Source organism: Kitasatospora sp. NPDC048662, from assembly GCF_055587065.1.
Genome location: NZ_JBVJHA010000009.1, coordinates 1 through 57,671, shown reverse-complemented (window position 1 = coordinate 57,671; position 57,671 = coordinate 1). Strand labels below are relative to the sequence as shown.

At 69.5% G+C, this 57,671-nt stretch carries 43 protein-coding genes and 9 pseudogenes (1 of these 52 running past the window's edge); 22 read left to right on the top strand and 30 right to left on the bottom strand.

From position 1 onward, the window contains the following. Both cas8c and cas5c read right to left on the bottom strand, forming a co-directional pair. Positions 1 to 1,709, bottom strand: the 5' portion of a protein-coding gene (cas8c, locus tag ACZ6R9_RS23595; RefSeq protein WP_380478869.1) for a type I-C CRISPR-associated protein Cas8c/Csd1. The gene continues 85 nt to the left of window position 1, outside the view; the window shows 1,709 of its 1,794 coding nt (coding positions 1-1,709); the start codon lies at positions 1,707 to 1,709; its stop codon lies beyond the left edge, outside the window. A 4-nt stretch (positions 1,710 to 1,713) separates the two neighbouring features. Beyond that, the gene (gene cas5c, locus ACZ6R9_RS23590) at positions 1,714 to 2,397 is read right to left on the bottom strand and encodes a type I-C CRISPR-associated protein Cas5c (protein ID WP_380478871.1); all 684 of its coding nucleotides are present in this window, start codon (positions 2,395 to 2,397) and stop codon (positions 1,714 to 1,716) included. 1,116 nt (positions 2,398 to 3,513) lie between these two features. Between cas5c and ACZ6R9_RS23585 the strand changes: the two genes are divergently transcribed. The 3 genes from ACZ6R9_RS23585 to ACZ6R9_RS23575 all read left to right on the top strand — a co-directional run bounded on the left by ACZ6R9_RS23585 (position 3,514) and on the right by ACZ6R9_RS23575 (position 8,785). After that, positions 3,514 to 3,879 carry a hypothetical protein gene (locus tag ACZ6R9_RS23585; protein ID WP_465540134.1) on the top strand — a complete coding sequence of 122 codons (366 nt, stop codon included), beginning with the start codon at positions 3,514 to 3,516 and terminating at the stop codon, positions 3,877 to 3,879. 740 nt (positions 3,880 to 4,619) lie between these two features. After that, positions 4,620 to 6,863: a CRISPR-associated endonuclease Cas3'' gene (locus ACZ6R9_RS23580; RefSeq protein ID WP_465540132.1), complete on the top strand. Its 2,244-nt coding sequence runs from the start codon at positions 4,620 to 4,622 to the stop codon at positions 6,861 to 6,863. A gap of 1,295 nt (positions 6,864 to 8,158) precedes the next feature. After that, positions 8,159 to 8,785: a CRISPR-associated endonuclease Cas3'' gene (locus ACZ6R9_RS23575; RefSeq protein WP_465540130.1), complete on the top strand. Its 627-nt coding sequence runs from the start codon at positions 8,159 to 8,161 to the stop codon at positions 8,783 to 8,785. 2 nt (positions 8,786 to 8,787) lie between these two features. Here ACZ6R9_RS23575 and argS read toward each other — a convergent pair whose 3' ends face one another. Beyond that, positions 8,788 to 10,548 (bottom strand): arginine--tRNA ligase, encoded by a 1,761-nt coding sequence (gene argS, locus ACZ6R9_RS23570; RefSeq protein WP_465540128.1) that lies wholly within the window; start codon positions 10,546 to 10,548, stop codon positions 8,788 to 8,790. A 301-nt stretch (positions 10,549 to 10,849) separates the two neighbouring features. Here argS and ACZ6R9_RS23565 point away from each other — a divergent pair, with 301 nt between their 5' ends. Further along, complete coding sequence (locus tag ACZ6R9_RS23565; RefSeq protein ID WP_380478879.1) at positions 10,850 to 11,122, top strand: hypothetical protein; 273 nt, start codon at positions 10,850 to 10,852, stop codon at positions 11,120 to 11,122. Between the two features lie 7 nt (positions 11,123 to 11,129). Here the strand turns inward: ACZ6R9_RS23565 and ACZ6R9_RS23560 are convergent, their stop codons facing one another. Beyond that, positions 11,130 to 11,987, bottom strand: a complete 858-nt coding sequence (locus ACZ6R9_RS23560) for a methyltransferase domain-containing protein (RefSeq protein WP_380478881.1) — start codon at positions 11,985 to 11,987, stop codon at positions 11,130 to 11,132. Between the two features lie 549 nt (positions 11,988 to 12,536). On the opposite strand from ACZ6R9_RS23560, the gene ACZ6R9_RS23555 reads away from it, so the two are divergent. From ACZ6R9_RS23555 to ACZ6R9_RS23540, 4 genes and pseudogenes are all read left to right on the top strand, one after another. Beyond that, a complete protein-coding gene (locus ACZ6R9_RS23555; protein ID WP_465540126.1) occupies positions 12,537 to 13,190 on the top strand; it encodes a hypothetical protein in 654 nt (217 codons plus the stop codon). 620 nt (positions 13,191 to 13,810) lie between these two features. Beyond that, positions 13,811 to 14,763: pseudogene (locus ACZ6R9_RS23550) on the top strand (IS481 family transposase). A 148-nt stretch (positions 14,764 to 14,911) separates the two neighbouring features. Continuing rightward, positions 14,912 to 15,553 carry a hypothetical protein gene (locus ACZ6R9_RS23545; protein WP_465540124.1) on the top strand — a complete coding sequence of 214 codons (642 nt, stop codon included), beginning with the start codon at positions 14,912 to 14,914 and terminating at the stop codon, positions 15,551 to 15,553. A gap of 64 nt (positions 15,554 to 15,617) precedes the next feature. After that, positions 15,618 to 16,424, top strand: coding sequence for a hypothetical protein (locus tag ACZ6R9_RS23540; RefSeq protein ID WP_465540122.1), 807 nt, complete (start codon positions 15,618 to 15,620; stop codon positions 16,422 to 16,424). Positions 16,425 to 16,460: 36 nt separating this feature from the next. Here the strand turns inward: ACZ6R9_RS23540 and ACZ6R9_RS23535 are convergent, their stop codons facing one another. Next, positions 16,461 to 16,868: a hypothetical protein gene (locus tag ACZ6R9_RS23535; protein ID WP_465540120.1), complete on the bottom strand. Its 408-nt coding sequence runs from the start codon at positions 16,866 to 16,868 to the stop codon at positions 16,461 to 16,463. A gap of 305 nt (positions 16,869 to 17,173) precedes the next feature. Between ACZ6R9_RS23535 and ACZ6R9_RS23530 the strand changes: the two genes are divergently transcribed. Both ACZ6R9_RS23530 and ACZ6R9_RS23525 read left to right on the top strand, forming a co-directional pair. After that, positions 17,174 to 17,389 carry a hypothetical protein gene (locus ACZ6R9_RS23530; RefSeq protein ID WP_465540118.1) on the top strand — a complete coding sequence of 72 codons (216 nt, stop codon included), beginning with the start codon at positions 17,174 to 17,176 and terminating at the stop codon, positions 17,387 to 17,389. Between the two features lie 124 nt (positions 17,390 to 17,513). Further along, the gene (locus tag ACZ6R9_RS23525; protein ID WP_465540117.1) at positions 17,514 to 18,113 is read left to right on the top strand and encodes a DUF5655 domain-containing protein; all 600 of its coding nucleotides are present in this window, start codon (positions 17,514 to 17,516) and stop codon (positions 18,111 to 18,113) included. Positions 18,114 to 18,417: 304 nt separating this feature from the next. Here the strand turns inward: ACZ6R9_RS23525 and ACZ6R9_RS23520 are convergent, their stop codons facing one another. After that, on the bottom strand, positions 18,418 to 19,107 hold the full coding sequence (locus ACZ6R9_RS23520) for a hypothetical protein (protein ID WP_465540115.1): 690 nt from the start codon (positions 19,105 to 19,107) through the stop codon (positions 18,418 to 18,420). A 50-nt stretch (positions 19,108 to 19,157) separates the two neighbouring features. Between ACZ6R9_RS23520 and ACZ6R9_RS23515 the strand changes: the two genes are divergently transcribed. Further along, positions 19,158 to 19,832 carry a hypothetical protein gene (locus ACZ6R9_RS23515; RefSeq protein ID WP_465540113.1) on the top strand — a complete coding sequence of 225 codons (675 nt, stop codon included), beginning with the start codon at positions 19,158 to 19,160 and terminating at the stop codon, positions 19,830 to 19,832. On the opposite strand, the gene ACZ6R9_RS23510 is transcribed toward ACZ6R9_RS23515, so the two are convergent. The 14 genes from ACZ6R9_RS23510 to ACZ6R9_RS23445 form a co-directional block, all read right to left on the bottom strand. Beyond that, entirely contained in the window at positions 19,816 to 20,778 is a 963-nt protein-coding gene (locus ACZ6R9_RS23510) for a HEAT repeat domain-containing protein (protein ID WP_465540111.1), read from the bottom strand. The two genes, ACZ6R9_RS23515 and ACZ6R9_RS23510, sit on opposite strands and share 17 nt — an antisense overlap. 318 nt (positions 20,779 to 21,096) lie before the next feature. Next, positions 21,097 to 21,546 (bottom strand): hypothetical protein, encoded by a 450-nt coding sequence (locus tag ACZ6R9_RS23505; RefSeq protein ID WP_465540109.1) that lies wholly within the window; start codon positions 21,544 to 21,546, stop codon positions 21,097 to 21,099. Then, complete coding sequence (locus ACZ6R9_RS23500) at positions 21,543 to 23,714, bottom strand: site-specific integrase (protein WP_465540107.1); 2,172 nt, start codon at positions 23,712 to 23,714, stop codon at positions 21,543 to 21,545. Before ACZ6R9_RS23500 ends, ACZ6R9_RS23505 begins: the two co-directional genes overlap by 4 nt. Beyond that, positions 23,711 to 25,609, bottom strand: coding sequence for a hypothetical protein (locus tag ACZ6R9_RS23495; protein ID WP_465540105.1), 1,899 nt, complete (start codon positions 25,607 to 25,609; stop codon positions 23,711 to 23,713). Before ACZ6R9_RS23495 ends, ACZ6R9_RS23500 begins: the two co-directional genes overlap by 4 nt. Continuing rightward, entirely contained in the window at positions 25,606 to 27,075 is a 1,470-nt protein-coding gene (locus ACZ6R9_RS23490; RefSeq protein ID WP_465540103.1) for a site-specific integrase, read from the bottom strand. Before ACZ6R9_RS23490 ends, ACZ6R9_RS23495 begins: the two co-directional genes overlap by 4 nt. 45 nt (positions 27,076 to 27,120) lie before the next feature. After that, the gene (locus ACZ6R9_RS23485; RefSeq protein WP_465540101.1) at positions 27,121 to 27,342 is read right to left on the bottom strand and encodes a hypothetical protein; all 222 of its coding nucleotides are present in this window, start codon (positions 27,340 to 27,342) and stop codon (positions 27,121 to 27,123) included. 212 nt (positions 27,343 to 27,554) lie between these two features. Beyond that, complete coding sequence (locus ACZ6R9_RS23480) at positions 27,555 to 29,516, bottom strand: SPDY domain-containing protein (RefSeq protein WP_465540338.1); 1,962 nt, start codon at positions 29,514 to 29,516, stop codon at positions 27,555 to 27,557. Positions 29,517 to 29,747: 231 nt separating this feature from the next. Next, positions 29,748 to 30,635, bottom strand: a complete 888-nt coding sequence (locus ACZ6R9_RS23475) for an SPDY domain-containing protein (protein ID WP_465540099.1) — start codon at positions 30,633 to 30,635, stop codon at positions 29,748 to 29,750. Between the two features lie 133 nt (positions 30,636 to 30,768). Further along, positions 30,769 to 32,223: an SPDY domain-containing protein gene (locus tag ACZ6R9_RS23470; RefSeq protein ID WP_465540098.1), complete on the bottom strand. Its 1,455-nt coding sequence runs from the start codon at positions 32,221 to 32,223 to the stop codon at positions 30,769 to 30,771. Positions 32,224 to 32,267: 44 nt separating this feature from the next. Further along, on the bottom strand, positions 32,268 to 32,516 hold the full coding sequence (locus ACZ6R9_RS23465) for a hypothetical protein (RefSeq protein ID WP_465540096.1): 249 nt from the start codon (positions 32,514 to 32,516) through the stop codon (positions 32,268 to 32,270). 209 nt (positions 32,517 to 32,725) lie between these two features. Further along, positions 32,726 to 32,926 (bottom strand): hypothetical protein, encoded by a 201-nt coding sequence (locus tag ACZ6R9_RS23460; RefSeq protein WP_465540094.1) that lies wholly within the window; start codon positions 32,924 to 32,926, stop codon positions 32,726 to 32,728. A gap of 128 nt (positions 32,927 to 33,054) precedes the next feature. Further along, a complete protein-coding gene (locus ACZ6R9_RS23455) occupies positions 33,055 to 33,420 on the bottom strand; it encodes a transposase (RefSeq protein ID WP_465540093.1) in 366 nt (121 codons plus the stop codon). 196 nt (positions 33,421 to 33,616) lie between these two features. After that, positions 33,617 to 34,264 (bottom strand): hypothetical protein, encoded by a 648-nt coding sequence (locus tag ACZ6R9_RS23450; RefSeq protein WP_465540091.1) that lies wholly within the window; start codon positions 34,262 to 34,264, stop codon positions 33,617 to 33,619. Continuing rightward, a complete protein-coding gene (locus tag ACZ6R9_RS23445; RefSeq protein WP_465540089.1) occupies positions 34,264 to 39,999 on the bottom strand; it encodes an RHS repeat-associated core domain-containing protein in 5,736 nt (1,911 codons plus the stop codon). Before ACZ6R9_RS23445 ends, ACZ6R9_RS23450 begins: the two co-directional genes overlap by 1 nt. Between ACZ6R9_RS23445 and ACZ6R9_RS23440 the strand changes: the two genes are divergently transcribed. Then, positions 39,965 to 42,142 (top strand): ricin-type beta-trefoil lectin domain protein, encoded by a 2,178-nt coding sequence (locus ACZ6R9_RS23440; protein ID WP_465540087.1) that lies wholly within the window; start codon positions 39,965 to 39,967, stop codon positions 42,140 to 42,142. The two genes, ACZ6R9_RS23445 and ACZ6R9_RS23440, sit on opposite strands and share 35 nt — an antisense overlap. 7 nt (positions 42,143 to 42,149) lie before the next feature. On the opposite strand, the pseudogene ACZ6R9_RS23435 reads toward ACZ6R9_RS23440, so the two are convergent. The 3 genes and pseudogenes from ACZ6R9_RS23435 to ACZ6R9_RS23425 all read right to left on the bottom strand — a co-directional run. Then, a pseudogene (locus tag ACZ6R9_RS23435) lies at positions 42,150 to 42,449 on the bottom strand (family 4 glycosyl hydrolase); the annotation flags it as partial. A gap of 316 nt (positions 42,450 to 42,765) precedes the next feature. Continuing rightward, positions 42,766 to 43,776: a recombinase family protein gene (locus ACZ6R9_RS23430; RefSeq protein ID WP_465540085.1), complete on the bottom strand. Its 1,011-nt coding sequence runs from the start codon at positions 43,774 to 43,776 to the stop codon at positions 42,766 to 42,768. Positions 43,777 to 43,828: 52 nt separating this feature from the next. Further along, positions 43,829 to 44,314, bottom strand: a pseudogene (locus tag ACZ6R9_RS23425) (recombinase family protein); the annotation flags it as partial. A 95-nt stretch (positions 44,315 to 44,409) separates the two neighbouring features. On the opposite strand from ACZ6R9_RS23425, the pseudogene ACZ6R9_RS23420 reads away from it, so the two are divergent. The 3 pseudogenes from ACZ6R9_RS23420 to ACZ6R9_RS23410 form a co-directional block, all read left to right on the top strand. Further along, positions 44,410 to 44,547: pseudogene (locus ACZ6R9_RS23420) on the top strand (exodeoxyribonuclease III); the annotation flags it as partial. 524 nt (positions 44,548 to 45,071) lie between these two features. After that, a pseudogene (locus ACZ6R9_RS23415) lies at positions 45,072 to 45,782 on the top strand (S1 family peptidase); the annotation flags it as partial. A 201-nt stretch (positions 45,783 to 45,983) separates the two neighbouring features. Then, positions 45,984 to 46,712: pseudogene (locus ACZ6R9_RS23410) on the top strand (Ig domain-containing protein); the annotation flags it as partial. Between the two features lie 238 nt (positions 46,713 to 46,950). Here ACZ6R9_RS23410 and paaK read toward each other — a convergent pair. From paaK to ACZ6R9_RS23395, 3 genes and pseudogenes are all read right to left on the bottom strand, one after another. After that, complete coding sequence (gene paaK / locus ACZ6R9_RS23405; protein ID WP_380478923.1) at positions 46,951 to 48,303, bottom strand: phenylacetate--CoA ligase PaaK; 1,353 nt, start codon at positions 48,301 to 48,303, stop codon at positions 46,951 to 46,953. After that, on the bottom strand, positions 48,300 to 48,731 hold the full coding sequence (gene paaI, locus ACZ6R9_RS23400) for a hydroxyphenylacetyl-CoA thioesterase PaaI (RefSeq protein ID WP_380478925.1): 432 nt from the start codon (positions 48,729 to 48,731) through the stop codon (positions 48,300 to 48,302). Before paaI ends, paaK begins: the two co-directional genes overlap by 4 nt. Positions 48,732 to 49,098: 367 nt before the next feature. Then, positions 49,099 to 49,840 (bottom strand): annotated as a pseudogene (locus ACZ6R9_RS23395) (SDR family NAD(P)-dependent oxidoreductase); the annotation flags it as partial. Positions 49,841 to 49,987: 147 nt separating this feature from the next. On the opposite strand from ACZ6R9_RS23395, the gene ACZ6R9_RS23390 reads away from it, so the two are divergent. Continuing rightward, positions 49,988 to 50,956 (top strand): SDR family NAD(P)-dependent oxidoreductase, encoded by a 969-nt coding sequence (locus tag ACZ6R9_RS23390; RefSeq protein WP_465540083.1) that lies wholly within the window; start codon positions 49,988 to 49,990, stop codon positions 50,954 to 50,956. 27 nt (positions 50,957 to 50,983) lie between these two features. Here ACZ6R9_RS23390 and ACZ6R9_RS23385 read toward each other — a convergent pair. Continuing rightward, positions 50,984 to 51,337: pseudogene (locus tag ACZ6R9_RS23385) on the bottom strand (ornithine decarboxylase); the annotation flags it as partial. A 311-nt stretch (positions 51,338 to 51,648) separates the two neighbouring features. On the opposite strand from ACZ6R9_RS23385, the gene ACZ6R9_RS23380 reads away from it, so the two are divergent. The 4 genes from ACZ6R9_RS23380 (at position 51,649) to ACZ6R9_RS23365 (ending at position 54,402) form a co-directional block, all read left to right on the top strand. Then, positions 51,649 to 52,836: an alcohol dehydrogenase catalytic domain-containing protein gene (locus ACZ6R9_RS23380; protein WP_380478929.1), complete on the top strand. Its 1,188-nt coding sequence runs from the start codon at positions 51,649 to 51,651 to the stop codon at positions 52,834 to 52,836. A 146-nt stretch (positions 52,837 to 52,982) separates the two neighbouring features. Further along, entirely contained in the window at positions 52,983 to 53,297 is a 315-nt protein-coding gene (locus tag ACZ6R9_RS23375; protein WP_380478931.1) for a DUF6296 family protein, read from the top strand. Between the two features lie 55 nt (positions 53,298 to 53,352). After that, positions 53,353 to 54,069: an iron-containing redox enzyme family protein gene (locus tag ACZ6R9_RS23370; RefSeq protein WP_465540081.1), complete on the top strand. Its 717-nt coding sequence runs from the start codon at positions 53,353 to 53,355 to the stop codon at positions 54,067 to 54,069. A gap of 117 nt (positions 54,070 to 54,186) precedes the next feature. Next, positions 54,187 to 54,402: a CDGSH iron-sulfur domain-containing protein gene (locus ACZ6R9_RS23365; protein ID WP_465540079.1), complete on the top strand. Its 216-nt coding sequence runs from the start codon at positions 54,187 to 54,189 to the stop codon at positions 54,400 to 54,402. A 79-nt stretch (positions 54,403 to 54,481) separates the two neighbouring features. Here ACZ6R9_RS23365 and ACZ6R9_RS23360 read toward each other — a convergent pair whose 3' ends face one another. Both ACZ6R9_RS23360 and ACZ6R9_RS23355 read right to left on the bottom strand, forming a co-directional pair. Beyond that, positions 54,482 to 55,507 (bottom strand): DNA topoisomerase IB, encoded by a 1,026-nt coding sequence (locus tag ACZ6R9_RS23360; RefSeq protein ID WP_465540336.1) that lies wholly within the window; start codon positions 55,505 to 55,507, stop codon positions 54,482 to 54,484. Beyond that, on the bottom strand, positions 55,488 to 56,051 hold the full coding sequence (locus ACZ6R9_RS23355) for a CinA family protein (protein WP_380478938.1): 564 nt from the start codon (positions 56,049 to 56,051) through the stop codon (positions 55,488 to 55,490). The genes ACZ6R9_RS23360 and ACZ6R9_RS23355 overlap by 20 nt, the downstream gene beginning before the upstream one ends. A 269-nt stretch (positions 56,052 to 56,320) precedes the next feature. Here ACZ6R9_RS23355 and ACZ6R9_RS23350 point away from each other — a divergent pair. Continuing rightward, positions 56,321 to 56,539 (top strand): annotated as a pseudogene (locus ACZ6R9_RS23350) (IS701 family transposase); the annotation flags it as partial. 75 nt (positions 56,540 to 56,614) lie between these two features. On the opposite strand, the gene ACZ6R9_RS23345 reads toward ACZ6R9_RS23350, so the two are convergent. Next, positions 56,615 to 57,022: a RidA family protein gene (locus ACZ6R9_RS23345; RefSeq protein ID WP_266571041.1), complete on the bottom strand. Its 408-nt coding sequence runs from the start codon at positions 57,020 to 57,022 to the stop codon at positions 56,615 to 56,617. A 142-nt stretch (positions 57,023 to 57,164) separates the two neighbouring features. Here ACZ6R9_RS23345 and ACZ6R9_RS23340 point away from each other — a divergent pair, with 142 nt between their 5' ends. After that, a complete protein-coding gene (locus ACZ6R9_RS23340) occupies positions 57,165 to 57,545 on the top strand; it encodes a winged helix-turn-helix transcriptional regulator (RefSeq protein ID WP_380478941.1) in 381 nt (126 codons plus the stop codon). Positions 57,546 to 57,671 lie beyond the last annotated feature (126 nt).

The following is a 57,671-nucleotide window of genomic DNA, read 5'->3' as shown; positions in this document are numbered from 1 at the left end:
GCGAAGTCGGCGGCACGCTGCTGTTCGTAGCCGATGACGAAGCGGGCCTGCTCGCGGGGCGACAGGTGCGTGGGCGGGTCGTCGGTGAGCGCGCTGAGCACCTGCGCCAGCCGCTCGCTCAGGGCGGCGTGAGCACCCGGCTTGTCACGGCGCAGGCGCTTGAGGTGGGCGTTGGCGCCGTGGCGGAGGTTGGCCAGGACCGCGGCCGGGGCGGTCATCGCGGTGCCGAAGTACTTGTCGCCGATGGTGGCCTTCACGTCGGGCAGGGCCGCCGCCTGGATCGCCTCCAGGACGGCGAACGCCCGCCCGCACAGGTAGGCGGGGTCGGTGCTGTCGGAGTCGAGCCTGGGCATCGGGCGGTCCGTTCGGTCGTGGGAGCGGTTGAGGGCGAGGCGCAGCAGCGCGGTGCGCGGGGCGTCGATGCGGTGGTCGGCGCGGATGCGCTGGAGCAGGAGCGGGAGCAGGCGCGCCGGTGGCGGGGTGCGGCGCAGGGCGCTGTGCAGGAGTTCGCGTTCGATGCCGTGGGGTGCGGTGCCCTTGACGTACTGGGTGCCGTTGTGGCGGCCGGCGGCGAGGGTGAGGTGCCACAGGGCCAGGTAGCGGGTGGTGCCGCGCCAACCGTCGTGGACGCCGTGGTCCTCGAACCAGGCGCCGAGGTTGGCCTTGACGGTGTGCAGGGGGACGTCGAGCCATTCCCGCACCACGGTGCGGGCGTTGTTCAGGCCCAGGGTGAGGGCGTAGAAGTCGTTGGGGTCGACGCGGCCGGCGGCGGCCGGGTCGGGGGTGTGGTGGAGGGTGTCGATGAGGTGGGCGACGGCGTCCGGATCCGGGTCGTTGTCGTCGATGAGCTCGATGAGCGGCTCGTCGACGGGCTCGCGCGTCCACCACAGCAGCACGCCGTCGGACAGGGAACGGCGGTGCCGGGCGGAGGCGAGCATGGTGTTGAGCGCGGCCATGGAGCGGCTTCCGCAGCGGTCGCACACCGGGGTGTTGACCAGCTTGACAGCTCCGCCCCTACCCTGCGCGGGCGAGTTGACGCTCACCAGCTGCGCCTCGTTACTGCCCCCGGTCGACGGGATCGTGCCCTTCCTGATCGGCTCGGGGATCGTCGACAGCAGGTCGCCCGGCTCGCCGCACACCAGGCACAGCTCCTGCTGCGCACCGCCAGCACCCTTGCGCTCGCGCACGACGCGCGCCCACAACTCCCGCACCGATGCACGCTCGTGCAGCCAGCGGCCGTCCACCAGTACGCCGACCGTGTGCCGGGCGTCCACCTCCGGAGGAATCCTGTCCTTGGCGAGGCCGCGGGTGAGCACCTCCAGAGCCAGGCCGGCCGACGGATCGTCAGGCACCTCGTCCGCCCAGCGGCGCAGCAGGGCGAGGTACTCCCCTCTTCGGCGGGCGGCCTCGGCCACGTCCTTCTCGCTCGGCCCGTGTTCGTCGCCTTCGCCGCGGGCTCGGCCGAGGACGAACTCGGCGGTGTCCACCAGCAGGAACGGCGGTACGCGCGTTCCCGACCGCTGCACGTACGGCACCGCCTCGACGGTCGCCTCGCCCCGTGACTTCGGCGGCGGCCGACGATCGGCCAAAGACGGGGCCGCGCCACCGGTCGTGATCACCAGCGCCCAGTCGACCTGCCGGTACCGATAGAACTCCGGCGGCAGGCCCTCCAACCGCCCGGCCTGCTCGGCCAACCGCTGCAGCAGCACCGGCTCACCCCTCGCCGTCGACACGCCACGGTGCCGACGGCATCGCCACCGCGTCCGCGGACAGCGGCTCCTCGGGCACCTCCATCACCCCGTCCACCAGCCGCGCACGGAACCACCGGTAGCGCTCGCCCTTCGGCGTGTAGACGATCGAGTGCAGCATCACCCCCAGCTCCTCGATCCGCCCCGCCGGCGCGGGCGCCTCGCTCGCCGGCCCGAACGAGGCGCTGAACTCCCGGCACCCCAGGAACGGCTGCGAGAAACACGCACCCCGATCCACCCGCCGGCGCAGCTGCTCCCGGAACTTCTCCTCCGGCGCGTTCGCGTGCCGCGCCACCACGATCTGCGCCCGGATCCGGTACGCGACGTCCGCCAGCGCCATCGTGTTCCGCTGGTCCCGATCCTCCTCCACGTCGTACCGGGCGCCCGGGACGGTCTGGAGCTCCTGCACCTTCTTCGCCGTGACGACCGACTTCACCTCGTTGCGACGCACCTGCATCCACTGCACCGGCCGCAGCACCTCGATCGCCCGCACCACATACCGGAACTCGGGCTTCCAGTAGATCGCCTCCAACACCCCCGTCGCGGCCGACGGAGTCATCACCGGATAGCTCACCCGCTCCGACTTCAACTCCGGCCTGGTGAAACACGCAAGAGGCCCCCACACCTCCACCACCAGATCCGGGAACACCCACCCCGCATTCCCCCGCCGACGAGCGAGAGCGTCCCGCTCCGCCACTACAACCCTTCCGGCCACCACAACCGCCCTTCTGCACACTGGAGCTGACGCAAAATCAGTTCTCTGCTGCGCCGAGGCGACCGTAGACCATGTGACTGACATGCGGTTCAGGCAGCCAACGCTTCCAACACCCGCCACGGCGAGCAGAATTACGCAGACTCGATCAGGGAACGTCAAACAAGTGACCCGCAACTACTCTCCCCCTCGCCGGGTATCAAAATAGTGTTCACCTTTGATCGAAGGAGATGCGAAAATGATCGAAAATTTTTTTGCCGCCGCATCTGGCGATCACGCGAGCCACAGACTCCGAATTGAAGGTCGAACTTCTTGACCGTCCCGGGTGCAACCTCGCGGCGCAGGCCTCTCAACAATCCGATCAGGTGGGTGAGCATCACTTCGCAAGCCACCAGCACCCTGTTTCATCGATCGAAGTACCCGACTATGCTTCAACCACGGCCTCACGACGGGAGTCCGGTTGCGCGGCTGACCCCGGTCAGTTGGCGAGGATCGAAACAACAGGTCGCGCGGGGTCCGCGTTTGACTATTTTCGGATGTGGGCCGGGATACCGGCCCACATTATTTTCATGAAATTACTCCAAGGTGCTGACGCGGCGCGCCGACGCGCATCGTTCCACTTCGGGTTCAGCTAGGTTGTGGCCAGTCCGCACCCCGCGAACTGTTGAAGGAGTGAAGCTGTGACCTCGTTCCACGTATATGTCCCGGCCCCGTGGTGGGTCCTGGTACTCATGACGGCGTTCGCTGGAGCAAGCGACATGGGCCTGCGCACCCAGATCGGACGGCCTCGACAGCTGATGAGCAACTGGCTCCGAATGACGTTTAGTTAGCAGGATCGGCCTGGATCCAAGCTGTCAGGGCAGGGCCAAGTCCATCCACTTGCTCGGCCCCGCCCCGGCAAGACCTCGCCGTCCTCTGGTTCATGGCAGCTGAGGAGACCGTCACCTCACCGTCATCGAACACGCCAACAACCAAATCGTTTTCAGTCGGCGCACCCGTTGCGCACAGATTGAAGCTGTGGTCCTCGGCCATCACGAAGTGCGGCCTCCGAAGGTGGAGATCGTGGCCGCGTCGAAAGAGCACCGCCACAACAGCCGATCGGCGGCAGGCTCGACCGGCACAGACTGCAATATCTTCGGCCGTCCGAAGAGCGACCGCCACTCCGCGACCGCGTTCATCCCGGTCACCGACATCAAGCCATGGCGATCCTCGGCCGTCCTGAAGAACGACCGCTACCCGGCGCGGTTGTTGGCACCGGGGGGTTCCCTCGTTGAGGTGGCGATCCTCGGCCATCCCGGAGGGCGACCGCCACACCGTGTTGACGACGCCGGGCTCGATGGTTTCCATGTTGCGATCCTCGGCCGCCCCGGAGGATGGCCGCCACACGGATCGGCAGCGCTGGTCCTGCTTTGTCTGTGACCTGTTGCGATCCTCGGCCGACCCGGAGGATGGCCGCCACGGCTTCGCGCGGTTCTGCAGCGCGTCGACCGACGCGTTGCGATCCTCGGCCGCCCGGAGGCGACCGCCGCAACCCGGCCTACATGAAGTTGGCCGAGCGGGAGATCGAGTTGCGATCCTCGGCCGCCCCGGAGGATGGCCGCCACGTGGGCCGCGCTGGTCGGCTCAGGGTAGCAGGGGATGCTGCGATCCTCAGCCGCCCCGGAGGGCGACGGCCACCGGTGCGCTCGTCGGCGACGGGGCGGAGGCCGTAGCCGTTGCAATCCTCGGCCGCCCCGAAGGGCGACCGCCACGGGGCGCGGGGGTTGTAGGCGGCGACGGCCTGCAGGTTGCGATCCTCGGCCGCCCCGAAGGGCGACCGCCACCGTCGCCGCGATGCCGACGACACTGTGGCATGGCTGTTGCGATCCTCGGCCGCCCCGAAGGGCGACCGCCACCACCCGCGTCACCCTGACCTCCACCACCTGGGACCCGGTTGCGATCCTCGGCCGCCCCGAAGGGCGACCGCCACACCGGCCCATCAGCGGAAACCGGCTGTCTCTCGTGCTCTTGCGCGACCAACGGGACAGGCAAATCTACAGAGTTCGGACATCCTGCTTCGGTGCGATCCGCGTGTCGGCTGCACACTCGGGGTTCCGAACCGCTGCCCGCCGACGTCAGTCAGCAGCGGTACGGTCCGGCCCGTGAACAAGGTAACCACTATGGACGGTTCAAACAGCGAAGCGGCACCACTGTGGGCCCACAGCCGGAACCTACCAGGTGCCCGCCACACCCTGGAGGACCATCTCCGAGGATCCGCCTCACTGGCACGCCGGTTCGGATCGGCCTTCGGCGCAGGCGAGTTGGCCGAGTACCTGGCCCTGATCCACGACGCCGGAAAGGGCTCGTGCGCCTGGCAGCACGGCCTGGACGAAGCGGAGAAGAAGCAGCGCAAGGTCGGCGTCCCCCACAAGGAGGCCGGCGCGTGGCTGGCCGCCTCGCACGCGGGGGTCCCGTTCGGCGCGGTCGTGCAGGGGCACCACGGTCGACTCCCCGAATTCCAGAAGGTGAAGGATCTCGTCCACGCCGTGAAGACCGGCGCCCACGCGAACCAGGCGCTGATCGAGGAGGCGATCGCCCGCACGGCGGCCGTCGTCCCGGAGATCGTCCCGACCGGACGCATCCCCCTGCCGGCCTGGCTCGCCCGCGCGGCAGGCCCGGAAGGCAAGTTGAACCGTGACCTGCTGGTGCGGATGCTGTTCAGCTGCGTGGTCGACGCCGACTTCCTCGACACCAGCGCCCACTTCGCGAACACGCCTGCGCAGGTCCGGGCCGACGCCGACATGACGCACCTGCTGGAGGTCTTCGACACGCGCCGGAACGAAGCCCTGTCCCGGCGCCGCGCCTCGAAGATCGACGGCATCCGCCGGCGGGTCTACGAGGAGACGGTGGCCGCAGCGACCGGCGCGCCCGGCATGTACGTGCTCCACGTGCCCACCGGCGGCGGGAAGACCCTCACCTCCGCCGGCTTCGCCCTGCACCACGCCGTCGCGCACGGCCACCGCCGTGTCGTCGTCGCTGTCCCCTACACGAGCATCACCCAGCAGAACGCCCGCACCTACCGTCGCATGCTCGACCCCGACGACCCGGACCTTCCCCCGACCGTCCTGGAGCACCACAGTTCGGTCGATCTGGACGGCGCTAAGGGAACCTGGGCGCGCACCGCTGCCGAGAACTGGGACGCGCCGTTCGTCGTCACCACCACCGTCCAGCTCTTCGAATCGCTCTTCTCCCACCGGCCCGCCGCCATGCGCAAGATCCACCGCCTGGCCGGCGCGGTCATCGTCCTCGACGAGGTCCAGGCCCTGCCGGACCGGCTCCTGGCCCCGATCCTCAGCGCCCTGCGCGGCCTGGTCGACCACTTCGGCGCCGCCGTCGTCCTCACCTCCGCCACCCAGCCCGCTTTCTGGTCCCTCGCCCAGCTCGACGGCCTCCCCCGCCGCCAACTCATCGCCGACCCAGCCGAGTTGTTCGAGAAACTTCGGCGCGTCACCTACGACTGGCGCACCGGCCCCGACGTCACCTGGGAGTCGATGGCCGACGAGATCGGCCGGCGCAGCGGCCGCCAGACACTGACCGTGGTGAACACCACCAAGGACGCCGCACACCTGCACCGCCTCCTGGAAGAACGGGCGAGCGGCACCGTCCTGCACCTGTCCACCCGGATGACCGCCGGCCACCGCGGCGGCGTCATCGAACACATCCGCAGGCTCCTGGAGTCCGGCAGCGACGTCCACGTCGTGTCCACCCAGCTGATCGAGGCCGGCGTCGACCTCGACTTCCCCCGTGTGTTCCGCGCCTGGGCGCCCGCGGAGTCCCTGCAGCAGGCCGCCGGCCGGTGCAACCGTGAAGGCCACCAGGACGAAGGCACTGTCGTCGTCTTCAAGGTCCACGACGCCGGACAGCCCCGCGACAAGGCCTACACCGCCGCACTCGACGCCACCGCCGCCCACATCGGCCCGGACCTCGCCCGACCCGACAACCTCGACGCCCTCGACAAGTACTACCCGCTGCGCTACACCCTCCAAGGCAGCGGCCCCACCGGCATGGGCGCCCACATCGACACCCTGCGCGCCCAACTCGACTTCCCCGCCGTAGACGACGCCTTCCGCATGATCGACAACACCCTCAACCAGCCCGTCGTCGTCATCCGCGACGAAGCCCACCGCGCCGCCGTCGAAGCCGACATCGCCGCCCTCAGATCCCCCTACCCATGCGGCCCGGAACCACTGCGCCGGCTCCAGCCCCACACCGCCCAACTCCCCCGCCACGAAGCCGACGCCGCACTCACCGCCGGCCTCGCCGAACCCGTCATCGGCAACCTCCTCCTGTGGAACGGCGCCTACCACCCCCACCGCGGACTCGACCCCGCCCAACCCGAAGACCGAACCGCCTTCCTCCTTTGAGCCCTCCTCAGCACGGAAGCCGCCCCGGGGCCTCCCTCGTTCCACGCACGCTGACCACGAGACCGCACTTGGGCGCAGTTCCGACCTGGTTGGCGCGCCGGGCCGCGTCGGCGACGTTGCGATCCTCGGCCGCCCCGGAGGACGACCGCCACCTTTCCGACCCGGCCGCGCGGCTCGCCTGGCCAAGGTGTTGCGATCCTCGGCCGCCCCGGAGGGCGACCGCCACGCCGTCAACGGCGGCCCCTGGGACTCCGCGTGGACGTTGCGATCCTCTGTCGCCCCGGAGGGCGACCGCCACCTGCGAGGCACCCGTCACCACGCTGTACGAGCGCGCGGTTGCGATCCTCGGTCGCCCCGAAGGGCGACCGCCACCTGGCGATCCGCCGACGATCGGCCGCCAGCTTCTCGTTGCGATCCTCGGCCGCCCCGAAGGGCGACCGCCACACGCCCACCAAGGCGAAGGCGAAGAGCAGGAAGAGCAAGTTGCGATCCTCGGCCGCCACGAAGGGCGACCGCCACCGGCGACACCGGCGAGTACGCCCGCATCGTTTCGGCTGTTGCGATCCTCGGCCGCCACGAAGGGCGACCGCCACGTCCGGGCCGGTGTCCTCGGTGAGGGTCCACTCCCCGTTGCGATCCTCGGCCGCCCCGAAGGGCGACCGCCACTCGCGGCCTCGGCGAGCCGCACCACGGCGGTGTTGTCGTTGCGATCCTCGGCCGCCCCGGAGGGCGACCGCCACGGCGTCGGCGGCCATGGCGACCTGGATGTTCTCGATGTTGCAATCCTCGGCCGCCCCGGAGGGCGACCGCCACCCCGACAGCACCACCACCTACGTCCTGACCACGAAGGTTGCGATCCTCAGCCGCCCCGGAGGGCGACCGCCACTTCATCGACAATGACCAGCTGTCCCGGGCGCAACCGGTTGCGATCCTCGGCCGCCCCGGAGGGCGACCGCCATGATGCTGCCCCTGTCGGCGATCAACGCGGCCGTGATGTTGCGATCCTCGGCCGCCCCGGAGGGCGACCGCCACCGGTGTCCAGCGCCCACCCGAGCACGGTGAGCGCCAGGTTGCGATCCTCGGCCGCCCCGGAGGGCGACCGCCACGCCGGTCCATCAGCGGAAACCTGCTGTCTCTGGTACTCCTGCGCAACCAACTGGACAGGCAAATCTACAGAGTTCGGACATCCCGCTTCGGTGCGATCCGCGTGTCGGCTGCGCACTTGGGGTTCCGAACCGCTGCCCGCCGACGTCGGTCAGCAGCGGTACGGTCCGGCCGTGAACAAGGTAACCACTATGGACAGTTCAAACAGCGAAGCGGCACCACTGTGGGCCCACAGCCGGAACCTACCAGGTGCCCGCCACACCCTGGAGGACCATCTCCGGGGATCCGCCTCACTGGCGCGCCGGTTCGGATCGGCCTTCGGCGCGGGTGAGCTGGCCGAGTACCTGGCGCTGGTCCACGACGCCGGAAAGGGCTCGTGCGCCTGGCAGCACGGCCTGGACGAAGCGGAGAAGCAGCAACGCAAGGTCGGCGTCCCCCACAAGGAGGCCGGCACGTGGCTGGCCGCCTCGCACGCGGGAGTCCCGTTCGGCGCGGTCGTGCAGGGGCACCACGGTCGACTCCCCGAATTCCAGAAGGTGAAGGATCTCGTCCACGCCGTCAAGAGCGGCGCCCACGCGAACCAGGCGCTGATCGAGGAGGCGATCGCCCGCACGGCGGCCGTCGTCCCGGAGATCGTCCCGACCGGACGCATCCCCCTGCCGGCCTGGCTCGCCCGCGCGACAGGCCTGAACGGCAAGCTGAGCCGCGACCTGCTCGTGCGGATGCTGTTCAGCTGCGTGGTCGACGCCGACTTCCTCGACACCAGCGCCCACTTCGCGAACACGCCCGCACAAGTCCGGGCCGACAGCCGCCTATAGAGCTACAACCTCTCGGGCGTTCCGATGCCGAGGAGGTCCATGCCCTGCCGGAGGGTTTGGCCGGTGAGCTGGCAGAGCAGCAGCCGGGTCTCCATGATCTCCCGGCTGGGGGCCTTGAGGACGGGGCAGTGCTCGTAGAAGGTGGTGTACGCCGCCGCGAGGCTGTGCAGGTAGGCGCAGAGGCGGTGGGGTTCGAAGGTTTCGGCGACGAGGTCGATGGTGGCGCCGAACTCGTCGAGGAGGAGGCCGAGGGCGCGTTCGGCCGGCTCCAGGGCCAGGTCCTGGTGGGCGGTCGCGGTGACGCCTTCGGGGGCCTTGCGCAGGATGGACTGGATGCGGGCGTAGGCGTACTGGAGGTAGGTGCCGGTGTCGCCGTTGAGGGAGACCATGCGGTCGGCGTCGAAGATGTAGTCGCGGGTGCGGGAGGTCGAGAGGTCGGCGTACTTGACCGCGCCGATGCCGACCTGCTTGGCGCGGTCTTCGAGTTCCTCGGTGGCGAGTTGGGGGCTCTTCTCGGAGACGACGGTGCGGGCGCGGTCGACGGCTTCGTCGAGGAGGTCCATGAGGCGGACGGTCTCGCCGGAGCGGGTCTTGAAGGGCTTGCCGTCCTTGCCGAGGACGGTGCCGAAGCCGAGGTGCAGGGCGCGGACGTTGTCGGGGAGCCAGCCTGCGCGGCGGGCGGTTTCGAAGACCATCTGGAAGTGGAGGGCCTGGCGGCTGTCGACGACGTAGAGGAGCTGGTCGGCGCCGAGCAGGCCGACGCGGTCGCGGATGGCGGCGAGGTCGGTGGTGGCGTAGCCGTAGCCGCCGTCGCTCTTCTGGACGATCAGCGGGGTGGGTTCGCCGTTGGGGCCCTTGATGTCGTCGAAGAAGACGCACAGGGCGCCGTCGGAGCGGACGGCGACGCCGGACGCTTCGAGGTCGGCGCACACGTCGGCGAGCATGGGGTTGTAGTAGCTCTCGCCGATGGCGTCGGCGTCTTCGAGGAGGACGCCGAGACGGGCGTAGACGGCTTCGAAGTAGACCTTCGACTCGTCGACCATGCCCTGCCAGGAGGCGACGGTCTCGGCGTGGCCGGCCTGCAGCTCGACGACGCGCTGGCGGGCGCGGTCGGCGAAGTCGGTGTCACTGTCGAACTTGGCACGCGACGCCTTGTACAGGCGGTTCAGCCGGGACATCGAAGGCCCGGAGTCGTCCGGCTCGGTGCCGTCGCCGAGCTCGTCGGGGTGCTCGATGAGGTACTGGATGAGCATGCCGAACTGCGTGCCCCAGTCCCCGAGGTGGTTGCGCCGAATCACCTTCTCTCCGCTGAACTCCAGAGTGCGCACCAGCGCGTCGCCGATGATCGTCGAGCGCAGGTGCCCCACGTGCATCTCCTTGGCGATGTTCGGCTGGCTGTAGTCGATCACCGTGACGCCGGCCTCGGCGTCGCTGCCGACACCGAGTCGGGCGTCGGCAGCACGGGCGGCCAGGCTCTCGAGGATGGCGGCGTCGGTGACGGTGACGTTGATGAAGCCGGGCCCGGAGACCTCCAGGTTCGCGATCACCTGGTCAGAACCAAGGTTCTCGAGCACACGCGCGGCCACCTCGCGAGGGTTCGCGCGCATCGGCTTGGCCAGGCTCATGATGCCGTTGGCCTGGAAGTCGGCGCGGTCACTTCGTCGCAGCTGGGGGTCGCTGTCCGCGGCGTCGGGGAACGCAGTGGAGATCGCCTGTGCGAAGCGCTCGCGCAGCGCGTCGGCGATGGAGAGGACCGTAGGCATAGAACGAAGGACCACTTCTGTGAGAGGGCGGATCCGCGGCCGGGCCGCAGGCGTCGCACAGCGCCGCAACGTCGAGTCAGCCAGCGTCGTCTGCCGAGTATCCCATTCCCCCCACAGCCAACGGCCCAACTTCCTTCGCTACGGAGCGCAGCCCGAACACTCAAGACCGTTGATCGCAGCTCATCCTGAGTGGCCATCAGCAACAAGCACGAACCCGCCCGACGTGGGGAAAGCAAGCGTTCGCCACGCTCCGATCCCTCGCGCACGCCGCCGCCAGGATCAGGTCGGCATCGTCACCCTGATGACCTCCACCGAAGCGGAACGACGGCTGGCCGCAGACCTCCTCGGAGAACGCCTCCACCTCATCCACGTCCACGCCCCCGAACCGGTGCGCCACGCCCGCGACGCCGTCCGCGCCTACCGGACCAACCCGGCACCGGACGCGCCGGAGCTGTCGTGGTCCGGCCCCGAACAGCCCGCGCTGGCGCTCGACACCACGGTCCCTCTCAACACCACCGCGAACGCCCTGTACACCTTCGCCGCCACCGTCCTCGCGAACGCCACTTCTCCATAGACATCGGTCAAGCAGCAGTCGGGAGATGCGGCATCGAACCGGCTCTCACGGGGGCCGTCTGCCGCCCGTCGTGCGAGCCGGCCCCATGCCCGCTGCGGCCGCCCCTGGCCTTCTCCGCCACCGCGATGAACGCCAGCTCGGAGAAGAAGAAGCCACCCAGCCGGTCCGCATCGCACACCGAGGTGTACCAAGCCTCGACCTCTTCAGGGGCGACCGCGCCACGACCGTGCCTGGCGGCGGACAGCAGGGCCTTCCGGGTCTGGCCAACCCGGTCCTGTGCGTGCCCCGTGAACTCGGTCGACCACGCCAGCAGCGGCTCGACGCCGACGAGGTCCAGCGGGCTGCGGGCGAGGAGCAGCCCGAGCTTGCGGCCGATCCTGCCATCCGTGTGATCCATCCAGCTCTGCGCGTCGTCTGCGAACGCGTGGCACACCCGCCGGTCGAGATCGGTGTCCGCGCCCGCGACGACGATCGAGTCGAAGTCGACGTGCGCGATGACCGCCCGCCCGCCAGGCCGGAGGACTCGTGCCACCTCGGCCAGCATCTCCTTCGGGTTCGGCAGGCACTCGATGGTGTTGTACGACAGGACGACGTCCACGCTCTCGTCGGAGCACGGGAGAGGATCGCGCAGATCCGCAACGATCGCCGCCGTCGACCCCTTGTGGCCTGCCAGACCCACCCGGGCCTGGTGCAGCGACGCCGCCGAACGGTCGATCCCGATGAGGGAAGCCTGCGGCGCTATCCGGCTGACGGCCCGCAGCGTCGGTCCCGCACCGCAGCCGAGATCAACAACAACCTGGCCGGGTTCCTGCAAGCGGGCCAGCTCCGCAAGGCGCGCGTGGATCGGCTCGGCACTGTCGGACACGACGCAGCCCTCGTCCCCTGTTCACGCCAGAGCCCGAGATGGCGGCACCAAGAGTTCGGATTTGCACCATATGACATGCTTCGAGATGCCTCATCCCGAGAAGAGAACCCACCCCCCATGGCTCGCCCCTTCGAGCCACCGGCCACCCCAGCAGCACGTCCCACCAGACGAAGAACACCCAGCCCCACAGTCGAAGCCGCAGCCACATGCCGCCCCGAGTGCCTCCTGGAGTCAGCCGAGAACGCCGCCGCGGGTAGCCGACGAGCCCCGGCATACGCGGGCCGAACCTGCCCCATTGTGCAGGTCGGGACCTCCCATCCGGCGGTCACTCGAGCACGATGGTCTCCGCGCTCCACCCGCACCGCTGGCCTCAGCCGAACCCGCCGAGGAGCCCGCAACCCGGGCTCAACCGCCTCCGCCCACGAGGGGGCTCGCCCTCTCCCGGCCGTCGACGCCAGCCAGCTGCACGAGCCAGAGCGTTCTGACGATGCGCCAGAATGGCTCGATGCCCGGCGACGCCGCCGAGCAGATCACCGGAGGTGCGGCTTCATGACCCGCTACAGCATCGACTCCGAACGGCACGAACTGATCGCCACCTGGGGAACCGGTGAGGGTGATCTCGCCACCCGTATCGCCGCCCTCCCGGCCGGCACGGACACGGACGCGCTACTGCGCCTGGCCCGCGCCCTCACCCACCTGTCCGAGGCCGCGTGGCGTACCTACACCCACCCGGCCAGCGCCACTGCCTCCCAGGACCCCAACACCGAGGGCTGGCGCCGCGAACAGGAACGCGGGCACTTCGGCGCGGTCGCGGACGCGATCGCCAAGCCGAACCTGCCCAGCGGCGGCGCGACGATCGTCACCTACAGCCGCCTACTCGAATCCGCCCACCAGACCGGCCGCTCCCTCCACGAACTCGCCGACACGGCGCTGACGGAAGCCGTCCTGGGCGAGGCCGCCACCGAGCTCGCCGCTGTGGAGAACGCCGAACTCGGCGACCTCACCGGCCGCGCCCAGCAGGCCGTCCTCCTCAGCCGGGAGGACGCCTCCCCCGTCGTCGCCGCCGCCAACCGGTTCCTCGAACAGGACCCCTTCGGCCCGGCCGAGCTGTTCTCCGCCGTCGATCCCACCGCGGCCGCCGTCGCCGCGGCCCACTACCTCGCCGTCGCGGCCGAAGTGAGGCCGAGCTGGCTGAACAGCTGAAACGCTGCCTAAACGACGAGGAAATCCCGCTCGACGTCCGCGTCGCGGGCGCGCTTGTCGGACTCTATGCCCTGCCCGTCACCCGCCTGGTCGAACTGACCACCGACCGCTTCTCACGCACCGGCAACGGCGCATACCTCACCATCGGCCAAAACCCTGTCCTGCTGCCACCAAAGCTGGCACACCTGATCGAGAAGCAAACCGCCCAACCGGCGCTCCACTCCATGGTCCAGCTGCCGCGTGACGGCCGCCCCGTCCCTCTGCTTCCCGGTCGGCCCTCTCACCGTCCGATCACAGCTCGCCGGCTCCAGGGCCAGCTCCGAGAACCCGGTCTCGAAGTCATCAACACACGCAACACCGCCATGCTCGAAGCCGTGACGGATCAGCCCCCTATCGTGATCAGCGACTTGTTCGGCATGCACCCCAGCACCGCTTTCAGCTGGGCTCGCTTCGCCCAGGACAGCTGGGCGGACTACCTCGCGGCCTGCGCCGACGACAGCTAGGTGTACTGACCACGGAGGTTGGTGACAGGGCTCACGGCGTGGTGATCTTGAAATGAGTGAGGGCCTTCTGGCCTGGTGTGGATTGCGACATCTTCACCGGCGACCAGAAAGGCCCTCATGCCACACCGTAACGCACCGCTGACCGAGACCGGACGCCTGCGCCTGGCCCGCTGCGTGGTCGAGGACGGCTGGCCACTGCGGCGGGCCGCCGAACGCTTCCAGGTCTCCCCGACCACCGCCAAGCGCTGGGCCGACCGCTACCGCGCGCTCGGCGAGGCAGGCATGGACGACCGCTCCTCCCGACCCCACCGCAGCCCGCGCCGGACCCCGACCCGCACCGAACGACGGATCGTCAAAGTCCGCGTCCTGCGCCGCTGGGGACCGGCCCGCATCGCCTACCTCCTCGGGCTCAACCCCGCCACCGTCCACCGCGTCCTGGTCCGCTACCGGCTCGCCCGCCTCGCCCACCTCGACCGCGCCACCGGCAGGCCGGTACGACGCTACGAGCACGGCGCGCCGGGCGAGCTGGTCCACGTCGACATCAAGAAGCTCGGCAACATCCCCGACGGCGGCGGCCACAAGACCCTGGGCCGCGAGGCCGGCCGCAAGACCCGCTCCGGAGCCGGCTACAGCTACCTGCACAACGCCGTCGACGACCACTCCCGCCTCGCCTACAGCGAGATCCTGCCCGACGAACGCAAGGAGACCGCCGCCGCGTTCTGGACCCGCGCGAACGAGTTCTTCGCCCGGGCCGGGATCACGTCCGGCGCGTGCTGACCGACAACGGCGCCTGCTACCGCTCCCGGACCTGGCGCGACGCACTCGCGGCCGAGCACATCGCGCACAAGCGCACCCGCCCCTACCGCCCGCAGACCAACGGCAAGGTCGAACGGTTCAACCGCACCCTGCTCGACGAATGGGCCTACGCACGGCCCTACCGCACCGAACAGGAACGACGCGACGCCTACCCCGCCTGGCTCCACACCTACAATCACCACCGCGGACACACCGCACTCGCAGGCAAACCACCCGCCAGCCGCGTCCCCAACCTCACAGGACAGAACACCTAGGTCACCTTCCGATCACGGGACGAAAACCAGATGTAGGGAGGGCGAAGGACGAATCATCATGGAGCGCGTGAGAAGCCCGACGCCAGAGCAGTGGACAGTAGTGCAGCGGCCAGCGGGAGTGCCAGGCCGCCGCAAGGAGATCGCCGACATGGCCGCCTGGGAGATCCGGGAGGAGAACGGCTACTGGCGGGTCCGCACCGCCGAGTCCTACCGCAAGCAGCCAGCAACCCTCCTGACCGGTCGCCACATCCGTGGGAACCAGTACGACTTCCTCGGCACCCTGCCCGAACAGGGCCCGAGCCTCAGCACGTCCGCCGACAGCGTGGTGACTCGGGCGGTGGATCATCTGCAGGGCCAGGACACCCTCGCCTCCGAAGTCGCACAGTTCCAGATCAGCTTCCTTCGCACGCCGACAGCAGAGTTGCCCGAAGCCATGAAGGCGTTCTTCTCCGGAGCGGTGAAGCGGCTGCCGCAGTCCGAGCTGCTGGTCGTGGACGTGGCCAGTGAGCTCGCCGTTCGCTACAGCCTCGCCAAGTTCCTACTCGCTGCTGAACTGGCACCCGCCCAGTTGGCTGGCGACACTCTTCCAGTTGGGTCGCGCGCTAACGACAGGTGGCGTCTTCGGCGCCCAGTTGTTCACCACACCCGCGCTACTGGCACTGGCACCCTACGTCGTCGGCGTGCCTGCCTCCCGAGCTCGTGCCACGGCTGTGTGGCTGTTCGGTCGGCCTGTCGCCGGACTCACATTCCCCACGGACCAGCTCATCGACACCGTCAGGCCAAAGACTGAGCGGTTCAATGGGCCCAACCAGCGAGGGGGTCAGAACCCGCCAGCTGCCACCGCCGAGCAGACCATGGCCTTCTTCACCTGGTGGACCACCCAGGTCAACAAGGTCCTGGCAGTGGCCACAGACCCGGTCAACTTCGCCGACCGGAACTCCAACGTCTACAGTCCGGTCAAGCACTGGCAATACTTGGCCAGCATCGAACGGCTCTTCCGTGACGTCGCCGAGACCCTCGCCGACACCGAGCACCACGAGACGGCCCAGCTCAGAGCGGCATACGACGCTCTCGACACCCTCGAAGGCATGCGCCTCGGCACCTTCGACACCTTGGCCACCCCCTCGCGCGCTGCCGCAACTCTGCAGAAGCTTCGGCATGACCTACCCCCGGACATCGCGGTCGTCGCTCTGCCTATCTGCCAGCGGGCCGTCGACGCCCTCGACACGGTGAAGGACGGCTTCATACAGACCAGCACCTACTACACCCCTAACGGTCTTGCCGGCCTTCCTGGAAAGAAGGGCCCCATGAGCAAGACCTGGGACCAGGCCACATCCCTCTACCTGCGGCGGGATCGCAACAGCGCCCACTCTTTTCTCAGCATGGAAGCGTGGGAGAAGGGCTCCTGTTTTCGCACGACGGCACAGTCCCTCGGGGAATGGCTGGGCTCGCCTTCCTCTATCTACTCGACCTCGTGGCCCGTCCCGACCAGATCTCCGCGAAACTGCGCTGATCCCCGGCCGGTCAGCTCCTTCATCCGCTGGGCTGTCGCCCGGCATCTCACCGGAGAGCTTCGTCCCTACGCAGTAATCCGGCTCGCCATACCGGTTCATCGGCGACCAGGAGCACCCCTTGCGGCCTGCCATGAGGCCGCAGAGTAGCCACACCAACGGCACCAGAAGCCCATGTCTTGCAGCTCAGAACGGAGGTTCTGACGTGTACGGCGCCAATCCAGGGGGGCCGAACGCCGGTCCGTTCTCATTGTCCGAGATGGCAGCGTTCCACAGCTTCCGCAGCGCTTCCCCGTAAGTGACAGTCTGGGTGCCCCATCCGGTGTTGGCGCGCACTCCTGAAGGGTTAAGGCCTGAGCGCTCGCAGAGGAGGATGAGCACAGCTGCCACCGTGCTCCAGCGCATCGGCACCGTCTCGCCCTTGAGCATCCGGCGAACGGTTTCTCTGCTCGCCATGCCTGGCAAGTTGTCCCGTCGTGCGAGGTCCTCGGCGATCTCCAACAGGGTTGGGCGACCGGCCTCCTCGTAGTGGAAGAACAGCTCCGCAACGAACGCTCGCCTTGGTCCAGGCGGAAGGACATCCTCCGACGGCATCCGAATGACTCTACCCACGGGTTCCCTCCCAGCTGTCCGAAGGTCCGAGTCTAGGCAAAACACACGACGACACACCAAGCCCAGGGAGGACACGTTTCTACCAGTAGCGACTCAACGCGCCTATAAAGCACACCTGTTGACTCTGCGTAACAACGGCGCCAGCGACACCCCATGCTGGATTCAGAGCAGGCGCCGCTTTCTACGGGTTCCTGCGATGCCCGGCCGACCGGTCGGGTGCCGAACAGCGCCGGCCCTCCCGAGTTCTCTAGGCCCAAGGAGAACCGGCGCTGCGAGAGAGGAGACCCGTGAGCGGATCACACTCCCACCCCAATCTTGCCCGACGTCGCTGGCGCCTCGCGTCTGCGTTCGCTGTCCTAATCGGCTTCGCCGGGTTGATCGCGATGATCTTCTGGGTGCCATTGGAGCGGGCGCAACTTCTTGTCGCGCTGATCTCCGCACCGTTGGCCAGCGTGGTGATCGTGGTTGCGGAACGCCTGCGGAAGAACCGTCGGGAGGACTGACCGTTCGCTCTGGGCCGGTTCGCCGCCAGAAGGGCAGCAGGGCGAATCGGCCCAGGACGAGGGAATAGCGCAGGGTTGGAACACTGTCTCTTCACCAGTCCGGTACGACCTGGTGGCGGCCGGGATGTCCCACCACCGGATCGACATGGTGGTCTACCGGCGCTATGGGGATGACCTGGTGACGCTTGAGCTGGCGGCGTCGGTCGCCGGCGGGTGCGGCGCCCTCTCGGGTCGGCGGACGGAACTTGCCCGCCCGGTCGCGGCCAGCCGCCGGACGGTCGCCGACGTCCTCGCGCAGGCCGACGGCGAGATCCGCGGGCTGTACGAGGAGCTCGACGCCCGTCTGCTCGACCTGGGCGAGGGCCACGCGGTGCCGCTGCAGCACTACGTTGCCTACCGCCGCCGGCGGAACTTCGCCTGCGTCCGGGTGCTGGCGCAGGCTCAGGCTCTGGTTGTCTTCCTGAGGGTCGACCCGACGACGGTCCACCTGGTCCCGGGCTGGACCCGGGACGTCCGGAGAATCGGGCACCTCGGGACGGGCGAGCTGGAGGTCCGGATCGGATCGGTGGAGGACCTCGATCGGTCGATGGAGCTGCTGCGCACGAGCTACGCGGCTGCCGCCGAGCTCGTCAACGGCGATGGGTCGCACCCCTTCGAGGGGTGCGGCCCATCGCCGTTGGTCGGCCCGCTCGTTCAAGGGCCGGGTCCGCGGGGCGGACGGTGACCTTCAGCGGTGCCGGGTTGGCCAGGGTGGCGGTTACCGTCGGCGGGGCCGAGACGGCGGGGGTGGTGCGGTGGCGGTCGGTTCGCTTGCCCGCGGGGCGGAGGCCGAGTTGATGGCCTGCTGGATGTGGGCGCGGCGGGCGGCCCAGCGGCTCAGGTCGCGCTGGTAGGTCCGGGCTTCCTCCCCTCCGGCAAGGCTCGGGTGAGGGGCTGCGGGCTGATGGTCCTTGGGGTTCGGCTGTTCGATGTATTGGTCCTCTGCGTCAGGGGTGGCGATTCCCGGTGCCGCCGGGAGGCGAGCGGGGTCATAGTCCTCGGTGGTGCCGCGGTTCTCGGGCCAGCGCGGTGATCAGAGCGCGTTCACGGACGAGGTCGGCGTGGACGTCGGGCTGGTTCGGGTCGAGGGCTTCGATGGCGCTGTCGATCGCGTCGAGGGCTTCGGATCGACGGCCGAGGCTCCGCCAGGCGGTGGCCGTGCGAAACAGCATGATCGGGTCGGTGTCGTCGAAGGTGGGCCAGGCGGCCAACTCCAGGATCCGCTCGGCCTGGTCGGGTAGTCCGTCTCCGAGCCAGAGGCCGTGGAGCAGGGCGTGGCAGACCTGGAGGTTGTCGCCGGCCTCGGCGAGGCTGCGGTCCAGGGCTTCGAGGGCACCGGTGGCGGAGCTTCCGAGGAGGGCAAACGCCGAGAGGGCTCGGGTGTACGGATCCCAGCGGGCTCGCTCGCTCCCCGGGACCTGTTCGAGCAGCTGTTGGATGCTGCGGCACCGGAAGTCGAAGCGGCGGGCAGCGAGGTGGATGTGCCGGAGCGCCTGGGCGTGGGTGCGGTCGGTGCCGGGCTGGGTGAGGTGGTCGGTGCCGGCGAGATGGGCGAGGGCGCTGTTACGCCGACTACGGGCGTACCAGGTGAGGTAACTCTCTCTGGTCTGAAGCTGTTGAGATCCCTGTGTCGGAGCTGTCGCGAAGCGGCGGCGGTGAGTCGACTCCCCGGTGGCCACCGAGTCACCGGCTACGTGGGTCGCCGCTCGTCAAGGTCATCTGCCCCCTGGTGGCCGGTACCTCGATGGGGCCGCTCGCCTGCTCGTTCCGTGGTGGTGCGTGGCGGGAAACAGGGGCCGGGCGTCGGAGTACCGTCCGGCGGTCCGCGCCCAGTCGCAGCGTCCGCGGATCAGGGCAGAACGCCGCACTCGCCGCCAAGGCCGCCGCCGACGCCAACAACGCCAGCGCCGAAGCCGACCAAGCCGCCGCCGACGCCAACAACTACGCCAAGGCCGCCGGCTACGCCAAGGACGCGCAGACGTCCGCCACCGCGGCAGACACCTCCGCCACCGCGGCCCGCACCTCCGCTGCCCAAGCCAACCAAGCCGCAGCCCAGGCCCATGCCAGCGCCGTCGACGCCCAGGCCTTCGCGCTGCGCGCGGCCGGCAGCGCCACCGCCGCCCGGGCCTCCGCCGACATCGCCTACGCCGCCGTCGCCGCCGCCCGCCAGTCCGCCAAGAACGCGCACAAGTCCGCCGAGAACGCCGCCGCGATCAGCGACGCCGCACAGACGCAAGCCATCGCCGAAGCTGACCGCGCCGCCCAGGAAGAGAAGGCGTTCTGGGAGTACATGAGGCTTCGCCAGCAGGCGGAGGACAGCGGCGTCGACAGGAGCCAGAGCTACCGGAACCCACCCACCGCCGTCAGGCGAACGGCTCCGACATCACTCAATCAAGTTCAGTAGTAAAGTGGGGGTATTTCTCTGGATAGAACATCTGATCAAGACAGCGACGCAACCCGCCGTCGACGATGTGGTCCAACCACGGGATCGATTCGAGAAGAGCGGCGAGATCGTCCGTGACGGACAGCTCCAGGAAGGCTCGAAGGTTGTCGGGGACAGGGCCGTCGGTGAGGCACAGCCATGTCAGGGCCGCGCATACCCTGACTTCTGCAGGCTGATTGTAGTCCTGCCACCAAGCACACATTTGATCGATGGTATCCGGGTGCCGTTCTTCCCACGCAAGCTGGCCGATTGCCAGCACCAGGCAGGCACGTACCGCGGGATCCTCTTCATCCTGAAACCGAGCGCTCAGGCGGTCTGCGACTGACGCGGGCCGGTTCGGAACGGCGGCCAAGGCGTAGGCAGAAGCCTGGCGCACTTCCGGATCAGGATCGCCAAGCAATGGCAGCAGCAAGCCAGCGTCGGCCGCCAAGGCCTCGCGAGCGGCCTGTACCGACCAGTTTGCAAGGTAGCCGGAGGGTTCAAATACTATCTGGTCATCGGCGCGAGCGGCTCGCAGTAGACCGGTGCGGCTACCGTCCCCGAAATACTGGCGTCGAGCCAAGCCCGCAATGACCCGCAGGATACCGGCACGATGAAAGGGGAGGGCAACGACAATGCGGACCAAGAAGGGAATCGCCAAAGCACCAGCCGCCGAACTGGTACCCTGCTGAAGCAGTCTCCCCGAAAGTTTGCTGAGCGCTTCATTAGAGCTACGTTCATCGCCGGTGCGAGCCTGCTCCAGAAGATCGGGCACATCACTACCGGGCCCGTATGCATGGCTGAAATTACTCCATGGAACGGCGCCGTAGACGAACCCATTTTTTACTTCCACCGGCATGTGAGCAACGACAAAACGCACGTCTTCTACTGTGCCGGCATGGAATTCCATCCCTTCCTCGCTCCACACCGAAGGAGCATCCGGCCCACCCCGCCAACTCATCAAGAACCTCTTTCATTGCGCATACCAGAGTCAGTGTTGGAGCGTTGCCGTCTCAACGCTAACCGGGAAAAGCATATTCGTTCGAAGTAGCCGCCAGCCCCATCCATTCGGCGCCCGCATGAGCGGGCACCGCCGAACCGGTCGTCCATGCAGAGCGACAAGCGAACAGGGGGCGAGACACGAAACGGTCGCGGGCGTACATCACCCAGGCATGCGATCGTTCGACCACCCAGCGGCGGGACAGGACCACGAACCCCTTGGCGGAAGACAAGCGTGGACGGCCGTTCACGAGTCTCTGGGGGTGCGGCGCTGGTTGATGGAGGCCACCGCCGGGTCCGGCGGGGCGGCGAGCTGCGCGCGGAGGGCCTCGTTCTCGATGCTGAGCTCGTTGATCAACAGGCCGTAGGTGGTGACGAGCTCCTCGAGGCCCGCGCAGTGGCTGCGGAGCCGATCGAGCTCGTCAGAGCTCTGCAGGCTCGCTTCGATGGATTGCCCGAAGCCTTGAGTCTGCCGCTTGGCCTGGGTGGCCAGCTGCTGGAAGTGGTCGCGCAGGTCGGTGTGCTTCTGGGCGACGATCCAGTATTTGACCTGGGCCTCGACGGCGAGCTGGACGACCGAGAGTCGGCCGGTGGAGTGCTGGGGTTTGCCGGCGAGGAGGCGGTCGGCCGCGGTGAGGATGGCGATTCGTTCGGGAGCTGTCTCGGGTGTCGGCCATGCGATGGTGGCGGTGCTCATTGTGCTTCCCGTCCGCGGTTGTGGGTATCGATGATGCTCTGGAGGGCTTGGAGCTCGGCGCGTTCGCGCTGGTGGCGGGGAGAGGGGGCGAGGACGTCGGCGACCAGGTGCCGCAGTTCTTCGGCCCGGGTCTCGCGTTCGGCGATGTCGCGGTCGGTGTAGGCGATGTTCTGGCAGGTGGGTCGGCAGTCGTCCTGGTCGGGTGTCTGGCGGGTGCTTCCTTGGACGGTGAAGACCCGGCACAGGGCCTTCGCCGCGTCGTGGACGCAGGTCATAGCCCGTCCGGGGTAGATCTGCAGGAGCGGGTTGGCGACCAGGTCGCGCGCCTGCTTGGGGTTGGTCAGGACGCGGCCGGCGAACTTCGCGTTGCCCTCGCGGACCCGGTGCTGGTAGCGGTCGGCCGCGGGGCCGCTGACGTGTTCGCCCGCGTCCAGGAGGCGTTCGTCCTCGGCAAGCTGGTCGAGGCGGGCGAGCCACTCCTCGAAGGCGTGCTCGCCGGGGAAGCCGGACTCGTAGGTGCCCGAGTAGCCGAGGGTGACCTGGGTGTAGACGTGCGCGTACTGGATCGCGGCGGCGACCAGGCCGCGGGGCCGGCGGACGATGTGCCAGGCGAGGGTCCTGCGGAACCTCGCGGGGGCGATGGCGCCGTGCGGGTCGGGCGGGATCGCCTCGCTCAGGCCGCTGTCCTGGCAGAAGTCGTTGACCCAGGAGATGAGGGCGGCGATGTCGCGGGGCGTATCGCGGCTGGTGCGTGCCTCGCCGGGCCGTGTACTGAGGGCGCCGATTGGGTTGTCCGGGTCGAGGTGGACGGGGAAGAGCAGCCGGTGGTCGTGGAGCCGCTCGACGGCATCGACGGCGCGAGCGACGACGTCGATGACCGACCACGGGTCCTTGCGCTCCTCGCCCTCGGGGATCTTGTTGCCGTTGCTGTCCTTCACCCCCTTGAAGTGGCGCCCGGTCAGGGTCCAGACGCCGGTGGCCTCGTCGTAGGCGCTGCAGCCGCGCTCCAGGTTGAGGACTTCCCCCGGTCTCATCCCGGAGAGGTAGGCGACCGTGATCGTCGCGGCCGTTCTCAGGAAGCGGGCCAGCTTCGGGGCCTGTTCGTAGGTGATGCGGCCGTGCCAGGGCCTGCCGTGGACCTGGCCGGTGACCGGGGTATCGAGGTAGGCGTCGTCGTCGACGGCGATGCCGGATCCTGTCACCATCGCGCGCAGGAGCGCGCCGCGCTGGCGGCGCTCGCGGAACGCGGACTCCGAGGTGTCGAGGATCCGCACCAGGTGGGGCCAGCACGGCTCCAGCTTCCCGTCCGCGCCGATCCGGCCCGGCAGCGCCTTGCCGGTGCGGCGCAGGCCGTCGAGGTAGGCGGCAAGGAGCGGCGCCAGCTGGTGCGGCTGGTTGGGCGCCGTGGGCGCGGTGCTGCCGTGGCGGGCGCGTCGTGCCCGGTCAGTGCTGCCCTGGTGGGAGAGCGCGAGGTAGGCGCGGTGGGCGGCGATGATGTCGTCGGCGAAGTCGCCGACGAAGCGCAGGGCCCAGAGCAGCAGCGGCTCCATGGTGTCGGGATGGATCCGCGGGGTCCTGTTCTCGCCGTTCGTGCGGGAGGCGCCGAGCAGGTCAAAGGGGTAGTCCCCGCTCCAGGGCGCTTCCTCCGGCAGGCGGGCTTCCTCGGGAACGCGCTCCTGGTAGGTCCACAGGCGGCGGACCTCCAGCAGCAGGTCGCCCTTGGCGCCGACCGGCTTCTCCATCTCGTCCACGGCGTCGAGATACGCCTCAAGATCGTCGTGGGTCACCTGGCCGAGCGAGGTCAGGCCGCGGGCTTCCAGCCAGAGGATGAACGCGTTGAGCTTGCTGAAACCCACGGAGGTGGTCCGCAGGGCCGGCCGGTCGCCGGGGGTGTGCCGCATCGGCCTGGGCATGTCGTGGTTGATCATCTGCCAGACGTAGTGCTTGACCTGGGTGCGGAACGACTCGGGGACGACTGCGAAGTTGAGCGTGGTCGTCGGGATGTGGCCCTCGAACAGTCCGGGGGTCAGGTCCCAGCGCTCGTCGCGGAACACGGACGCGACGGCGCGGCCGGCCTTGGGGTTGAGCCGGCGGCGCAGGAGGACCGGGGTGTCGGGGCCGGGCAGGGCGGTGTCGGGGAACTCCTCAGGGGCGATCGGCAGGTTCACGGCAGGTCCAGCTCTCGGGCGAGGAAGCGTTCGGCGAGGCGACGGTGCTCGGGGGTGATGGAGTCGCGGGCCTCGGCGACGGCGTGCGGGTCGGCGCGGTCCAGGAGGTCGTCCAGCTGGGTGTGGGGCAGGGCGAACCGCTCGGCCCACCGAAGCGGCGTCGTATTGATCCTGCGGTTCGCCAGTTCGTCCCGGACCAGGATCTGCAGGGGCAGGTGGTGCGGCGCCGCCCGGGCGCACGGACACGACAGACAGAGCATGAACGAGGCACGGCAGGGCTGTCCGGCCGGCGCGTGCGGGCTGTTGTCGTGGTCGACACACCCGGTCATCACGGTGTCGAGCTCCGCGGCGAGCAGGCGCCGGAGCGTCGCCGCGTCCATGCCGTGGCGGGCGGCGACCCGGGCCGGGTGCTCGGCCGCCTCGGCGACCTCCTCGGCGGTGAGGACCTGCAGGGCGGCGTGGCTCCTGGCCTTGGCGACCTCTCGGGCCAGGGCACCGGCGACGACGCGCTGATACTCGGCCAGGTTCCCGCAGTTGCGCACGAGGTAGTCGTTGACGAGGGTCGTTTCGGTGTGGGCGACGGGCTCCTGGTTCAACTCGTTGTAGGTCAGCCGCAGCCGTCCCAAAGTCACGTCAAGGCAAGGGAGTTGGACGTCCTGGGCGGTGCCCGGCGCCGGGTCTGCGGGGATCCGCCTGGTCTGGGACCAGTACCGGATCAGGCTGCCGGCCGCTCCGGTGCGCAGGCCAGAGCCCATGCCTCCGCCGCCGCTGCGGGCCCACCAGACCAGCAGCCGGGCGCTTCCCAGCAGGCGGCGGGGACCTTCGGCGAGTTCGTGCAGGAGCATGAACACCCCGAACGGGGTGCTGAGCCTCTCACGTTGGTCCGGCCCCGGCCCGGCGGCTTCCGTCTCGCTCTGTGCCCACTTCGGCAGGTCGACCAGCGGCCGGTCCATGTGGCGCCGGCTGCCCCGCCAGGGCTTGTCCAGCTCGACGACTGCCGAGGCGATGCCGCCGGCGTGCCCGTCCGGGCGGTGGTGTCCCGCCGGGGCTTTGGTGATCGTGCTCTCGTTCTCCCCGGTCATCGCGACCAGCAGGATCACGAACGCGGCGATCTCCAGCGCGGACAGGTGCACGGCCTCCATGTGCTCGGCGACCGTCCCCAGCTCCCTCACCCACCACTGGGGGGCGCCGCGCGGTGTACGGGGGACGTCGGCGTGCTCCTCCACGAAGGCGGCGAGTCGGCCCCGCCGCCGCTGCTGGGGAGGTTCGCCGTCCAGGTCACCCGCCCGCCACCGGTCCGCCAGCGCCCGGCCGGCGCGGATGCGGGCGGCGGCCTGCCGGACGTCGTGGCGTGCCGCGTTCAGGATCCGCTGGTTCTCGGCCCGGCTGTAGGAGGGGTTCGCCCGCTCCCGGCGGCGGTTGGCATGCTCGGGCTGGCGTTGGTTCAGGGCGGTGGGGAACTCCGGCCCCAGCCCGGGAACGGCTCGGAGGTTGCTAATCATCTCGCCCACCTGGTGCCATAGGGAGGCGTAGTTCTGCCGCTCCAGCCGCCAGCCGTCCAGGTGCACCGGCAGCAGGTCCTGCGGCCGCGTCGGCGGCGTGTTCAGCGTGCCCAGGTAGGTGGCGAAGCTTCGGAAGAACCGGTAGGACTTCTCTGCCGAGCTGAGCCTGCGCAACCGCCCGCCAGCCCTGGTGCGCTGAACGAAGCCCTTCGCGAACGCAAGTTGGAGCTCCGGCGAGACCGTCAGCCGCGCGAAGTCGAAGACCTGGGAGGACTCCTCGGCGTCCTCCGGGATGAACAGGACCTGCAGCGGCGTTTCCTCCTCGACCCGTCGCCGCGGCCGGTATCCCGCCGGCGGCAGCGCTCCGGGGCGCCCGCCGCCCGCCGCGCTCATCGCCGACCTGCCAGCGGGTCGTTGATGACCAGCGGATGACCGGCCAGGAACGTGGCCAGGAAACCGTCCAGGGCGAGCCCGTGGATCTGCTGCAGCAGGAACTCGACGTCCAGTGGGACGAACGGCTCAAGATAGAACTTTTTGGTCGTTTCCGGACTGGCATGGCCGAGGATCGTCGCCACCAGCTGCCAGGTGCCCCCGAACTGCTCGCGGAAGTCCTTCGCCTCCTCCTGGTCCAGGTGCGCGAACTGCTGCGAGTAGACCAGCCGCCCGACCGCGTACCACCTCAGCGCACAGCTGTGCCGGAGCATGTGGGGCGTGCAGGACAGGCCCGGCAGGTTCATTGTGCTGATGCGGGCGTTGGCCTGCGCGAACGTGTGGTGCCAGCCGTGGGGGTGCCGGGGCAGGCCGTCCTCGTTCAGCCAGAGCGCGAGCGGCTCCAACCCCTGGGGCGTCGATCGGAACAGCCGGCGGCGTTCCTGCGGCTTGAGATCGTCCATCGCGACGACGGACTCGCGCCCGTCGGCGCCCGTCAGCCTCAGCCGCCCGCTCTCGACCCGGACGACTCTGCGGACGCTCGGCTGGCGCTCGTAGCGGCCGGCGGCCTGGGCGTTGCGCACGGCCCGGGCGCGAGCGCCCTCCACGTAGTCCAGGACCCTGAGCAGCGGCAGCCGGGCGATCCAGTACTTATGGCCCCACCGACCCTTCGCGCTCGCCGAAGCAAGCCGACAGGTGGAGAAGCCGCGGGCCCCCTCGTCGGTCGGGAGTTCGGGCAGCAGGACGCTGCCCCACTCGGTCAGCCGCAGCCCTGTCGAGTAGAGGCCGTCGGCGAAGGCCGCGTCGCGCTGCTCGTTCCGCCCCCTCCATCCCCGACTCGTCCGGCCGTCCAGGTCCTTGCCGCGCAGGCCCACGTCGCGCCAGCGTGCGTAGCCCGCCGGGTCGAGCCACTTGATGTCCCGATCGCGGGCACCTCTGGGCTGGAGGTCGAAGTCGTCGAAGCTGGCCACGGGGTCCGGAACACCGAACTCGGCCGCCGCCCAGCGGTAGAAGACCCGCAGCGAGGTCACGTTGGCGCGGAAGGTCGGCGGCTTGACGCGCCGGGGGTTCAGCTCCTCCGTCAGCCGCCACTCCTTGAAGAACTCCGCGTCCTCGTCCGTCGCGTCGTCCCACCGGCCACCGGTCGCGTTCAGGAAGTTCAGCCACAGCCGCAACGACTGCGCGTACTTGTCCCAGGTCAGGGGCGACCGCCTACGGACCCGGCGCGACTCGAAGAAGGCGTTGATCCGCCGGTCCGGCAACCCCGCCGGCGACAGCAGGAACGGCTGCCGATCCTTCGGGCCGCGCACCCCCACCGCGTTCAACAGCTCGCAATGACGGTCCGCGAGGGGCACCGATGGACTGACCGCGACCGACGCCAGGTCGTACCGGAAGACAATCCACTGACCAGGCATGTAGGTGGCTTTCACACCCGTGACGCTAGGCCCCGAGCAACACCAACAACAGTTGCTCGGCTAGAGACTGAGGTGGTTGACCAGCGCCGCGCTGGTCCGCCAGTCCGCGTTGGCGCGGCTGAGCCAGCGAGCGGCTTCGGAGGGCCAGGGTCGGCCCGCGTCGATGTCCTGTTCGATGAGGGTGCGGACGGCGGCGAGTGCGGTCGGGCGGAGGTCGTCGCGGTGGACGGCAGCAGCAAGGGCGGCGTACGAGCCGGGTGTGTCGAGCAGCCCGCGGATCATGATCCGTTGGGTGGGCGGGTAGGCGGCAGCGCGGGCGATCCGTTCGATGGTGTCGAGAGCGGTGGTGGCGGTGGTAATCAGGCCGTGTCCCTTGTGGAGTCTGTTCCGTGGTGGCGGTGGAGGGTTCAGCGGGTTCGGCGGGTGGTGGCCGAATGGGGCTCGAAGGCGCGCCGCATCGGTCGTGGTTCGGGCGCAGGTGCCGCTCGCGGTGGTCAGCGGGCCGGCTGCCGGAGCTGGTCGGGTGGGTTGGAGGCGGTAGTCGAGCGGCTGGCGGCCGGTGCCGGCGGTGAGAGAACGACGCGGGCGCGAGCGGCCAGCGACCGCGCGGACGGACCGGGCGGGGCCTTGGGGACGAGGGGGCGGACGTCGAGGCACAGCAGGTGCTCGGATGTGAGGTCACGGCCGAGGCGGGCCACCGGCGCCGGGTCGGCCATCGCGGCGGTGACGGCTTCCAGGAGCGGGGCCGGGATGTTCTCCGACATCTCGATGGTCCAGCCCTCGGCTTCGCTGCCGCCGCTGATCTGCCAGGCGCGGCTCTCCCCGACGAACATCTGCCCGGCGGGGGCGGTGCAGCGGTAAACGCTGGCCATCTCGCCGCCCGGTGCATCCCAAATCAGGTGTTCGCGGGTGCTGTTGTCGTGCCAGCCGGCGGAGATGATCGGCACGAGACCGTCCTCGGCGTTCCCGGCGGTCCGGATCAACTCGCTCGGGTTGGCGGCGAGCGCGGTGTGCAGGGCGGTCACGATCTCCGGCGGGGTGCGGGGGTCTGCGGCAACCCGCCAGACCTCCTCGCCGCTCAGCAGGTAGTTGAAGGACGCAGTCCAGCTCGTCCCCGTGTCGTCGGTGGTCGACTGGGCGCGCAGCCGCCGGCACGGGCTGGTGTACACCATGGTGGTGCCCTGCTTCTCGGTGGTCCAGCCTCGATCGGTCAGGGGCTTGGCCGCGATCGTGCGGTCGTGGCCGGGGCCGGCGAGGTAGACCGGGGCGACGAGGGCCAGCGGTGCGGGCCTGAAGTCCGGGGCGAAGAGCTCCGGGGTGCGTGCGGCGGCCCCGGTCAGCAGACGGTCGATCGCGTGGAGCGCCTGCTCGTGCTGGGCGGTCGGCAGCGATCCCCAGGTCCACGTGGTGCCGTCGCCGACCGGCCGGTCGTGCAGCGCTTCGGCGATCCCGCTGAGGTCGGTCCCGTTGATCTGCGCCGCGGCGGCGTAGGCTGCCGCGTCCTTCAGGTCGCTGATGTTGAAGGGGAGTTCACTCAGTGCCGCGGTGAGGGGAGGTGTCGGCTTTCGGCTTGCGGTCCGCGGGTCGAGGTTGGCGCCGAGGTCCAGGTCGAGGAGCGCCGGTGCACTCGCTGCCGCCGCGATGACCATGTCTTCCACCAGCAAACACGCCAGGGCCCTTTGCTCCGAGGGAAGTTGGTCCCAGGTCGTCGGGGTGCGGCTCCGGCTGCTGGGGATGACCCGGTCCACGATGTACCACTCGGGTACGAAGTCGAGGTGTTCGACCTCCTCCAGGGCCTCCTCGCACAACTCGGCCGCCGCTTCCCGCAGGTCCGTCTCGGTGTACGGGCTGGCGGCAGCTGGGCCGGCCTCCGTCCGGTGACCGAGGTGGGCCAGGAGTTCCTCGTCCATCCAGTCCCGGTCGCGCTGCAGGGGGGTGGGGTTGGTGAGGGCCCGGGTGAGGGCGTCGGCGACGACCGCGGGGGCGTTGGTGGTGACCATGGCCTGCCAGTAGGGCGGGTAGCCGCCGGAGCCCCGCGGGCCGATCTCCACGTACAGGTGGGGGTGGGCCATGAGGTCGTCCGGATCGCCGGGCGGGTCCAGGCGGACCTGGACTCGGGCGAGTTCGTCGGGAGCTTCGAGGTCGAGCACACCGCCGCGGTAGGTGCTGCGCCAGCCGGCGTCGGTGAGGGTGCGGATCAGGGTCCGCCGGTCAGTCGGCTGCTGGAGGGCGGGGTGCGACTCGCCGGTCCAGTCGATGGTGTCCCCGGTGCGGGCGAGTACGTCGGTGACGGCCATGATGATCTCGGGCGGCGTCTCGGTCGAGAAGCCGGCCATCCAGGCCGGCACGCCGAGGGGCTCCGGGGCGGCCGTGATCCGCCAGGCGGCGCCGGGGTCGAGCTGGCCGTCCGCGATGCGGAAACGGTGGTTCGGGCTCCAGGCGAACTCCTGGCCCAGGTCGTCGTCGGTGCTGCGGCCCCAGCCCTGCTGGACGAGGCGGTCGAAGACCCGGTTGGTGTGGCTGGCCCCGGCGAGGTAGGCAGGGGTGACGTAGATCGTGGTTTCGGGGATGGCGGTTCCTCGGGGGCTGTCAGCGGCTGGGTCGTGGGTGACGGTGGCGGAGCGGGCTGCTGGTTCGGGATCGGCGACGGGCCGCGGGGTGGCCGCCTCGCAGCCGCACCCCGGTGTTCAGCGGTAGCGCGGCCCCGGCCCAGAGGCCGGCTGCGAGAAGGGCGCGGAAGCCGAGAAGGCGATCCGGGTGGAGTCGGCGGCGGCGCGGGTCGGGGAGGTCGTGCGGGCGGCTCGGGCGCGGTGGGTGTCCAGCGGCGTCGGGCTGGAGGGGATCTCCGTCAGTTCGGCGGCGCCGACGACCGCCGCGCCGACGGCCAGGTCGCCGAGGTCTCCGATGTCGCGGATGGCGGGGGCGAGCATCGCGCTGACCATGGTGTGCAGGATCTGGTCCGGCGTGCAGATGCTGGCTGCGGCGGACCAGCCGTCGAAGTCGCCTGCGATGTCGACGCTCCAGAATCCGTCCTGCCCGGCCTCCTCCCACTCCTCCGGGTCGAGGACCGCCTGGGTGTTGAGGACGATCCTGTCCTGCGGGCTCTGCTCGGCGAACGCCGTCTCGGTGCCCGCCGCGGCGTCCCAGATGAGGGTCCACCCGTGGGCCTGGAGGGGGGTGCGCCACTCGTCGTCGGCAGCGCCCCCGGTGAGCCGCCTGCCGGTGCGCAGCCGGTCGGCCAGCTCGGTGGTGATGGCCTCGACGACCTCGATCGGCGTGTTCTCGGTGAGGCTGACGGTCCACAGCGGCGGGCGGAAGGGGCGTTCATGGACGGCGACCTTCCACATCACGTCGCCGCCCTCCGGTTCGAGTCCGAGCCGGATTCGGCCGTCGGTGGAGATGATCAGCTGGTTGCCGCGGCCGTCGTCGAGGCGTACGGCTTCCGCGTCGGTGAGCGGCCGGATCGCGCGCTCGATGTCCCGGGTGGGGCCGGCGTACAGGGCTGGGGTGATGCGGACCTGCTGCCAGGGTCGTTCGCGGGCCCGCTTGGCCCAGTGGGGATTGGCCGTGGTCAACTACTGCTCCAAGTAGGCGGGTTCACGTGGTGCGCGGTCGGACCGTCACTGCGGCAGGCGCGATGGAGCGGGGGAAGCGGCGACCTGAACGTCGTCGGGCATGGGCAGGGCCTCGTGGGGGTCGGTGCGGGGGTCAGCGGGACTTCGACCGCAGGCTGTCGTGGCCTGGCGCTCCTGTGTGGCCGAGCGGACCGGTGACCGTAGGAAGTGCGGCCGGCGTGGTTCGGGTACGGGCTGCTGCGGACCGCAGTGAGTGGGCGGTGCCGAGGCGGCCGACCGCGTGGTCGGCCGCCTCCCGGCCGGAGGCGACGATCTCGGCCGTCAACCGGAGCGCTTCACCGGCGTCTCCACCGACGCGGTGGTGGAGGGCCCAGCCGCCAGCCGCCCGCAGAGCCCGGGCGCTGCGGTCCAGCACGCCGCCCTCCCCGGTGATGACGCCAGCCGCCCTGCGCACCTCAGCCGGGTCGGTGGCACGCAGCAGGCGGGTGGTGACCTCGTCGATGCCCTCGGCCAGCCGTTCTGCGGTGTTGCTCGGCAGAAGCTCTCCAGTAACGGGGACGAAGGGCTGTGGCGACGGGCGGACGCCGAGGGTGGGGTCGAGAGTGACGTCGTACCCGGCGGTGGCGAGGAGGACGGCCGCGTCGGTGGCGATCTCGTTCTCCTCGTACCGGGGGTGGCTGGCGGGCAGGGTGTAGTGGTTCGAGCGCCCGGGGGTGGGGGCGAACCCGGTGGTGCCGATGAGGAAGGCGGTGCGCTCGTCCCCGCCGGTCGCGGTGATCGCGCCGTCGTCGGTGCGTCGGATGGTGACCGCGTTCGGGCCGGCTCGGCCGGGGTCCGCCGGTCCGGGCTCGGCTGGTGCCTCGCCCTGGTCTTCGCGGGTGGGTTGCCGACCCTTGCCAGGTGGGAGGTTGCGGCGCGGGCGCGGCTCGAGCTGGACCTGGGTGCGGTTGGCGGCGGGGATCTGGAGGCGCTGGCGGAGCGCCGGCAGGGGGTTGACGACCTCGTCGAGCGCGGCGCTGATGAGGGCGGTGGGGGTGTGGCCGGCGAAGGCGACGTGCCAGCGCTCGCTGGGGTAGCTGCGGGGGCCGCCCCAGACGGTGACGGTCGGACCGATCCCGCGGATGTCGCCGATGTTGTGGTTGACGGCGATGCCGGCGGTGGCGTCGGGGCGGGTGCAGCTGTAGACGCCGTGGACAGGGCTGGTCTCCCGCGACCACGGTTCGTCGGCGGCGTCCAGGTCGGCCGCGATGGTGTTGTCCAGCGATCGGCGGCCCCACAGAAGTTCGTCGCGCACCGTCTCGGAGGTCGCGGTCAGGGCGTGGGAGAGGCGCTCGGCCACCGCGGTGACGACCTCGACCGGGGTGCGGGTGCAGAAGGTCGCGCGCCAGGTCCGCTTGCCGACGGGCGAGGCGTATGCGGCGATGGTCCAGCGGGGCCCGGTGCTGGTGTCGTGGTCGAGTTCGATCGCGGCAAGGAGGGACTCGTGCAGCGCAACGGTGGTGTCCTGCCCCGGGCTGTAGCGGCCCCAGGTGGGGGACGTTTCGAGGAAACGGGCGAGGGCTGCTTCGGCGTCGCCCGGTCCGGCCAAGTGGCCTGGTGTGACCACCACTTCGAGGTCGCGAGCGGGGGTGGTCAGGGGGTCTCCTTCCGGGCGGGCTCACCTGCGGCACCGGTGCCGGCCAGTGCCGCGGTGCTGCAGGGCGGATACAGCACCGGGGGCAGGATGTTGGGGGCGTCGTGTACCCGGGTGATCGCGTCGACCAGGGCGGTCAGGACCGGCGCGGGGGCTGCTTCGCTCACCGAGATCGACCAGAACCGGCCGTCCTTGACGCCGTCGATGTCCCAGCAGCCGTCCTGGCCCGACTGGAACGGATCGAGCATCCGGCCGGCACGGTTGTGGTGGGTGGCCGATGCCCTGTCGCCGTTGGCAGCCCGGTAGCGAAACGGGTGGGCGCGCAGCCGCTGGAGGCGTTCCAGTGGTTCGACGGCGGCGTCTTGCGCTTGCTCGAGTACGTCTCGCCCTGGTGCTTGAACACGTGGGTGGCCGGGGTGTCGAAGCCGGCCGCCTCCAGCGCCGTGGCGATCATCCACTAGCTCTGCCCCTCCAGCAGCAGCTTGCCCATGTAGCGCACCGCCTCGGAGGTGACCGGGTCCGGCTCCAGCGTGCGCCCGCCGCCGGGCCGATCCACGATCCGGTACCCGTACGGCGGCTGCCCGCCGGCCCAGCGGTCCGTCTTCCGGAGGTGCTTGTGGGCGGCGGTGACGCGCGCATTGATGCGCTTGAGCTCCATCTCCGCGAAGATCGAGGCCAGCAGAACACCTTGGCCAGCTCGTTCCCGAAGGAGCTCTCCCTCCCCTTGCGGTAGTCCAGGGTGATTCCGTCGTCGGTGAAGACCAGGACCTTGTGGTTCTCCTCAGCCTAGTGCGCTACGTCCGCGCAGTCCTTGGCTGCGGACTTGGTCCCCTTCTTCTGCACCTGGGTGTCGTCCAGTACCAGCGACGCGGACGGGTCGCCCAAATGTTCGGCGACATACGCCCTCAGCTCGTCCAGCAGCGCGTCCGCGGACCACGAGGCCGCGTTGAGGAACTTCTGGATCCGCGAAGGCGTGACATGGCCCGCCCGTGCGGACATCGTCCACGCGTTCTTGCGGCGCAGGTCCGACAGCAGGCCCTCGACCAGGTCGGCGAACACCTCTCGCGGCTCCGGCCGCGCGAACAGATGGTCGAGCCCACCCGGCAGGGCAGCCAACTCCTCGGCCCACTCTCCGAGATGCCTCTCCGCCACATCCACCAGCATGACCGCTCAACGACAGAACCGATCAGCAGTCACATGATCTGCCGCTGTAGTACACGGCACGGCAGATCTCAAACACGGTCTGACACCACTCGATCAAGATCGACAGAAAGACCGAAATCTCGCCACGGAGCTTCGAAAGGAGGCAAATATTTTCACGCGTCAACATCTGGAGGAAAATCCATTTTCAACTATGGCCAAACCTCCACTCAATGTCACTAGCGGCCTTCAATCGGTCGAATGCCGCACGTGAGTTCACGCCCATCGTTACCGTGAAAGCTCCGTCAGAGTACGGGGCCACCCCAACATGGCCGATCATTTCGTCAGTCATGAGGAATCGCCAACCGTTGGCTGGCCATCGCGACCCACCAAACTGCACCGGCCGGAACATTGAAAGAAAAGGCTCGAGATCGTCCACCGAAAGGCCAGAAGACCGGCACACAAATGGCGCTGCCTCGATCGCCTCAGTAAAGGCGTGGAATCCGAAGAAGTCCTCCCATCCCATCAAAATCCGCCGCCACGGCTCATCATCCTTGGCCTCGAACACGACTCCCGGCAGCTCCTCGTCAAATGCCCAGGCCCACCCTCCGGGATCCATCATGAAAATGCACATGTGCTCCTCTCGAGTTATCTCGCGCGGAAGGAATACTCGCTTGACCCCCTCGAGAGGGACATCCCAGGATGCGCTCATATCGTAAAAACTTCTTAGCCCGCCGGGAACCCAAATGGCTTCAATTCCGTCCAACGCTTTTCGGGAGGCGGATTCGGAACGGTACCAGGAGGAGAGGAACTTTCTCTCTCGGAAAATTTTTAGTTCCATGAAATCCTGCTCCATCAGTCCCACCAGTCTCGACTCAGAAAGGTCTCACCGTACACTTCTCCGCCTTTCTTGTAGTAGATCGTCAGGGACGACTTCGAAGGCAGCATATCGGGAAGTGTCGAACGGCATGTCGGGCAGTTCCAATCGCCCGTATGGTACAGGGTCCCCTCGGAGAGCTGCTTCTCCCTCATGAACGAGGCAGTCTGTGCTTCGAGGTGATCGTAGTTCATGCCGGCACCCGGCGGCGCCTTGTAGCCCGCAGGCAGGTTCCGCTCACCTGAGACCATCTTGATCGGCGAGTCCATGTCGAAAGACTCAGAATGGGGGAAGAACGCGCCACCAATCGATTGTCGCTTGTGCTTCAATCCATCGAGCGCTTCCTGGGCCGCAGTGAATCCTGCTTCGTGACAGTTATGGACAAGAATCGGGGTATTACCTGCTACCACATAGTACGTGTGGACGCTGGCGACGGTGAGGTTGCGGACAGTGGCCTGCTGGGTCCAGCGCTTGACAGCGGTGATCTGGACGTGGGTGCCGGCGCTGGTCTGGATCCATTGGCCGGGTTGGAGGTCGGTGGCGTCCGTCCACTGGCCGGTTTCGGGGGTCCAGAAGGGGTGGTGGTCGGTGGCGGTGATGGTGTCGGTGGTGGTTCCGGCGGGCCCGTCAGTGTCGACGGTGATTTCAATGAGGTTCTTGGTGCCGGTGCCGATGATGGTGGCGAGGACGGTGTGGGCTTCGGTGGTGTTCTGCTCAGGGTCGGTGGCGAGGACCTGGTCGCCGACCTGAACCTGGTCGATGGGTTTGGCGGTGCCGTCGGCCATCTCAACGGGTGTGTCGGGCGTGAAGCTGTTGCTCTCGCAAGCGATCGGTACGTTCGGCCCGCCGGAGTCGGGTATGCCCTTCTTGGCTATGAGGTCGCGCAGGTCGTCAGCTTTGCGGGAGGCGTAGGCGGCCGCGTCGTCGGCCCATTTGAGGATGGCGTTGGCTTCGGCCAGGCGCTTCTCGAAGGAGCGGTAGGCATCGTAGGCCCTTTCGAGCGCCTTGGCGATCTTCTTGGCCTTGAAGATCTTGCCCCAAGGGATGGCGCCCATGATCATGGAGGCGCAGGCGCCGATGGATCCCTTGGTGAAGCAGTCGCGGATGTCGTTGATGCCGAGGACTTCCATGAGGATCTCGCCGCCGGCTTCGATGACGACGTCGACGAGGGTCTTCTTCTTGATCTTCTTGGCTTCTTCGACCTTTTCGGCCGGGGGCGGGGGGATGGGTTGGTCGGCGGTGTCGATGATGGGGCTGTCGTCGTTGGGGAGGGGGGCGCGAACCATGCCGCTGGGGTCGCTGCTGGTGACGGGTGCGTTGTTGGCGTAGGCGTAGGCGTTCAGTGCCTGGGGGTCCGAGGGGTTCAGGACCGGATCGACGGAGATGAAGCGGCCGGTGGCGGGGTCGTATTCGCGGGCGCCGAGGTGGGTGAGGCCGGTGGAGTCGTCCTTGGTGCCGCCGACGAAGCCCTTGCTTCCGGGCCACAGGGTGGGCGGGGTGCCGCGGTCGGCGCCGAAGGGGGTGGTGCTGCGGCGGGTGACGGCGCCGGTGGCGCTGTCGATGGCGAGTTGGGCGGTGCCGTGGTGGTCGGCGATCTGGATGGAGACGTTGCCGTCGCAGGTGCGGACCAGGGTCGGGGAGGTGCCGTGGCTGTAGTAGCGGGTGCCGCAGACGGTGCCGGCGGGGCCGGAGCCGGTGAGTTTGAGCTCGGTGGCGCCGAGGTAGAGCGTCACTCCGTCGGGGGCGCGCTTGAGCAGCCGAGTTCCGTCGGCGTCGTAGAGGAAGGAGGTGGTCTTGGTGCCTTCGGCCACCTTGGCGAGGCGGCCTTCCGCGTCCCATTCAAGGGTCTGCTCGGAGCCGGAGACGCGGCGGGTGATCTGGTTGCCTGCCGCGTCGTAGACGTATTCGTCGAGGCGCTGCCCCGCGGGACCGGTGGAGGTGGTGGAGGTGGAGGCGTGCGGGCGGGGGCTGCCGGGGGCGGGGTAGGCGTAGGTGCGGCTGATGTTCTTGGTGGTGTCGCCGGCGGGGTCGTGGATGGTTTCGGAGAGCCGGTTGCCGGTGACGTCGAAGCCGTAGCTGTTCCAGTAGGGTTCCGGTCCGCCGACGGTGGTGGCGGCGTTCTGCGGGGTCGGTGTGGTGGAGCAGTCGGTCTTGGCCGTCCAGGCGGCGCTCATGCGCCGCAGGTGGTCGTAGCGGAAGCACTGCTGGTCGACGGCCCCGGTGTCGGTCTTCTCCTTGATTCCGGTGACGTTTCCGGCGTCGTCGTAGCTGTAGGTGGTGGCGGAGATCTCCGGGACGGTGCCGGTGGTGCGGGAGACGACCGAGTCGGTGAGGCGGCGGGTGCCGTTCTCGTAGTAGTAGGCCTGGGTGATCGGGTTGGCCGCGGTGCCCACGACGTGGGAGAGGGTTTCGCCGCTGTCGCTGTAGGTGGTGGAGCGGACGTAGGAGGTCGCGCCGGTGAGGCTGGTGGGCTGGCCCATCGCGGTGTAGCCGTAGACGAGGTTCTCCAGCGGTAGCCCGCCCGCCTTGGGCAGGAGCGTGGAGGACAGCACGCCGTTCGAGCTGTAGGCCATCGTCGTGCTGTACGTACCGGCCAGGGCTTCCTCGCCCGCGACGGACGGGACGGTGACCTTGATGCCGAGGGGGGAGCCGGCGGCGCTGTAGCCGGTGACGGCGGTGGTGTAGGCGGCTCCGCCGCTGACGCGGCTGGAGGTGGCGGGCAGGCCCAGACCCTTGGCGGCGGTGTCGTAGGTCCAGGTGGCGAGGGTCGTGCCGGCGCCGTCCTGCAGGGAGGTCTTGCGGCCGAGGACGTCGTACTGGGGTGTGAGGACCTGGCCGCGGGCGTCGGTGGTGGACAGGAGCCGGCCGGCGAAGTCGTAGGTGCTGGTGGTGGTGCCCTTGTCGGGGTCGGTGGTGACGGTCGGCCGGCCCCTGAGGTCGTAGGTCCAGCTCCAGGTGTTCTTCCCGGTGGCGTCGGTGACGGAGGCCTGCTCACCGCGCTTGGTGTAGGTGAAACGGGTCGCGTCGTAGTCGGTCGCGGGTGCGTCGATCGCCGGGGTGGCGCTCTGGGAGTGGTACTGGCGCAGCTCGGTGGGGTGGCCGGTGGCGTCGGTGAGGGTGAGGGTGCGGGTGCCGCCGGTGGGCGGGATGGTGGCGGTCCAGTTGCCGCCGTAGAGGGTGCGGGTGCGCCACTTCTCCACGCCGCCGGTGTAGGTGATCTCGTCGGTGGGGCGGCCTTGGCCGTCGAAGAGGAAGCCGTTCTGGGTCGGGATCTCGTTGTCGGGGATGTTTCCGACGGCCGTTCCCTCGGGGGCTCCGCTCACGAGGTGCGGAGGGTTGGTCTGGGCGACCTGCCCGAGGGTGTTGTAGTAGGTGTCGCTGACGTTGCGGTTGGTGACGGTGGTGCTTGTGGACTTCGCGCCGGGCTCTTGGCTCTGGCGGGTGCGTCCGAGTCCGTCGAAGATCGAGTAGGAGGTGCGGTATCCGCCTGCCTCCAGGCGGGTCGAGGTGCTGGAGGAGACGTCGTCGCTGACGTCGTTGGCGGCGTTGACGGGCAGCCCGTAGCCGAACTTGCTGCTGGGTTCGGTCGGGTGGGCCGACTTGGTCCACAGCGGGCTCCACACGTTGGCGAGGCGTCCGACCGCGTCGTACTCGAGGTCGGTGCGGTTGCCGTTGGCGTCCTCGGAGGCGATCTGGTCGCCGCGGAGGCCGTCGAGGTGGGTGACGCTGGTCAGCCACTGGGTGGCGGGCCGGTCCCGGGGCGTCTTGGTGGTGATGGAGGTGGTCAGTCCGCCCGGGTTGGTGGTGTAGCTGGTGAGGGTGGTGTCGCCGTAGGAGTCGGTGCTGGTCTCGGGGCGGCCGTGGGCGTCGTAGGTGGCCTGGGTGAGGGTCTGGTACTGCGGGTTCTGCCCGTTGTAGGAGGCGACTTCCTCGGTCTTGGTGACCAGGCCCCGGCTGGGGGCGGCGGTCAGACTGGTGGAGCCGTCGTAGTAGATCCGGGCGTCCTGGACGGTGTCCTGCGGGTAGGCCGGCGTGGTGGCGCAGTCGACTGCGACCTTCTCGGTGCGATACGGCTTGTCCTTGATGCGGCCGCTGGAGTCGGTGAACCAGAAGCGGGTGCAGGAGTCGTCGTCCGAACGGGTGGGGTCGCCCTCGTCGTTGACCTGGGTGGTGCGGCCGAGGCTGTCGAAAGTCTTGGTCAGTTCGGTGCGCTGCCAGGCGGTGGAACCGGTGGAGCCGGTGGTGACCTGGGTGTAGGAGGTGGTTTTGGCTGTGTCGCGCTGGTAGGCGTTCAGTGCCCCGGGGGTACCGGGGCGGTTGCGCGTGGCGGTGGGCGCGGAACGGTACGGCTCGGAGGAGACGCTGCCGGTCGGGGCTCCGTTCTCCCCCGAATAGGTGACCGTCTCACGCAGCGACCCGGCGAGGCCCTCTTCGTCGGTGATCGCCACGTTCTGGGAGTCTGCGACCGAGGCGCTGCGGGTGCCGTTCTTGAGTTTGTCGCCGTTCATGCCGCGGAAGTAGACGGCCTCGGTGCGGACGGCGTTGTCGCCCTGTGCGGAGTCGCCGGTGATGGTGCGGACGCGACCGTAGCCGCGGAAGTCGTTCCAGGTGCGGTCGGCGTCGTTGGTGGTCTCACTGGTGTCGTAGTGCCAGGCAGCGCCGCCGAGGTACTCGTAGCGGGTCGTCTTGCTCCTGGCGCCGACGAGGCGGTCGGTCTCGGTGACCTGGCGGACGACGTACTTGTGGAAGAAGTCGTCGGCGGCGATCTGGGACTGCGGGGGCGTCCAGCGGACGGGGTAGCAGCGCAGGGTGTTCTGGTCGAGTGCGGTGGGCATCACCGCGGGGGCGTCGCGGCGGCACTCGGGGTCGGAGTAGGTGACGTCGATCTGGCCGCCGGTGTCGAGGCCGACGGCGGTGATGCGCAGTCGGGCCAGGTAGGGCAGTTGGTCGGTGGTGGCGCTTCCGGTCACGCGGTTGGCCATGGGTGTGCCGACGAACGTGGTGCGCGGGAGTTTGACCTCTGCTCCGGTGATGCCGGTGCCGGCGGCCTTGCCGGTGCGGGTGATCGAGTTCAGCCACAGGGCGGGGGCGAAGCCGTCGTTGGCGCTCTTGAACTCCTGGTCCAGGGCCCAGTTGTCGATCGGCTGGTAGGAGGTGCCGTTCCAGACCTGGGTGGAGATGCCGGTCAGCCGCTTGCGGTTGAAGAACGACGGCGTGTGCTGCGTGCAGGTCGCGCTCGAGCAGACCTGGTCGAACGGCACGTCGGGCCAGTTCGCCGCGTGTGCGGAGTCGAAGGCGCCGCAGTCGGCCGCGCAGCGCTCGCCGGTGTTGAAGAGCACCTGGGCGGGGGCGGTGGCGTAGAGGTTGTCGGAGCGCAGGCCGTAGTCGATGCGCTCCAGTTGGCCGCCGCGCACGTAGGAGGCGGGGGCGGTGCCCATGTTGGGCGCGTAGCTGTTGGTCTCGGCCGCGTAGTAGTACGACATGGCGTTGCCGTGCACGTCCTCGACCAGGTCGAGGTTCCACCGCCAGCCGAGGTTCGCGCACTGGGAGGCGGCGTAGGTGGCGGCGTGGCACGGTTCGCCCGGGTGGTTTCCGTAGACGGGCTCGGTGAACACCGCCTGGGTCTCGCGCTTGCCCGAGCTCCAGCCGGGCAGGCGGCCCGCGCCGAAGGTGTAGCGGGTGCCGTCAGTCGTGGTGCAGGCCCAGTCGTCCAACCTCACCCTCGGTCTGCGCGCCAGCGACGAGAACGACACGAACGCCTGGAAGAAGTTCGACAACAACCCCCGGCTGGTCGTCACCTACAACTACCCGCCCAACAGCCCCACCGGCTACGGCACCAACCCGTACACCGCCTGCGCGACCACCGCGGCCGGCGCGACAACCCTCGGGGCGACCACCGCCACCAACCCGATCCAGTTGCAGGCCACCGTCAGCGACCCGCAGGGCGACCAGGTCCGAGCCCACTTCTGGCTCACCGACGACGACACCAACACCCAGTTGACCGAATGGACGTCCGGCTTCGTCAACAGCGGAACACCCGTCGGCTTCGCGATCCCGAGCAACCTCATCCCCACCGACCGACCCATCAGCCTCCGCTGGCAGGTCCGCGCAGAAGACGGCACCGACGCCTCGCCCAGCGAGCCGGCCATTCCCTGCCATTTCAAGGTCGACCCGGTCGGTCCCAAGTACCCGCCGCTGGCCGCGTCCCCCGAGTACCCGCAGCAGCAGTTCGGCGCACCCGCCGGAACCGCCACCAGGTTCACACTCGACGGCAGGGGCGACCCGGACGTCGTCGGCTACCGCTACTCGTACGACAGCGACGCCCTCACCCAGGCCATCAACACCACCGCCGGCGCCAAGGTGACGCTTCCGGAGTTCAAACCCATGAGCGCCGGCCTGCACACGCTCTATGCGGCCAGCATCGACACCGCCGGCAACCGCTCCTCCACCACCGCGTACCGCTTCTACCCCGTGCGCCCCGCCAACGCGCCGAAGGTCCCCGGCGACCTCGACAACGACGGCTACGTCGACCTCATCGGCACCGCGACCAACGAGGACAAGCTCTACTTCTACAAGGGCACCGCCTCCATCGACCCCGCCACCACCCTCGTCACCACCAACTTCACCCGCAACACCGACCCGCTGGCCGCCGACCTACCACCGTGGAAGACCGCGCTGATCGCCCGCGGAGGCGACTTCATCAACGACGGCATCGCCGACACTCCGCCCGTCGGCCAGCAACGCCAGAGCTGGGACGACGGCACCGAGGACGTCCTGGCCCTCCAACCCGACGTCTACAACGACCCCGCACTGCGCACGCTCTACCTGTACGCCAACGACGGTGGCGGCCCCGGCGGCGCGGGAACCGTGCACTTCCAGAGCACCCTCGGCACCCCGGTCACCGACCCCAAGGTCGGCGGCGCCGCCTTCGGCTGGAACGACGTCACCCAACTCGCCACCGCAGGAGACATCGGCACCTCACCCACCAACACCGCCAAAGACGGCAACCCCGACCTGCTCATCGTCGTCGCCGACAAGCTCTACGCCGTCTACGGCCGCCCCTGCACGGTCGGAGGCGACTGCACCTTCAGCCAGCCCCAGGAAATCGGCGCCACCGGCTGGAACAGCATGCAGATCCTGCGCGCCACCGACCTGACCGGCGACGGCAACCCGGACCTGATCGCCCGCAGCAAGACCTCCACAACCGACGGGCTGCGGATGTACCCCTACTCCGCCACCACCGGCCCCGTCGGCCTCGGCACCGGCGCCACCCGCATCGCCATCGGCACCATCGGCTGGGACACCACCGCCCTCCCCACCCTCACCGCGCCCGGCGACATCGACCTCGACGGCAAGATCGACCTCGTCGGCACCACCGGCACCGGCAGCATGCGCTTCTGGCACGGCAACAACGCCACCGGCTTCACCAGCTCACTCACGGGCAGCATCACCGGCATCGGCAACAAGTGCGTCGACGTCTCCAACTCCCAGGATCAGGTCGTTCTCTTCACCTGCAACGGCGGCGACAACCAGCACTGGACTTGGAACAACAACACCCTCACCACACTCGGCAAGTGCCTCGACATCGAACACCCCGCCAACTCCAACCCGCTCGCGCTCATCACCACCTGCACCGGCTCCACCAACCAGCAGTGGGAAGCCCTCCCCGACGGCAGCCTGCGCAACACCGGCTACAACCAGTGCCTTGCCTCCCCGGAATCCAGCACCGCCGACCTCACCCGCCTCATCCTGTGGACCTGCGCCGGCTACACCGACCAGAAGTGGCAGGCCCCCATCCAACTCGGCCCACGCGAAACCCTCTCAGGAGGCTGGCTCACGACCGCCAAACTCGCATAGCCACTCCCTAGTGTGCTGGGACCACCAGTCCGGCGAACCCCGAACCGGGCAGTCGAAACTGCGGCAGATCTCCGGTCGTCGGCACACCGGGACGTGGACCTTCCTGCCAGGTTGAAGCGGCCGTGCCGTCGTGAGGGCATCCCTCTCGGCGGGGCGGCCGCCGCAGCGCCAGATAGCCGAGGTGCATAGACATCGGGTTCGTATAGTCCAGCAGCCATGCATCCGTCGCCTCTCGCACGATCGCCTCGACTATCTCGCCCAGGACCGGGAAGGTCCGCAGGGCACGGAAGACGCCGCCGGCTCCGAGACTGTCGCCGACCGTCTACCGAAGGTCGAACTCGCGCGGAACCGCGAAGTCGGTGAGCGTCGCCGGGTGGCCGCCGAAATTGACCACGTTGATGACGAAGTCCGCCCCGCTCACCGCCGCAACCAGCTCGCCGAACGCCGCGATCGTCGGTACCGTCTCGCCCTACCTCGCCACCGCATGCGCCATCAACGACGCCGTCCGAAGCCACTCCGGGTCGCCCTGCGGTGTACGTCCGTAGGAGGTTGATGCAGAGCTACGGGCCGCCCGGGTCCGGAGCTGTGGACCCGCGGACTCGGTGCCGACCGTAGTTCGGCCGTCAGCAGGCGGCTCGTCCTATTCGAGCTGCTTCGGCCAGGCTGGACGGTAGGTGCCAGCCTTCCAAGGTCGATGTCATGTAGAGCCTCGCCTTGAGGCCGATCAGCAGTTGGCGGCGGTGCTCCTGGTCGGCTCGGGCCCACTCGTCCGCGAGGGTCTGGCCGGTTTCGACGTCGATCCAGGCGGCGGGTCGCTGCGGGAGAGCAGCGAGGCGGCAGCGTTCCTCGACGAGGACCTCGAGGGCCTCGGAGTACTCGTCAGCGCCACCGGGGTAGTCGAACAGACCGCGGCGCTTCTCCTCGCGCAGGTCCTTCATGGCCTGGGCGACGTGGTTCAGCTGCTCGGTGTGGTCCTCACCGGGGATGAACTTGCGGACCGTCATCGCCACGCCGGCCAGGCGCTCCACCAGTGCCGCGACCGCGGCGGTGGCCCGCTCCCCCTTGACGGACTGCCCCTTGCACGCCGGCTTCCCGGTCTTCCGCACGCACCGGTAGTACTCGTAGATGCGGCCGTTGCGGGCATGGTTCTCCTGCCGATACAGCCGGTCCCCGCACCGGTCGCAGTGCACCACCCCCAGCCACGGTGCGGCCCCGTTCGCGCGTTCTCTGGTCACCGACCGCTCGTCCATCGCGGCCTGGATCGCCGCCCATTCCTCGTCGGTGAAGAGGGGCTTGGCCATTCGGATTGGGAGGCCCTTCGCGTCGCGGGCGAGCTTGCGGGCCTTCACGGAGCGGCCGATCAGCTTGAGGCCCATCGTGGCCGGTGAGCGGAGGATCTTGCCGATGCTGGAGGCGTTCCAGTGGTTCGACGGCGGCGTCTTGCGCTTGCTCGAGTACGTCTCGCCCTGGTTCTTGAACACGTGGGTGGCGGGGGTGTCGAAGCCGGCGGCCTCCAGGGCCGTGGCGATCATCCACTGGCTCTGCCCCTGCAGGAGCAGCTTGCCCATGTAACGGACCGCCTCGGACGTGACCGGGTCCGGCTCCAGCGTCCGCCCGCCGCCGGGCCGATCCACGATCCGGTACCCGTACGGCGGCTGCCCGCCCGCCCAACGGTCCGTCTTCCGCAGATGCCTGGTGCGCGCCGGCGACGCGGGCCTTGATCCGCTTCAGCTCCATCTCCGCGAAAATCGAGGCCAGCATCAGGAACACCTTCGCCAGCTCGTTCCCGAACGAGCTCTCCCTCCCCTTGCGGTAGTCCAGGGTGATGCCGTCGTCGGTGAAGACCAGGACCTTGTAGTTCTCCTCAGCCCAGTGCGCCACGTCCGCGCAGTCCTTCGCCGACCGGAACGCCCGGTCCACCTTCGCCCACACCAACGCGTCCCACTCGCCCTGCCGATCGGTCAGCCACGGCCCCAGGTCCGGACGCTTCCACGGAGTGACCTCCGCCGACACGTCCAGGTCCTCGAACGACCCGACGATCTCCCACTCCTTCGACAGCGCATGCCGCGCCGCCGACTCCGCCTGGACCAGGTGCGATACCTTGCCCTCGTCCCCGTGCGTGTCCGAGACACGCGAACCAACCACCGCCCGAACCGGCGCCAACGTCGTCATACTGCCCACGGGTAGCCCCCAACCGCCCAGGCCAGCAGACGCATCCGAACCACCCACACTCGAACGGGTGGACCCTTTCAGAAAACGCGTCGTTCCGCTGGAGGATCGACTACTTGATGGCCACCCCCGACCTCGCCGCCCGCTCCGTCGAGGCCCGCGTCGAACGCGCCGCCACCCACGCGGAGCGCTGGTCGGACCACGCGCCCGTCACGGCCGTCTTCGACATCGCCTGACTCCCATACCACCAGCGGAAGATGAAGCATCCGCTGAATCCTCCCAGGTCACTGCCGCACCTGCTCGGCGCGGAGCCCCCAGAGTGTTCTGGCCCCTCCTTGGACCGCAAAGCACGGTTCGCAGGTCGCCCCCGTTCGGAGGGGGTGGGGCCAGCCGTCGATCGGCGGGGCGAATCGAGTTGTCAACGTCGAGACGGAGCCGACGGCGGCCGCGCCCTGATCCTCACCACCGACGGGCGCGGTCTCCGTAGCCGACCGGCTCGTCTCCACCGCCGACGGGGGCGTCGGCCTCCAGGGTGGCAGTGGCGGTCGGACGCTCCGTCGACTTCTTCGGATTCTCCGGCACTCTCTTCTCACGCCTCGCCCTGATCGCCACCGGGCAACTCGTATCCCCGGAGCGAGGGCCAAGGTGCGCAGCCCATCGGCGACGAACGGGTTTCGGCCCATACGCGATTTGACGGTACGTCAGAAGTACGGGCCGACGGGGGCTTCTGCGGAGGGCTTCGACCACGAGTTCCGTCGATATGGTTGACCGCATTGAAGTGACCATGGCATTTTCGTGCGGCGCGGACGTGCACCACCCGGTCGCACGCCTGCAATCCCCCACAAGGAGAGCCATGTTCAAGAGATTCGCCGCCGCGCTCGGCGCGGTCGCGGTCGTCGCGGGTGCCCTGACCTTCGGTGCCGCTCCCGCGCAGGCCGTTCAGGCGGGCGACCTGACCTCCACGATCGCGCTGAGCAACTGCTCCGCCTCGCTGGTCCGCTACCCGAGTTCGGTGGACACCGACCGGGCGATGATGCTGACCAACGGCCACTGCCTGCCGACCATGCCGTCGGCCGGCCAGGTCATCCAGAACGCGACCGCCAGCCGCAGCGGCACGCTGCTCGACTCCGCCGGCACCTCGCTCGGCACCGTCCAGGCGGACAAGGTGCTGTACGCGACGATGACCGGCACCGACGTCGCGCTGTACCAGCTCACCGACACCTTCGCCGCCATCACCACCAAGTACGGGGCGACGGCGCTGACGATCAGCGACACCCATCCGGTCGACGGGTCGGCGATGTACATACCGTCCTCGTACTGGAAGCAGGTGTGGAACTGCTCGATCAACGGGTTCGTCAGCACCCTGCGCGAGGACCAGTGGACCTGGCACGACTCGCTGCGTTACAGCGCGGGCTGCAACACCACGCACGGCACGTCCGGTTCGCCCATCGTCGACGCCGCCAGCAAGAAGGTCGTCGGCATCAACAACACCGGCAACGACGACGGCGCGATGTGCACCCTGAACAACCCGTGCGAGGTGGCCGCGGACGGCACCACGACCGTCACCAAGGGCCAGAGCTACGGTGAGGAGACCTACTGGTTCACCACCTGCCTGGGCACCGGCCGGGTGATCGACCTGAACGTCAGCGGCTGCCTGCTGACCAAGCCGGCCGGCGCGGCCGTGTCGGTGACCAACCCGGGCAACCAGTCCACCGTGGTCAACGGTTCGGTCAACCTGCAGATCCAGGCGTCCGGCGGCACCGCCCCGCTGAGCTACTCGGCCACCGGCCTGCCCGCCGGCCTGTCGATCAACGCCTCCACCGGTCTGATCAGCGGGACCCCCACCACTGCGGGCGGCTCCTCGGTGACCGTCACCGTCAAGGACGCGGCCAACAAGACCGCCTCCACCACGTTCTCCTGGACGGTCACCACGAACCAGGGCACCTGTACCCCGGCGCAGCTCCTCGGCAACCCCGGCTTCGAGACCGGCACCGCCGCCCCGTGGACCACCACCTCCGGTGTGGTCGACAACTCCACCTCGCAGGCCGCGCACAGCGGTTCCTGGAAGGCCTGGATGGACGGCTACGGCTCCGCCCACACCGACAGCATCCAGCAGACCGTCACCATCCCGACCGGCTGCAAGGCGTCGCTGAGCTTCTGGCTCCACATCGACACCGCCGAGACCACCACGTCGAGCGCGTACGACAAGCTCACCGTCACGGCGAACGGCACCTCGGTCGCCACGTACTCCAACCTCGACAAGAACACCGGCTACACCCAGAAGACCATCGACCTGTCGGCCTACGCCGGCCAGTCGGTGACGGTGAAGTTCAACGCCGTCGAGGACGCCTCGCTGCAGACCAGCTTCGTGATCGACGACACCGCGATCCAGACCAGCTGAGCCCCACGGCCCGGCGGAGCCACCCGAACGCTTCCGGTGGCTCCGCCGGGCTGAGTCCTCAGCGCGGCGGGGTCGGGTTCAAGGCGCCCAGCACAGGGTGCGGCCCGCGCCCCGCCGAGCGACTCGGCGGGGCCCGTCGCCGGGCCTCGGCGGGGGTCCGGTCGGGGACGGGGGCGCCGGGCCGGGGGACGCCGTCGGACGGAGGACGGGTCATGCCATCAGGGTCCCGGACGTGTGATCACGACTTCCGCGAATCGACGACCCGGCGCAGCTTGCCGAGCGAGCGTTCCAGGGTGTCCTGGTCGACGACATCAACGCCGACGGTCATGCCGACGCCGTCCTTGACGCCCTTGGCGAGGGCTGCGGCGGCGGCCCCGCGCTCGTCGGCGGTCGCGTCCGGCCGTGCTTCGACACGCACGGTCATGTGGTCCATGCGTCCGCGCCGGGTCAGTTCCAGCTGGAAGTGCGGGGCGAGGGCGGGGATGCGCAGGACGATCTCCTCGATCTGGGTGGGGAAGACGTTGACGCCGCGCAAGATGATCATGTCGTCGCAGCGGCCGGTAACCTTCTCCATGCGGCGGAAGGCGGGCCGCGCGGTGCCGGGCAGCAGCCGGGTGAGGTCGCGGGTGCGGTAGCGGATGATCGGCAGGGCCTCCTTGGTGAGGGAGGTGAAGACCAGCTCGCCGCTGTCGCCTTCGGGCAGCGCCTCGTCGGAGAGGGGGTCGACGACCTCGGGGTAGAAGTGGTCCTCCCAGATGTGGAGGCCGTCCTTGGTCTCGACGCACTCGCCGGCCACCCCCGGGCCGATCACCTCGGACAGGCCGTAGATGTCGACGGCGTGGATGTCCAGGCGCTCCTCGATCTCACGGCGCATCTCCTCGGTCCACGGCTCGGCGCCGAAGATGCCGATCTCCAGGGAGCTGGTGCGCGGGTCGATGCCCTGGCGCTCGAACTCGTCGAGGAGCGTCAGCATGTAGGAGGGGGTGACCATGATGATCCTGGGCCGGAAGTCCTGGATGATCTGGACCTGGCGGGCGGTCATGCCGCCCGAAGCCGGTATGACGGTGCAGCCCGCGCGTTCGGCGCCGTAGTGGGCGCCGAGGCCACCGGTGAACAGTCCGTAGCCGTAGGAGTTGTGCAGGATGTCGCCGGGGCGGCCGCCGGCCCCGCGGATGCACCGGGCCACCATGTCCGCCCACATCGACAGGTCGTTCGCGGTGTAGCCGACCACGGTGGGGCGGCCGGTGGTGCCGCTGGAGGCGTGGATCCGGCGGACCTCCTCCCTCGGGACGGCGAACATGCCGAAGGGGTAGTTGTCGCGCAGGTCGGCCTTGGTGGTGAACGGGAAGCGGACGAGGTCGGCGAGTGTGCGGCAGTCCTCGGGCCGGACGCCGGCCTCGTCGAACTTACGGCGGTAGAAATCGACGTTCCGGTAGGCGTGTTCCAGGGTGCTCCGGAGCCGGGTGAGCTGGAGCGCCTTCAGCTCCTCGGGGTCCAGGCGCTCGCCCTCGTCCCGCAGACCGCTCGGGAGTGCGTCGCCCAGTCGCCGGGGCCCGCCGACGGAACGCGTCGTGCCGGTGGTCGTGCTCATCGTGTCTCCTTCACATCCTTGAGGCTGCGGCTGCGGCCGCGGAACTCCGCGATCACCTCGTCGCCGCGCAGGACGGTGATGTCGTAGATGCCGCTGCGGCCGAATCTGGTGCGCTCGTGTGCCGTCGCCACGAGCAGGTCGCCTTCGCGTGCCGGGGCGACGAAGGTGATGTCGGCGCCCGCCGCGACGGTGACCGGACCGTGGCTGTTGCAGGCGCAGGCGAAGGTGGTGTCGGCCAGCAGGAACAGGTATCCGCCGTGCGCGATGCCGTGGCCGTTGACCATCTGCGGGGTCACCGTCATGGTCGCCGAGGCCGTTCCGTCGCCGGCGGCCAGGAGTTGAATTCCCAGGCTCCGGGACGCCGTGTCCGCGGCGAACATCAGCTGGGCGGGTCCTGCCGCGACCGTGCCGTCGGGTGGTCGATTCATATGCATTTCACCACTCTTGTCGCCCGACCGAACATTCGGTTACAGTCTCGATTTCGGCCAAGTAATCCAGCATCGGCAGTGCCTGTCAAGAGGTGAGCGCATGTCGCCGAACGCCCAGGACCGACCCGATTTCTTCGCCGGTTCTCCTCCGTCCAATGCGCCACGTCCGCGAACTCCTTCGCCCACCTGAACGCCCGGTCGACCTTCGCCCACACCATCGCGTCCCACTCGCCCTGCCGATCGGTCAGCCACGGCCCCGGGTCCGGACGCTTCCATGGCGTGATCTCCGCCGACGCGTCCAGGTCCTCGAACGATCCGACGAGCTGTTCTGTCCGCTGGAGGATCGATTACTTGATGGCCAGTCAATGACTCGCGGCCACCTGCACCGAGGCCTGCGTCGAACGGGCCGCCTCGCGACAAGGCCGAGCGGCAGGTGGCGCAGCCGCTCGCCGATGGTCCTGGCATGGAGCGGCGGGCGCGCGGGGGTGAGGGCGTCGAGTGCGCCGCCGGGGTGGACGAGCACGCTCGTCGTCGTGCTGCCGGCGGCACGCAGGCGGCGGTCGAGTTCGACGGCGAAGAGCATCTGGGCCAGCTTGGAGCGTGCGTAGGCACGCTTGGGCCAGTAGTCGTAGCTGCTCCTCAGGTCGTCGGGGTCCAGGGATTCGGACTTGGCGGCGAAGCTGCCGGTCGCGACGATCCGGCTCCCCGGGGTCGCCGCGAGCAGGGGCGTCAGGTAGTGGGTCAGGGCGAAGTGGCCCAGGTGGTTGGTCGCGAACATCAGCTCGTGGCCGGCCCTGGTCTCGCGACGTGGCGGGTGGTCGAGCGCCACGCCCGCGTTGTGGACGACCGCGTCCAGGCGGTCCAGCCCGAGCGCGTCGACGGAGGCCTCCACTGAAAGCGAGATCGGCCAGGTCCATCGGCACGTACCTCACCTTGGCGCCGGGCACGCGCGAGCCGATGGAGGCGATCGCGGCTTCGGCCTTCGCCGCGTCGCGGCTACCGAGAACGACCGTGGCCCCGGCGCCCGCGAGCTGCTCGGCGACGAAGTACCCGATGCCCGCGTTGCCGCCGGTGACCGATCCAAGGACGAGCGGACACTTGGCGGACACTTGTTCGTCATCGAGTGGCCGTGAACGTTGCGGTGCTTGGCCCCGTTGTACAGCTGTTCCCTCGTCGGCTGGTCGGATCTGTTTTTGTCCGGCCCGGCCCGGGCAGGCGCGCCGCACAGCGAAACGGCAGAACTCTGCGGAGGAGAGGTGGCAGCCGTGGCACGGGTGGAGCTGGAGGGGAAGACGGCACTGGTGACGGGCGGCTCGCGCGGGCTCGGCCTGCTGGTCGCCGAAGAACTGGTCCGGCGCGGCTGCCAGGTGGCGGTGTGCGCCCGGGACGGGCAGCAGCTGTTGGTCGCCGAGCAGCGGTTGGCGCGGCTGACCACCCGGTACGCGGCACTCGAGTGCGACCTGACCGCGCCCGGCGCACCGGACGAACTGGTCGAGCGGGTGACCGCCCGGCTCGGCCCGGTGGACGTGCTGGTCAACAATGCCGGGGTGATCCAGGTCGGCCCGCTGGCGGCCATGGACGCGGCGGACTTCCGCCGCGCCTGGGACACCATGGTCCGCGCCCCGCTGGAGCTGATCCTGGCCGTCCTGCCGGGCATGCGGGACCGCGGCGCCGGCTCGCTGGTGACGATCGCCTCGATCGGCGGCCCCGTCCCGGCCCCGCACCTGCTGCCGTACAACACGGCCAAGGCCGCACTCGCCGCGCTGTCCCGCGGTCTGCGGGTGGAACTCTCCGGAAGCGGCATCCAAGTCACCACTGTGACACCGGGGTTGATGCGGACAGGCTCCCACTTGGCCGCGCAGTTCTCGGGCCGGGCCCGGCACGAGTACTCCTGGTTCGCCACCGCGTCCGGCGCACCGCTGCTCTCGATGGACGCGGGCCGCGCGGCGCGGCGGATCGTCCGCGCCACCGAGTCCGGCCGGGCCGAGCTCACCCTCACCCCCGCGGCCAAGCTCGCCACCCGCATCCAGGCCCTCGCCCCGGCCACCGCCGGCCGCGCCCTGGCCTTCACCGCCCGCCTCCTCCCGGGCCCCGGCCCGGATCCGGATCACAACTGCCCGGGCCAAGACGCCGCCCGCCGCACCGGCCGCCTCGTCCCGGCCCTGACCGCCCTGGCGGACCGGGCCGCGAGGCATACCAACGAGCCCGGGGCGCAAGGCTCTTGACGGCGCTCCGGGCCGACCTGGGAACAGCGGACCGAAGAACGCGTCGCGCGGCAACCGGGCCTGTTCCAGGCGCAGTTCTGCGGGCGACGGCACCTCCACCTGCCGGGCCGGGGTCAACTCATCTGCGTGTTCGACGAGTTCTTCGAGGGCGCCGAGCAGGGCGCCGGTGGTGGTGGCGTCGTCGGCGTGGGTGAGTTGGGCGCTGATCCGGCGGTGGTCGCACACGTGGGCGGTGATCTGGCGGTGGGAGCGCAGCCAGTCGCCGGCCCGGTAGCCAGTGGTGCCGAGGGCGCTGATGTCGATGATGACCTGCAGGGGGTCGAGGTCGGCGGCGAGTCCGGGTCCGCAGAAGTCGTCGCGGCCGTGGACGTGCAGGCCGTCGTGCGGTCGTCGAGGCCTCCCGTCGCGAGCACGTCGGAGCGGAACACGTCCGCGCCGAGGACGTCCAGCACCCTGGGGTCGGCGCCGCGGCCCTGCTTGTGGCCGGGTGGGGTGAACGCGACGAGCGGGTTGGCGTGCAGTGCGGAAAGCGCTTCCACCACGGGAGCCTGCGACTGGTCAATGCGGCGCGCCTGCCCGTCGCCCGCTTCCGGAAACCGCCCATGGCCCGCTTGGGGTGCGGTCGTCCCGGGCAGACGCGGGGTCGGGCCCGGCGGACCCCGGGCGGAGACGACCGGCGGAAGGAGTGCGCGATGCGCGCGGTGACCTGGCAGGGCAGGCGGGACGTGCGGGTCGAGGAGGTGCCCGACCCGCAGATCGAGGATCCGTCGGATGTGCTGGTGGAGGTGACGTCGACCGGCCTGTGCGGCTCCGACCTGCATCTGTACGAGGTTCTCGGGCCGTTCCTGGACCCGGGCGACATCCTCGGGCACGAGGCGATGGGCACCGTCCGGGAGACCGGCTTGGCGGTCCGCACGCTGAGTCCGGGCGACCGAGTGGTGGTGCCGTTCAATGTCAGCTGCGGCACCTGCCGGATGTGCGCGGACGGCCTGCACTCGCAGTGCGAGACCACCCAGGTGCGCGAGTACGGCAGCGGCGCGGCACTGTTCGGCTACACCAAGCTCTACGGTCAAGTACCGGGCGGTCAGGCCGAGTTGCTGCGCGTTCCGTTCGGCGACACGCTGCCGGTGAAGGTGCCGGACGGGCCGCCTGACGACCGGTTCGTGTTCCTGTCGGACGTGCTGCCGACGGCCTGGCAGGCCGTCGAGTACGCGGACGTCCCGGACGGCGGCACGCTGCTGGTGCTCGGGCTCGGCCCGATCGGCGACATGTGCGTGCGCATCGCCTTGCTGCGCCACGGCGTCAGGCAGGTGATCGGCGTGGACCTGGTGCCCGAGCGGCTGGAGCGCGCCCGGGACCGCGGCGCCGTCGTCCTCGACCTGAACGACCTGCCCGACGCACTGCCCGAGACCGTTCTCGACCTGACCGACGGCCTCGGCCCGGACAGCGTGATCGACGCGGTCGGCATGGAGGCGCACGGCTCCCCCGGCGCAGCCGCCGCGCAGCGCGCCACCGGCCTGCTGCCGGACGCGCTCGCCCGGGCGCTGATGCAGCGGGCCGGCGTGGACCGCCTGCAGGCCCTGCACCTGGCCATCGAACTGGTCCGCCGCGGCGGCACCATCTCGGTGGTCGGCGTCTACGGCGGCATGACCGACCCCCTCCCGCTGCTCACCATGTTCGACAAGCAGATCCAGCTGCGGATGGGCCAGGCCAACGTCCGCCGCTGGACGGACGACCTGCTGCCGTTGCTCACCGACGCGGACCCGCTGGGCGTCGACACGTTCGCCACCCACCACCTGCCGTTGGACGAGGCACCGGCGGGGTACGAGATGTTCCAGCAGAAGCGGGACGGCGCGGTGAAGGTGGTGTTCCGTCCCTGAGCCGCTTGCCTGTCGCCGTGATCCGCGCAAGAGGAGGGTGGACCGCAGGCCGTCGTACGCCCGCGCCCGCTCGAACGACGAGAGCCGCGACGGGCGAGAGACGCCTGCCGCACCCATGCGGGGGAATCCCATGGAGGTCGACCACCATGGACCCCACTCGCCGGTACGCGGTGACTCTGCCCGGCGCCGTCGGCCGCCATGCACCACCAACCGTGGTCATCGTTCACTCCACCGATGCGGTCGGGCCTGACGGGCGACTCGTCTGGGAAAGTTCCGCCGGCGACCTGCGGGTGGAGATCGACGGCGATGTGGCGATCGTGCTGCCCGCTCCCGGACGGGACGTCCGACCCCTGCCTGCACGCCGTGCCCCTGCCGTAGGCATCTCGCCGAGTTCGGCAGTGTCGGGCAGTCGGCCGAGGTCCTGTTCGAGCCGGTCGGAGGCGCGGGCGGCGGCCAGGTAGCCGGCGGCGGCCCCAAAGGCCATGTCCTGGAACTGCGTTCGGAGGGAGACCCGCCGTGACTGCCCCTCCCCCACCGACCGCACCGCCGCCGCCGGCCCCGCGCGGCCCCCTCTCCGCAGCCGTTCTGACTGCCCTGGGCGGCTCCGGCCGGTACGCGTTGCCTTCGTCGGCACCGGCCGGCGATCCCTGGGGGGACGACCTCCAACTCGCCCTGTACGTCTGCTATGAGCTGCACTACCGGGGCTTCGCGGGCGTCGATGACGGCTGGGAGTGGTCACCGGAACTGCTTGCCCTGCGCGCCGAGCTGGAGGCGGTCTTCCTCGCCGCGCTGCGCCGCGAGGTCGGGCGGCCGGCGCCGCTCGCCGAGGTGCTGGCGGGCCTGCTGGTCGACCCGCCGGACGGCGACGGGCCCTCGCACCACCTGCTGGCGCGCGGGACCAGGACGCAGGCCGGCGAGTACCTGGCCCACCGATCGCTGTACCACCTGAAAGAGGCAGACCCCCAGATGTGGGCGGTACCGCGGCTGCCGAACCCGGCGAAAGCCGCGCTGGTCGCCGTGCAGTACGACGAGTACGGCGCGGGCCGGCCGGAGCGGGCGCACGCCCAGCTGTTCGATCCCGGCGGAGTGCTGCTCCTCGTTCGGTCCTCACTGGCCGATCCCGACGCCACCGTCCGACGCTTGCGCTCCGCCGGCCTGCACACCGACATCACAGCGCGGAAGTCGCAGGACCCGACATCACAGCGCGGAAGTCGCAGGACTTCGGCCCGGTGATGACCTCCCGGGCGCAGTGGTTCGAGGCGAACGGGCTGGTCGAACCAGGCGTTCGCACCGAGGAGTTGGCGGTGATACGCAGTGTCCGCCCCTGACGACGACCCACCTGCCTCACGAGTGCGCCTGACTGAGCGCGGCCCCCTGCTGATCGACGGACCGGTGGAGCTGCTGCTGCCCGACGGCAGCACGCTGTACTGCGACCGCCCGGTGGTGGCCGTCTGCACCTGCCGTCGCAGCCGCCACTACCCGCTGTGCGACACCAGCCACCGCTGGCACGGTCGCTCCCGCTCCGAGCCTCCGTCTTCCACTCCGGTACCGCCGGCTTCCCGGTAGGCCCGCCGTCGGGAAGATCCTTGGCGCGGTCGCGAACAGCGCGCACACCTGTGAGTTCACCCGGAGCGTGGCGTCTCACTCACTCGGTGAGCATCCGGGCGACGGCCCGCTCGACGTCCTCCCCGATCCCAGGCAGTCCGGGCCCCGGCGGCGGACCGCCGGCCGCCAGCTCGGGCAGGGCGTCGGCCACCGTGACACCGCGCTCGAAGCACTCGAACAGCTTCGGGTTCAGGTACGAGGCCCGGCAGACCGCCGGGGTGTTGCCCAGATACCCGGCCACCTCCCGCACCACCCGCGCAGCGGCCCGCCGACGTGCCGCCGACGAACACGCGGCCTGCGGCCAGGACACCGCCAGGCCGACGGCGGCGAGCACAGTCGCGTGCCAGGTGCGATGGTCCTTGGCCGTCAGGTCCGTCCCCGAAGCCTCCCGCAGATACGCGTTGAGTGCGTCCGCATCCACCTGCTGCCACCGGCCACCGGTCCAGGAAGCCCACAGGGCCGGCTCGGGCTCGTTCCGCCGCAGCAGGGCGCGGACCACGGCCGCGCACTCCCGGTCGATGACGGTCAGTTCACGCCGCCGTCCGGACTTGGCCGGGTAGGCGAACCTGATCCGCTCCCCACGCACCGCCACCTGCGCGCGCAGCAGCGTGGTCAGCCCGTAGCTGTCGTTCTCCGCCGCGTAGCTCGCCGACCCGGCCCGGAACATTCCCAGATCGAGCAGGCGCGCGGCCGCCGCCAGCACCCTGGTCCGGGACAGGCCGCGCCGCCCGAGATCGTCCGCCACCCTGACCCGTACCTTCGGCAGGCACTCCGCGACCGCCAGCACGTGGGCGTGCTTCGCTGCCTCCTGCTGTTCCCGGAACTGCGGGTGGTAGAGGTACTGCCGATGTCCGGCCGCATCGGTGCCGACCGCCTGCAGGTGTCCGCGCGGGTCGGGGCAGATCCACACATCGTTCCAGGCAGGCGGGATGGCTAGCGCGGCAAGTCGCCGCCGCACCTCGGGATCGCGGATCACCGCACCGTCGACGTCGCGGTACCCGAATCCCCGCCCGTGCCGGACCCTCCGCCAGCCGGGTCGATGCGGGTCACTGGTCCGCAGCCTCATCGTCATCGCCGCCCCCGCAGATACGGCCCCCATCGTCGGCGGGTGGGCGCAGAGTGCGGTGGAACAGTTCGAGCACCGCACGAACCGTGTTCGCCTGGACGGCGTGGCGGTCGCCGGAGACCGCCGCAGGCCGATCGACCAGGGTGAGCGTGGGCGTGGCCAGTGCCACGAAGACAGTGCCCGGCTCGGCGCCGCCGTGCGGGGCCGGCCCGGCAGCGCCGGTCGTCGCCAGGCCGTACGTGGTGCCGCAGACCCGTCGAACACCACGCGCCATCGCAGCGGCAACCTGCGGGTCCACCGGGCCTTCCGCCCGCAGCAGGTCCGGGTCCACGCCGAGCAGCTCGCGCTTCATCCCGGTGGTGTAGGCGACGACGCCGCCCCGGAACGCCTTCCCCGCCCCGGGCGCGTCCGCCAGCGCCACGGACAGCAGCCCACCGGTCAGCGACTCGGCGGCCGACACGGTGTGCCCTGCGGCGGAGAGCGCCGCCATCACCTGCCGCGCCAACTGCCCACTGCGGGTCGCGAAGGATTCGGTCGATGCCACGTGCACGCTCCGCGGCTGCCCCGGTCCAGCCGTCCAAAACGGCCGGCAGGCACCCGCCGGCACCGCTTGAAGTGCTGCACGCCGCGACCACCGTGCGCTCACCCGCGTTGAAATCCCGTCCTAATACTCCAGCTGTAGATCGTGATCTTGCTGGTTAGGGCCGGCGCGGGGACGGATACGGCCACCGTTGATCATCGTGAGTTGTGTGGACTGACGATGAGACGGTGGCCGCAGGTCACAGCATGGATCCCGCTCGATGGCGGGAAGGGTTCCTCGCTGTCGTCCGTGCCGACGAGCACGCCCGGCACCCCGCTCCGGAGGAGCTGATACCGCTCACCTGCCATGAGATCCAGCGCCTGTTCGTCGCCCCGGTCGTGCGCCCCGTGCACGACGCCGCCCACCGGATCGGCTGGTCCGACTGGCGGCGACGTCACCAGGCTCGGTCCCGAGCCGGCCACTACCACCGGCAAGCCGCGAACCAGACATGATGTGCCGAGCACGCTGGTTGGCAACTGAGCACCGCAGCTGGCCACTTCGGTGCTCAGCGGGCAAAGGGCATCTGTTCAGTCGAGGACCGCGGTGGCTTCGATCTCGACCAGATGGTCGGGAACGTCCAGTGCCGCAACGCCCAGCAGCGTGGCCGGCGGGACCGGGGTGGTGCCCAGCTTTGCGGCCGCCCGGGAGATCCCCTCGAGCAGCGGCGGCATCTTGTCGGGGGTCCAGTCGACGACGTAGAAGGTCAGTTTCGCCACGTCGTCGAAGGAGCCGCCAGCCTCGGCCAAAGCGGTGCCGATGTTGAGGTAGCACTGCTCGACCTGCGCGGCGAGGTCGCCTTCGCCGACCGTGATCCCCTCGGCATCCCAGGCGACTTGCCCGGCGATGAAGACCAGCTTCGACCCAGTTGCGATCGACACCTGCCGGTAGACATCGATCTTGGGCAATCCACTCGGGTTTACCAGGTTGACGGCCATGCTGCCTGCCTCCTTGTCCTGAGCGCCTGTGGGCTCGTGTCCGCCCAACGAGGGCACCTTCGGTCTCTTGCGGTTACTCAGGAACCGTAGGAGAGTGGACGCTGACATGGAAGAACGCACTTTCCAGTGACTGGGGAACCCGATGGTGACCAAACAGATCAAGGGCCCATCCGAGGGAGCAGACCTCAGGCGCGCGGACTCATTGGCGCGAGAGATCTTCTCCGACGTTGCCAACAAGTGGGCATTCCTGATCATCGAGACTCTCGGTGAACGCACCCTGCGCTTCAGCGAACTGCGGAACGAGATCGAGGGCATCAGCCACAAGATGCTCACCCAGAACCTGCGCATGCTGGAGCGCAACGGCCTGGTCGAGAGAGACGTGCACCCCACCGTCCCGCCGCGTGTCGAATACACCCTCACCGAGCCGGGCCAGGGCCTACGCGAAACCGTCGACGGAATGTGCGACTGGACCCACCGCTACTTCGGGCACATCGAGGCCGCCCGCCACCGCTTCGACGCCTGACCGCTGATCACGATCTACAGCTGGAGTACTAAGGGCGTCCGCCAGTAGGTGCTGGCAGCAGGGCAGGCACGGTTCACCCGATCATGGAGTTCTCTACGCTTCATGATCACCGGGGGATCCGTGCCT

Bases quoted from the DNA above. Each gene is read 5' to 3' on its own strand.
- ACZ6R9_RS23580 (WP_465540132.1), top strand. From the start codon at position 4,620: ATGGACGGTTCAAACAGCGAAGCGGCACCACTGTGGGCCCACAGCCGG.
- ACZ6R9_RS23575 (WP_465540130.1), top strand. From the start codon at position 8,159: ATGGACAGTTCAAACAGCGAAGCGGCACCACTGTGGGCCCACAGCCGG.
- argS (WP_465540128.1), bottom strand. From the start codon at position 10,548: ATGCCTACGGTCCTCTCCATCGCCGACGCGCTGCGCGAGCGCTTCGCA.
- ACZ6R9_RS23565 (WP_380478879.1), top strand. From the start codon at position 10,850: ATGACCTCCACCGAAGCGGAACGACGGCTGGCCGCAGACCTCCTCGGA.
- ACZ6R9_RS23555 (WP_465540126.1), top strand. From the start codon at position 12,537: ATGACCCGCTACAGCATCGACTCCGAACGGCACGAACTGATCGCCACC.
- ACZ6R9_RS23545 (WP_465540124.1), top strand. From the start codon at position 14,912: ATGGCCGCCTGGGAGATCCGGGAGGAGAACGGCTACTGGCGGGTCCGC.
- ACZ6R9_RS23540 (WP_465540122.1), top strand. From the start codon at position 15,618: ATGGCCTTCTTCACCTGGTGGACCACCCAGGTCAACAAGGTCCTGGCA.
- ACZ6R9_RS23535 (WP_465540120.1), bottom strand. From the start codon at position 16,868: ATGCCGTCGGAGGATGTCCTTCCGCCTGGACCAAGGCGAGCGTTCGTT.
- ACZ6R9_RS23525 (WP_465540117.1), top strand. From the start codon at position 17,514: ATGTCCCACCACCGGATCGACATGGTGGTCTACCGGCGCTATGGGGAT.
- ACZ6R9_RS23505 (WP_465540109.1), bottom strand. From the start codon at position 21,546: ATGAGCACCGCCACCATCGCATGGCCGACACCCGAGACAGCTCCCGAA.
- ACZ6R9_RS23495 (WP_465540105.1), bottom strand. From the start codon at position 25,609: ATGAGCGCGGCGGGCGGCGGGCGCCCCGGAGCGCTGCCGCCGGCGGGA.
- ACZ6R9_RS23485 (WP_465540101.1), bottom strand. From the start codon at position 27,342: ATGATCCGCGGGCTGCTCGACACACCCGGCTCGTACGCCGCCCTTGCT.
- ACZ6R9_RS23465 (WP_465540096.1), bottom strand. From the start codon at position 32,516: ATGCTCGATCCGTTCCAGTCGGGCCAGGACGGCTGCTGGGACATCGAC.
- ACZ6R9_RS23460 (WP_465540094.1), bottom strand. From the start codon at position 32,926: ATGGAGCTCAAGCGCATCAATGCGCGCGTCACCGCCGCCCACAAGCAC.
- ACZ6R9_RS23450 (WP_465540091.1), bottom strand. From the start codon at position 34,264: ATGGAGCAGGATTTCATGGAACTAAAAATTTTCCGAGAGAGAAAGTTC.
- paaK (WP_380478923.1), bottom strand. From the start codon at position 48,303: ATGAGCACGACCACCGGCACGACGCGTTCCGTCGGCGGGCCCCGGCGA.
- paaI (WP_380478925.1), bottom strand. From the start codon at position 48,731: ATGAATCGACCACCCGACGGCACGGTCGCGGCAGGACCCGCCCAGCTG.
- ACZ6R9_RS23380 (WP_380478929.1), top strand. From the start codon at position 51,649: ATGCGCGCGGTGACCTGGCAGGGCAGGCGGGACGTGCGGGTCGAGGAG.
- ACZ6R9_RS23375 (WP_380478931.1), top strand. From the start codon at position 52,983: ATGGACCCCACTCGCCGGTACGCGGTGACTCTGCCCGGCGCCGTCGGC.
- ACZ6R9_RS23360 (WP_465540336.1), bottom strand. From the start codon at position 55,507: ATGAGGCTGCGGACCAGTGACCCGCATCGACCCGGCTGGCGGAGGGTC.
- ACZ6R9_RS23345 (WP_266571041.1), bottom strand. From the start codon at position 57,022: ATGGCCGTCAACCTGGTAAACCCGAGTGGATTGCCCAAGATCGATGTC.
- ACZ6R9_RS23340 (WP_380478941.1), top strand. From the start codon at position 57,165: ATGGTGACCAAACAGATCAAGGGCCCATCCGAGGGAGCAGACCTCAGG.